Source organism: Haloferax mediterranei ATCC 33500 (assembly GCF_000306765.2).
Taxonomy (GTDB): domain Archaea; phylum Halobacteriota; class Halobacteria; order Halobacteriales; family Haloferacaceae; genus Haloferax; species Haloferax mediterranei.
In genome coordinates, this window is the sequence record NC_017941.2 from 838637 (window position 1) to 895193 (window position 56557).

At 57.3% G+C, this 56557-nt stretch carries 62 protein-coding genes and 1 tRNA gene (1 of these 63 only partly in view); 36 read left to right on the top strand and 27 right to left on the bottom strand.

All coding sequences use genetic code 11. The annotated features are described in order from the left end of the window. Positions 1-21 precede the first annotated feature (21 nt). A complete protein-coding gene (locus tag HFX_RS04275) occupies positions 22-1464 on the bottom strand; it encodes an MATE family efflux transporter (protein ID WP_004057343.1) in 1443 nt (480 codons plus the stop codon). 136 nt (positions 1465-1600) lie between these two features. Here HFX_RS04275 and HFX_RS04280 point away from each other — a divergent pair, with 136 nt between their 5' ends. From HFX_RS04280 to artA, 3 genes are all read left to right on the top strand, one after another. After that, positions 1601-2380, top strand: coding sequence for a VOC family protein (locus HFX_RS04280; protein ID WP_004057341.1), 780 nt, complete (start codon positions 1601-1603; stop codon positions 2378-2380). 223 nt (positions 2381-2603) lie between these two features. Beyond that, a complete protein-coding gene (locus HFX_RS04285; protein WP_004057339.1) occupies positions 2604-5159 on the top strand; it encodes an ArtA-dependent S-layer glycoprotein in 2556 nt (851 codons plus the stop codon). A 249-nt stretch (positions 5160-5408) separates the two neighbouring features. Then, a complete protein-coding gene (artA, locus tag HFX_RS04290) occupies positions 5409-6341 on the top strand; it encodes an archaeosortase A (RefSeq protein WP_004057336.1) in 933 nt (310 codons plus the stop codon). 38 nt (positions 6342-6379) lie between these two features. Here artA and dph5 read toward each other — a convergent pair whose 3' ends face one another. Continuing rightward, on the bottom strand, positions 6380-7186 hold the full coding sequence (gene dph5 / locus HFX_RS04295; RefSeq protein ID WP_004057334.1) for a diphthine synthase: 807 nt from the start codon (positions 7184-7186) through the stop codon (positions 6380-6382). A 150-nt stretch (positions 7187-7336) separates the two neighbouring features. On the opposite strand from dph5, the gene HFX_RS04300 reads away from it, so the two are divergent. From HFX_RS04300 to HFX_RS04360, 15 genes are all read left to right on the top strand, one after another. Then, positions 7337-7537, top strand: a complete 201-nt coding sequence (locus tag HFX_RS04300; protein ID WP_004057332.1) for a DUF7542 family protein — start codon at positions 7337-7339, stop codon at positions 7535-7537. Positions 7538-7600: 63 nt separating this feature from the next. Continuing rightward, positions 7601-7795: a hypothetical protein gene (locus tag HFX_RS20680; RefSeq protein WP_004057328.1), complete on the top strand. Its 195-nt coding sequence runs from the start codon at positions 7601-7603 to the stop codon at positions 7793-7795. Positions 7796-8092: 297 nt separating this feature from the next. Next, on the top strand, positions 8093-8491 hold the full coding sequence (locus HFX_RS04310) for a carboxymuconolactone decarboxylase family protein (RefSeq protein ID WP_004057326.1): 399 nt from the start codon (positions 8093-8095) through the stop codon (positions 8489-8491). Between the two features lie 895 nt (positions 8492-9386). After that, complete coding sequence (locus HFX_RS04315; protein ID WP_231512912.1) at positions 9387-10478, top strand: hypothetical protein; 1092 nt, start codon at positions 9387-9389, stop codon at positions 10476-10478. 609 nt (positions 10479-11087) lie between these two features. Further along, positions 11088-11927: a hypothetical protein gene (locus HFX_RS19595; protein ID WP_014732199.1), complete on the top strand. Its 840-nt coding sequence runs from the start codon at positions 11088-11090 to the stop codon at positions 11925-11927. 648 nt (positions 11928-12575) lie between these two features. Beyond that, the gene (locus HFX_RS20280) at positions 12576-12728 is read left to right on the top strand and encodes a hypothetical protein (protein WP_004057322.1); all 153 of its coding nucleotides are present in this window, start codon (positions 12576-12578) and stop codon (positions 12726-12728) included. 116 nt (positions 12729-12844) lie between these two features. Next, on the top strand, positions 12845-12973 hold the full coding sequence (locus HFX_RS19065) for a hypothetical protein (RefSeq protein ID WP_231512911.1): 129 nt from the start codon (positions 12845-12847) through the stop codon (positions 12971-12973). Between the two features lie 108 nt (positions 12974-13081). Continuing rightward, the gene (locus tag HFX_RS04325) at positions 13082-14119 is read left to right on the top strand and encodes a hypothetical protein (protein ID WP_004057320.1); all 1038 of its coding nucleotides are present in this window, start codon (positions 13082-13084) and stop codon (positions 14117-14119) included. Positions 14120-14202: 83 nt separating this feature from the next. Continuing rightward, entirely contained in the window at positions 14203-14805 is a 603-nt protein-coding gene (locus HFX_RS04330) for a hypothetical protein (protein WP_049963729.1), read from the top strand. Between the two features lie 288 nt (positions 14806-15093). Beyond that, positions 15094-15438, top strand: coding sequence for a hypothetical protein (locus HFX_RS19600; protein ID WP_137685661.1), 345 nt, complete (start codon positions 15094-15096; stop codon positions 15436-15438). 132 nt (positions 15439-15570) lie between these two features. After that, the gene (locus HFX_RS04340) at positions 15571-15888 is read left to right on the top strand and encodes a hypothetical protein (protein WP_004057313.1); all 318 of its coding nucleotides are present in this window, start codon (positions 15571-15573) and stop codon (positions 15886-15888) included. 223 nt (positions 15889-16111) lie between these two features. Beyond that, complete coding sequence (locus tag HFX_RS04345; protein ID WP_004057311.1) at positions 16112-16501, top strand: hypothetical protein; 390 nt, start codon at positions 16112-16114, stop codon at positions 16499-16501. A 272-nt stretch (positions 16502-16773) separates the two neighbouring features. Beyond that, a complete protein-coding gene (locus HFX_RS04350; protein ID WP_004057308.1) occupies positions 16774-18309 on the top strand; it encodes a hypothetical protein in 1536 nt (511 codons plus the stop codon). A 136-nt stretch (positions 18310-18445) separates the two neighbouring features. Continuing rightward, complete coding sequence (locus HFX_RS04355; RefSeq protein ID WP_004057306.1) at positions 18446-19396, top strand: DUF4268 domain-containing protein; 951 nt, start codon at positions 18446-18448, stop codon at positions 19394-19396. Between the two features lie 879 nt (positions 19397-20275). Further along, positions 20276-21583 (top strand): tyrosine-type recombinase/integrase, encoded by a 1308-nt coding sequence (locus tag HFX_RS04360; RefSeq protein ID WP_004057305.1) that lies wholly within the window; start codon positions 20276-20278, stop codon positions 21581-21583. Here the strand turns inward: HFX_RS04360 and HFX_RS04365 are convergent. The 4 genes from HFX_RS04365 to HFX_RS04380 are packed head-to-tail and all read right to left on the bottom strand — an operon-like array spanning position 21541 to position 22496. After that, positions 21541-21702, bottom strand: a complete 162-nt coding sequence (locus tag HFX_RS04365) for a hypothetical protein (protein ID WP_004057303.1) — start codon at positions 21700-21702, stop codon at positions 21541-21543. The genes HFX_RS04360 and HFX_RS04365 overlap by 43 nt on opposite strands. Next, on the bottom strand, positions 21699-21968 hold the full coding sequence (locus HFX_RS04370; RefSeq protein ID WP_004057301.1) for a hypothetical protein: 270 nt from the start codon (positions 21966-21968) through the stop codon (positions 21699-21701). The genes HFX_RS04365 and HFX_RS04370 overlap by 4 nt, the downstream gene beginning before the upstream one ends. Then, positions 21965-22297 (bottom strand): hypothetical protein, encoded by a 333-nt coding sequence (locus HFX_RS04375; protein ID WP_004057299.1) that lies wholly within the window; start codon positions 22295-22297, stop codon positions 21965-21967. Before HFX_RS04375 ends, HFX_RS04370 begins: the two co-directional genes overlap by 4 nt. Continuing rightward, positions 22290-22496: a hypothetical protein gene (locus HFX_RS04380; RefSeq protein ID WP_014732204.1), complete on the bottom strand. Its 207-nt coding sequence runs from the start codon at positions 22494-22496 to the stop codon at positions 22290-22292. The genes HFX_RS04375 and HFX_RS04380 overlap by 8 nt, the downstream gene beginning before the upstream one ends. 219 nt (positions 22497-22715) lie before the next feature. Between HFX_RS04380 and HFX_RS04385 the strand changes: the two genes are divergently transcribed. Then, positions 22716-22982 (top strand): hypothetical protein, encoded by a 267-nt coding sequence (locus tag HFX_RS04385; RefSeq protein WP_004057296.1) that lies wholly within the window; start codon positions 22716-22718, stop codon positions 22980-22982. 271 nt (positions 22983-23253) lie between these two features. Here HFX_RS04385 and HFX_RS04390 read toward each other — a convergent pair whose 3' ends face one another. After that, positions 23254-23691 (bottom strand): hypothetical protein, encoded by a 438-nt coding sequence (locus HFX_RS04390; protein ID WP_137685662.1) that lies wholly within the window; start codon positions 23689-23691, stop codon positions 23254-23256. 234 nt (positions 23692-23925) lie between these two features. Further along, a complete protein-coding gene (locus HFX_RS04395; RefSeq protein ID WP_004057292.1) occupies positions 23926-24603 on the bottom strand; it encodes a hypothetical protein in 678 nt (225 codons plus the stop codon). Between the two features lie 197 nt (positions 24604-24800). On the opposite strand from HFX_RS04395, the gene HFX_RS19605 reads away from it, so the two are divergent. Beyond that, the gene (locus HFX_RS19605; protein WP_014732205.1) at positions 24801-24947 is read left to right on the top strand and encodes a hypothetical protein; all 147 of its coding nucleotides are present in this window, start codon (positions 24801-24803) and stop codon (positions 24945-24947) included. A gap of 97 nt (positions 24948-25044) precedes the next feature. Here HFX_RS19605 and HFX_RS04400 read toward each other — a convergent pair whose 3' ends face one another. The 3 genes from HFX_RS04400 to HFX_RS04410 all read right to left on the bottom strand — a co-directional run bounded on the left by HFX_RS04400 (position 25045) and on the right by HFX_RS04410 (position 27114). Continuing rightward, on the bottom strand, positions 25045-26034 hold the full coding sequence (locus HFX_RS04400) for a Cdc6/Cdc18 family protein (protein ID WP_004057291.1): 990 nt from the start codon (positions 26032-26034) through the stop codon (positions 25045-25047). Positions 26035-26137: 103 nt separating this feature from the next. Then, the gene (locus tag HFX_RS04405; RefSeq protein ID WP_137685663.1) at positions 26138-26791 is read right to left on the bottom strand and encodes a hypothetical protein; all 654 of its coding nucleotides are present in this window, start codon (positions 26789-26791) and stop codon (positions 26138-26140) included. 83 nt (positions 26792-26874) lie between these two features. Then, positions 26875-27114 (bottom strand): hypothetical protein, encoded by a 240-nt coding sequence (locus HFX_RS04410; protein ID WP_004057286.1) that lies wholly within the window; start codon positions 27112-27114, stop codon positions 26875-26877. A 170-nt stretch (positions 27115-27284) separates the two neighbouring features. Between HFX_RS04410 and HFX_RS19610 the strand changes: the two genes are divergently transcribed. From HFX_RS19610 to HFX_RS04475, 14 genes are all read left to right on the top strand, one after another. Then, the gene (locus HFX_RS19610; RefSeq protein ID WP_155844685.1) at positions 27285-27428 is read left to right on the top strand and encodes a hypothetical protein; all 144 of its coding nucleotides are present in this window, start codon (positions 27285-27287) and stop codon (positions 27426-27428) included. Continuing rightward, positions 27421-27816 carry a hypothetical protein gene (locus HFX_RS04415; RefSeq protein WP_004057284.1) on the top strand — a complete coding sequence of 132 codons (396 nt, stop codon included), beginning with the start codon at positions 27421-27423 and terminating at the stop codon, positions 27814-27816. Before HFX_RS19610 ends, HFX_RS04415 begins: the two co-directional genes overlap by 8 nt. Further along, positions 27803-29293 (top strand): hypothetical protein, encoded by a 1491-nt coding sequence (locus HFX_RS04420; RefSeq protein ID WP_004057283.1) that lies wholly within the window; start codon positions 27803-27805, stop codon positions 29291-29293. The genes HFX_RS04415 and HFX_RS04420 overlap by 14 nt, the downstream gene beginning before the upstream one ends. A gap of 4 nt (positions 29294-29297) precedes the next feature. After that, the gene (locus HFX_RS04425; protein ID WP_004057282.1) at positions 29298-29756 is read left to right on the top strand and encodes a hypothetical protein; all 459 of its coding nucleotides are present in this window, start codon (positions 29298-29300) and stop codon (positions 29754-29756) included. 69 nt (positions 29757-29825) lie between these two features. Then, positions 29826-30182 carry a hypothetical protein gene (locus HFX_RS04430; protein ID WP_004057281.1) on the top strand — a complete coding sequence of 119 codons (357 nt, stop codon included), beginning with the start codon at positions 29826-29828 and terminating at the stop codon, positions 30180-30182. Further along, on the top strand, positions 30176-30640 hold the full coding sequence (locus HFX_RS04435; RefSeq protein WP_004057280.1) for a hypothetical protein: 465 nt from the start codon (positions 30176-30178) through the stop codon (positions 30638-30640). The genes HFX_RS04430 and HFX_RS04435 overlap by 7 nt, the downstream gene beginning before the upstream one ends. Then, positions 30637-30912: a hypothetical protein gene (locus HFX_RS04440; protein ID WP_004057279.1), complete on the top strand. Its 276-nt coding sequence runs from the start codon at positions 30637-30639 to the stop codon at positions 30910-30912. The genes HFX_RS04435 and HFX_RS04440 overlap by 4 nt, the downstream gene beginning before the upstream one ends. 54 nt (positions 30913-30966) lie before the next feature. Beyond that, positions 30967-31389, top strand: coding sequence for a hypothetical protein (locus HFX_RS04445; RefSeq protein ID WP_004057278.1), 423 nt, complete (start codon positions 30967-30969; stop codon positions 31387-31389). Positions 31390-31401: 12 nt separating this feature from the next. After that, complete coding sequence (locus HFX_RS04450; RefSeq protein WP_004057277.1) at positions 31402-33177, top strand: hypothetical protein; 1776 nt, start codon at positions 31402-31404, stop codon at positions 33175-33177. Continuing rightward, a complete protein-coding gene (locus HFX_RS04455) occupies positions 33170-33943 on the top strand; it encodes a hypothetical protein (protein WP_004057276.1) in 774 nt (257 codons plus the stop codon). Before HFX_RS04450 ends, HFX_RS04455 begins: the two co-directional genes overlap by 8 nt. A 110-nt stretch (positions 33944-34053) precedes the next feature. After that, on the top strand, positions 34054-35466 hold the full coding sequence (locus HFX_RS04460; RefSeq protein WP_004057275.1) for a hypothetical protein: 1413 nt from the start codon (positions 34054-34056) through the stop codon (positions 35464-35466). Between the two features lie 113 nt (positions 35467-35579). After that, on the top strand, positions 35580-38345 hold the full coding sequence (locus tag HFX_RS04465; RefSeq protein ID WP_004057274.1) for a hypothetical protein: 2766 nt from the start codon (positions 35580-35582) through the stop codon (positions 38343-38345). After that, complete coding sequence (locus HFX_RS04470; RefSeq protein WP_137685664.1) at positions 38342-38656, top strand: hypothetical protein; 315 nt, start codon at positions 38342-38344, stop codon at positions 38654-38656. The genes HFX_RS04465 and HFX_RS04470 overlap by 4 nt, the downstream gene beginning before the upstream one ends. After that, positions 38653-40572: an ATP-binding protein gene (locus tag HFX_RS04475; RefSeq protein WP_004057266.1), complete on the top strand. Its 1920-nt coding sequence runs from the start codon at positions 38653-38655 to the stop codon at positions 40570-40572. The genes HFX_RS04470 and HFX_RS04475 overlap by 4 nt, the downstream gene beginning before the upstream one ends. Positions 40573-40603: 31 nt before the next feature. On the opposite strand, the gene HFX_RS04480 is transcribed toward HFX_RS04475, so the two are convergent. The 9 genes from HFX_RS04480 to HFX_RS04520 all read right to left on the bottom strand — a co-directional run bounded on the left by HFX_RS04480 (position 40604) and on the right by HFX_RS04520 (position 48433). Next, complete coding sequence (locus tag HFX_RS04480) at positions 40604-41398, bottom strand: DUF6602 domain-containing protein (RefSeq protein ID WP_004057256.1); 795 nt, start codon at positions 41396-41398, stop codon at positions 40604-40606. Positions 41399-41640: 242 nt separating this feature from the next. Further along, positions 41641-42291: a recombinase family protein gene (locus HFX_RS04485; RefSeq protein ID WP_004057254.1), complete on the bottom strand. Its 651-nt coding sequence runs from the start codon at positions 42289-42291 to the stop codon at positions 41641-41643. Positions 42292-42573: 282 nt separating this feature from the next. Next, positions 42574-42993 (bottom strand): Fic family protein, encoded by a 420-nt coding sequence (locus HFX_RS04490; protein WP_238547487.1) that lies wholly within the window; start codon positions 42991-42993, stop codon positions 42574-42576. Between the two features lie 493 nt (positions 42994-43486). Further along, positions 43487-45613 (bottom strand): DUF7845 domain-containing protein, encoded by a 2127-nt coding sequence (locus HFX_RS04495; RefSeq protein WP_014732208.1) that lies wholly within the window; start codon positions 45611-45613, stop codon positions 43487-43489. Continuing rightward, entirely contained in the window at positions 45610-46191 is a 582-nt protein-coding gene (locus HFX_RS19075) for a DNA N-6-adenine-methyltransferase (protein ID WP_081603751.1), read from the bottom strand. Before HFX_RS19075 ends, HFX_RS04495 begins: the two co-directional genes overlap by 4 nt. Continuing rightward, positions 46188-46748: a hypothetical protein gene (locus tag HFX_RS04505; protein WP_014732209.1), complete on the bottom strand. Its 561-nt coding sequence runs from the start codon at positions 46746-46748 to the stop codon at positions 46188-46190. Before HFX_RS04505 ends, HFX_RS19075 begins: the two co-directional genes overlap by 4 nt. Beyond that, positions 46745-47212, bottom strand: coding sequence for a hypothetical protein (locus HFX_RS04510; RefSeq protein WP_004572743.1), 468 nt, complete (start codon positions 47210-47212; stop codon positions 46745-46747). The genes HFX_RS04505 and HFX_RS04510 overlap by 4 nt, the downstream gene beginning before the upstream one ends. A 71-nt stretch (positions 47213-47283) precedes the next feature. Beyond that, positions 47284-47356, bottom strand: a tRNA-Thr gene (locus tag HFX_RS04515). 93 nt (positions 47357-47449) lie between these two features. Further along, entirely contained in the window at positions 47450-48433 is a 984-nt protein-coding gene (locus HFX_RS04520; RefSeq protein ID WP_004572742.1) for a class I SAM-dependent methyltransferase, read from the bottom strand. 255 nt (positions 48434-48688) lie between these two features. Between HFX_RS04520 and HFX_RS04525 the strand changes: the two genes are divergently transcribed. Continuing rightward, the gene (locus HFX_RS04525; protein ID WP_004572741.1) at positions 48689-49351 is read left to right on the top strand and encodes a helix-turn-helix domain-containing protein; all 663 of its coding nucleotides are present in this window, start codon (positions 48689-48691) and stop codon (positions 49349-49351) included. Between the two features lie 59 nt (positions 49352-49410). On the opposite strand, the gene HFX_RS04530 is transcribed toward HFX_RS04525, so the two are convergent. Together HFX_RS04530 and HFX_RS04535 are read right to left on the bottom strand one after the other, a co-directional pair. After that, positions 49411-49881: an HTH domain-containing protein gene (locus HFX_RS04530; protein WP_004572740.1), complete on the bottom strand. Its 471-nt coding sequence runs from the start codon at positions 49879-49881 to the stop codon at positions 49411-49413. A gap of 213 nt (positions 49882-50094) precedes the next feature. Next, positions 50095-50538, bottom strand: a complete 444-nt coding sequence (locus HFX_RS04535) for a universal stress protein (RefSeq protein ID WP_004572739.1) — start codon at positions 50536-50538, stop codon at positions 50095-50097. 77 nt (positions 50539-50615) lie between these two features. On the opposite strand from HFX_RS04535, the gene HFX_RS04540 reads away from it, so the two are divergent. After that, a complete protein-coding gene (locus tag HFX_RS04540) occupies positions 50616-51332 on the top strand; it encodes a TVP38/TMEM64 family protein (protein ID WP_004572738.1) in 717 nt (238 codons plus the stop codon). Here the strand turns inward: HFX_RS04540 and HFX_RS04545 are convergent. From HFX_RS04545 to HFX_RS04565, 5 genes are all read right to left on the bottom strand, one after another. Then, the gene (locus tag HFX_RS04545) at positions 51307-54072 is read right to left on the bottom strand and encodes a cation-translocating P-type ATPase (protein ID WP_004572737.1); all 2766 of its coding nucleotides are present in this window, start codon (positions 54070-54072) and stop codon (positions 51307-51309) included. The two genes, HFX_RS04540 and HFX_RS04545, sit on opposite strands and share 26 nt — an antisense overlap. Before the next feature lie 97 nt (positions 54073-54169). Continuing rightward, positions 54170-54613 (bottom strand): pyridoxamine 5'-phosphate oxidase family protein, encoded by a 444-nt coding sequence (locus tag HFX_RS04550; RefSeq protein ID WP_004572736.1) that lies wholly within the window; start codon positions 54611-54613, stop codon positions 54170-54172. 66 nt (positions 54614-54679) lie between these two features. Next, positions 54680-55156, bottom strand: coding sequence for a universal stress protein (locus tag HFX_RS04555; RefSeq protein ID WP_004572735.1), 477 nt, complete (start codon positions 55154-55156; stop codon positions 54680-54682). A gap of 30 nt (positions 55157-55186) precedes the next feature. After that, positions 55187-55510 (bottom strand): hypothetical protein, encoded by a 324-nt coding sequence (locus tag HFX_RS04560; RefSeq protein WP_004572734.1) that lies wholly within the window; start codon positions 55508-55510, stop codon positions 55187-55189. Positions 55511-55591: 81 nt separating this feature from the next. Further along, a protein-coding gene (locus HFX_RS04565) for a heavy metal translocating P-type ATPase (protein WP_004572733.1) crosses the window boundary here: on the bottom strand, positions 55592-56557 show its 3' portion. The gene runs 1461 nt beyond the window's last position; only the last 966 of its 2427 coding nucleotides appear in the window; its start codon lies beyond the right edge, outside the window; its stop codon occupies positions 55592-55594.

Genomic DNA, 56557 nt, shown 5'->3' on the forward strand with positions numbered 1-56557 from the left:
ACCAAGCCCCAGCGACACGCTTCAGTCGTCTGCGACAGCCTCGGGTCGGTAGCCCCTACTGACGATTTTCCACGTTCCCGTCCGGAAGCGATAGTAGTTCAACGTTGCTGGAATCGTTGTCTCGGCGACGAACGCCAGATAGAGTCCGGTGATTCCGAGTGAAGTCACAGACCCGATGTACGTGAGCGGAATCGAACAGAGGAACATGCCGACGAACTGGCTTCCGAACGTCCACGCGGTGTCTCCGCTGGCGTCGAGCGGCCCCGCTGCCCCGCCGGAGACTCCCTGTAAGATGACGGCGAAACAGGCGACGTACACCAAGTTGACGGCAATCGGCACCGCTGGGTCGCTTGCATTCTTGACGAACCCGAGGACAATCGGGCGGGCAAACAGAGCGACGAGAACCGCGGAGACGACGTAGGTCGCCACGGCGAATCGAATCACCTCCCGTCCGTAGGATTCGGCGGTCTCTTCGTCATCTTTGCCGAGTGCCTGTCCGACGAGGCTCGAAGATGCTAGTCCGAAGCCCCATCCGGGTGTGTTCATCAGCCCCCAGATACGCCGGACGATGACGAACGCCGCAACCACATTCGGACCGAAGCTATCGAGGATGGCGAGCATCGGGAACTCCGCGACGGTCCAGACGAGTCCTCGACCCATTACGGGAACACCGATTGTAATGAGGTCGACGAGGGTACTGAAATCAAGAAATTCGCCGAAGGGGTCGATGGTGACGGGGAACTCGCCGACGCCTGGAAGCGACCCTTGTGAGAGTCCGATGATGAACGCGCTAGTGACGACAACGTTGGAGAGAACCGTCCCGAGTGCTGCACCTTTGACGCCCAGATTGAGGCCGAAGATGAGTACTGCGTTGAGACCAATGTTCACGACTGCGCCGCTCGCGCGAAGAATCATCGCCGTGTATGCGTCGTCGGTCCCGACGAGCACGCGACTGCCAATGAGATTCAGTCCGGCGAATGGAACGCCGAGACCGACGATTCGGAGGTAGGTTGCCCCGAGTTGGATAGCCTCGGTGTTGTTGCTCAAAAGTGAAATCAGCGCTGTCGGATACAGCCAAAAGACGGCCGTGACTGGCAGCGTTACAATAACGGTGAGAAGCACGCTCGACCGAACTGCAAGTCCCAGTTCATCAATCGCGTCTGCGCCGAAGCGTTGCGAGACGAGCGCGATAGTCCCGCCAGCGATGCCGCCGCCGAGGGCGAATGCGAGTCCCCAATACGGTCCGGCGAACCCGACCCCAGTAATTGCAACTGTTCCCGATGCGATACCAACCATCGCCACGTCGACAGCGTTCTTCGACATGCGGGCGATACCGGTGACGATGCGGGGCCACGCGAGGTCGACAGTCCGGACTGCACGCTCACGGTTAAGCAGGCCAACTCGGGAGAGCGCGAGTCCGATACCAAGGATGAGGAGTCGGACAGGGTTGGGGACCGGGAGCACAGCCGAATCGTAATCGCGCTGAGTACTTATGCGACACGTAACGAACTAAATCCCTGGGTAAACACCCCGTGCCAACCATGGACGGGGAGTTCCGCGTTCGGTACGCTTTTTCGCCAGTGCGTCACACCTGTTGGGTATGTCCGGAACTCTCGACCACGTAATGCTCCGTGTCGAAGACCTCGAGGAGGCGCTCGACTGGTATACGGCCCACCTCAATTACGAGGAGAAAGGTCGCTGGGAAGCCGATACGTTCACCAACGTCTATCTCGGTCCCGAAGACCTCCACGAGGAGGGTGCCGTCCTCGAACTCACCTACAACCACGGTGACCACACCTACGAGATGGGAGATGCCTGGGGACACATCGCCGTTCGCGTTCCCGAAGACGAACTCGAATCGTCGTACCAGCAGCTCATGGACGAAGGCGTCGACGACTACCGCGACCCTGAGTCCTGCGGCGGCCGCTACGCGTTCGTCAAGGACCCCGACGGGCACGAAGTCGAAATCGTCAAGCGAGACCACGGTGCCAAGTGGAGTCTCGACCACACGATGGTTCGCGTCGAAGACGCCGACGAAGCACTCGGCTTCTGGACTCGAAAGTTCGAGTACGAACACACCGGTCGCTGGGAGTCAGACACCTTCGCAAACTACTTCGTAAAGCCCGAAGGCGCAGCAAAGGAGGCGATGGCGGTCGAACTCACCTACAACTACGACGGCCGAACCTACGATATGGGCGACGCGTGGGGACACCTCGCTGTGCGCGCTGACGACCTCCACGAATACTGGGAGACGCTCATGGAGCGCGAAGCGGAAGAGTACCGTGACCCCGAATCTTGCGACGACATGTTCGCATTCACCAAAGATCCAGACGGGCACGAGATCGAAATTCTCCCCGACGACTTCGAGACGCCGGAGTAAATGTTCAACCACTGGTAACTTCTCGAAGCTAATATTTTATTGACAACTCTCAGTTCGTGACGCTCCGGCTACTAAGACATTCCACAAAGTATTTACCGTGTCTCCCGTGACTCGGTTTCGTACCCCTACCCAAGGTGATCTCAGCGAGTAATCCCTAGCCCGTTCCTACCCCCGGGCCTGTGGGCAGAAAGCTATTTCGCCACTTGTAGATCCATCTATAACAATGACAAGCAACAAACAAATCCGCGCGGTCCTGCTCGCTGCGCTGATGGTATTCTCGGTTTTTGCCGGGTCCATCGCGTTCACGGGTACGGCTGCTGCGACTGTTACTGACGTTTCCGTTGGCAGTGACACCGTTGAAGCTGGTTCTTCAGCTTCTGTCTCGGTGTCTCTCACTGACGACGGCAGCTCGGGTGATTATACCGTTTGGCTCGACGACGGTGACGGCGTTTTCGAGTCCGGTGAAATCAATGAAACCGCCTCTTCGACCACCATCGACTTCGACCTCGCTGAAGCGGAGGCTGGTGACTACAATGTCTCCGCCTACCAGGGTTCCACCACGCCTGGTTCGACGGTCGCTGATGAGAACGTGTCTCTCACCGTCACGGCCTCCGAAGCACCGCAGGTCACCTCGGCGGTTCACTACGACGACGGTACGCCCGTGGTCGAAGTTGCCTTCGACGAGACGGTCACCGTCAACGACCTGAACGTCACGAAGGGCGACTCGAACCTGACGCAGAGCATCTCCAAGAACAAGGGTCAGCTCGTCGCCACGCTCTCGCAGGTCTACACGGACGACCTCGAAGTCGAATACGACGTGACGGACACCTCCGGTAACTCGGTCTCCGGCACGGAAGATGTCACCTTCGCGCCCGTTTACGTCGCCAACAACTCCAACAACACGGCGTACAAGGGCTCGAAAGTCGCAGTCCTCACCGACTCGACGGGCGTTTCCGTCGAAGTCGAGGGCACTAGCGACGACAACAACTACCAGTTCGCTGGTTCCACTGGCGATCACAGCCAGGTCTTCATCTTCGACACCAACGGCAAGGAAATCGACTCCTACGACTTCAACATCGGTGGCAACGAGTCCGCCGCTGAAGTCGACGTCCGTGACCTCGGTCTCGATGTCTCCATTGACGACCTGAACATCACCACCGCCGACAGCCTCGAAGGTACGGCCTCGGCTCACGCCGGCGACCGCACCATCGACGTCGTCGCAATCGACAGCGACGGTGACGAGGTCGACGGTACGGAACAGACCATCACGCTCGACGGCCAGGGTGAAGCTGACTTCAACCTCAGCACGCTCGACGCTGACGACTACACGGTCGAAGTGACTGACGCCTACTCGGGCGTCTCTGTCGAGTCCGACACGGTCTCCGTCACGAAGGCCAAGGACTCCACGTCCGACTTCACGTCCACCGTGGTCAACGAACAGGTCGGCGACATCGCCGAACTCAACGTCACCCTCGAGGGTACTGACACCGCCACCATCACGGTCGGCGACAACGACCTCGGTTACAGCGCGAACGTCACCGTCGAAGACGGTAACGACGACGGCGTTGTCACGCTCCTCTTCAACACGTACGAACCGAAGAAGTCGTCCTCGTTCGACGTTGAAGACAGCGACGACGAATACACGGTCGACGACATCACGACGGAGATCCCAGAAGGCGATCTCCTCGACGCTGGTGACTACGGCCTCGAAGTCGCAACCGGCAGCGACGCCGACAACGTTGCGACGCTCGTCCTCGAAGACCGCAGCACGGACAGCCAGACGGTCTGGACGGCCCCAACGGGCGAAGACCTCTCTGACTCCGAAGCTGTCTACGAGGCAATCGAGAACGAGAACCTGACGGAATCTGACGCTGTCGCCAACGGCGACATCGTCGTCCACCAGATCAGCGCGACGGGTCTCGAAGGCGCCTTCGACGTGAAGGACTTCGACACGCTCAACGGTACCGAGTTCAACCTCACCGTCGAACAGACGAACCCCGGTCCGAACCGCGACCCGAAGGTCCTGGGCATCAACGGCTCCAGCGCCACGGTCATCGCTGACGGCGAGAACGACACGTACTTCATCGTCTACGATCTGGACGACGTCTCTGCCTCGCGCACGGACAACTACGACGGCAACGCCGACCAGCTTACTGTTGAGGACGAGGACGCGTTCAACGCGACGTTCCACGTCATCGCGGACGGCAACCTGACTGACTCCGACGACGGCGAGTCCACCTCTGCCGAATTCGAAGTCGTCAAGCCGGAACTCAACCTCGACAAGGACGAATTCAGCGTCCAGAATGCTGCCAACCAGAGCGTCTCGGGCACGGCATCTGTCTCCCCCGGTACGGCTCTCACGGTCCGCGTGAAGTCCGACGGTGACACGCAGCCGCGCTTCCTCAAGACGTCTACGGCCTACGTCCAGGCTGACGGCTCGTTCTCCTCCGTGTTCGACTTCTCGGAGCAGAACCTGAACGACACCTTCGAAGTGACCGTCTCCGTCGACAAGGGCGTCGCTGAAGATGCCACCGCTGACGGCATCGTCGGCGCTGTTGCAGAGACGACCACCGAAGAGAACACCACGGAATCCACGGAAACGGCAACCGCGACTGAAGAGCCGACTACCGAGGAATCCACGGAAACGGCAACTGCGACCGAAGAGTCGACTGAGGAAGCCACCGAGGAAACCACCGAATCCAGCACGCCTGGCTTCGGTATCTCGGTTGCCCTCGTCGCACTCGTCGCCGCTGCGCTCCTCGCAGTCCGCCGCGACTAAACACCGTTAACTAACTACCGGGTTCTACCCGGTCCCCTCAACTTTCTTTATTTAGTGCTGGAGTGCTGAGCGGCAGCCACGACTGTTCGTCACGTGTTCGCGCTGCTCACTCGTCTCACGTCAACGCGAGTTCCCCCTGTATTACGACAGTACAGTCACTCACACTGATATTCTGGCGTCACGAACGGTCTCGCATATTTGACGCACGGAACGACAAGGGATTTATTGGGTCCACGTGTTCCCACACGTATGCCCGGACTACTCTCTGATATTCTCGCGTGGGTAGTCATCGCCACCTTCGTTGCCGGCGCGGTTGCCAGCGGACGCAACCGTGAACTCGGTCGTCGGGTGATGACCGTAGCGTGGGTACTCTTTGCTGTCTTCTGGCTCCAACTCATTCCCCACTTCACGCTCGTACACAAGAGCTACATCGAGGGCCTGCTGACAATTGCGGCCGTCCCGGCGTGTCTCTACGCAGGGTGGCTTCTCTACAGCGGACGCGACACCCTCTTTGTCCTCTCCCGAGCAGTCGCAGCAATGGGTGTCGTTTACCTCCCCTTCGAGACGATTCCTGCACTCACGCTCTTCGGAACGACGATTCCCGCACCACGTGGTATCCTGATGGAGACCGTCGCGGCACAGACGAACTTCCTCATCGAATTACTCGGCTACTCACCGCAGATGATTCCCGGCGACCAGGGGTATCTAAATACGTTCCTGTGGATGCAGGGTTCACACCGCATCGAGATATCCGTCGTCCTCGCGTGTACTGGGCTCGGAAGTATCGCCATCTTTGCGGGTCTCATCGCGGCCGTCGATGCCCCGATTCGACGCAAGGTCCGAGGGCTCGCAATCGCCGTTCCGATTATTTACGCATTAAACCTGCTCCGAACGACGTTTATTACCATCTCGGTCGGCAAACAGTACTTCCAGCTGTTCGTCGATGAGATTCTCTTCCTGTTCGGGTCGTCGGACCCGTACATGGTGTCGTTCTTCATCTCCGACCGCATCATCAGTCAGGTACTGGCAGTAGTCGCACTCGTCGGTATCACGTACTTAGTCGTCCGAGAGGTGCCGGAGCTCCTCACCATCATCGAAGACGTACTGTACATGGTCACTGGCGAAGAGTACGACCTCCAAAGCGAACTGGGCCTCGACGCGCCGAACAACCGTCGAGCATAACCGTTTCAAGGCCTACGCAGCTGTTTTCGACTGGCCTCTCACTCGTAGTCAAACAGTGATTCGGGAGCACCGCCAAGGGAAGTCAGTGCATCGGCTTCGACATGGTGGACCTCGCCGGGGATGATAAGCATGTGCAGCGGGTCGCCGAACTCTCGCTCAGCAAGTTCGGACAGGCGGTCGGCAGCAACGACGGGGTTCGGACACCCTGCCCGACAGACTGCGACACCAAGTGCATCGCCGTCCCAGTGTTCCGCGAACAGTTCGGCCGCGTAGTCAGCAGACATGTACTCGTCACCCTCGACTTCGACGCCGCGGCGACCCTCCCAGTCGACTTTGATGTCCAGGTAGACCAGCGTGTGGAGGCCTCGCTCGCGGTTCGCTTCGAGTGAATCGACGACGCTTTTCGGAACCGGGTCGCCACCGTGGACATACGGGAATGGGAGCGTGACGGCCTTGCCGAATCGGTAGTTTTGCAGACCGGTTAACCCACTCGCGGCGGACTGCGCAGTCACGCCGTGGACGAGGTGTGTCTCGATGCCGCGTTCTTCGGCACGCAGTCGAAGGTCGACGTGTGTCGTCGAAATCATTGTGTCTCCGGCGGTGAGGAACACGACGTGTTCGTCCTCCGCGGCGTCGAGAATCTCTTCAGGGTCCTGTTCGACACCTGCACGGTCGCGAACTTCGATATCGATGTCGTGGTAGGTTTCGAGGTCTTCGACGGTCGCACCGACGAGGTGACTCGTGTAGAACTCCGCGAATGCACGGTCGGCGTCAGCGAGGGCTTCTCGTCCCTCGACCGTAACCGAACGTTCGTCGTACAGACCGAGACCGATGAAGGTGAGCATGCCTGTGCTCTGTCGTGGGCGGTCATAAGCGGCGTGACCTTCCGTCGAGGGAAGAAGCCGAACGATATTGCCGTGCGTCGACGAGTGAGAGCTGTTGCGAAGTGAACGGACCCGACGGGATTATCTCGCGTGCTGTGTTCTGCTCAGACAATGGCGGACCACCGAGCGACAGTCACCTGTCCTACCTGCGGACTCGAAGAGGCGTTCTCGAAACTCGCAACGGCCCGCGTTCGAATCGAAGAACACCGCGAGGAAACGGGACACGACCCCATCTGGGAGTTGGATCGAGTCGCTCCGGGTGTCGAGAGGATGGGAGCGGAAGCAGGAGTATGTGGGGTTTCTGACCGGTAAGAAAACTCCTTGTGGGATGTTTGCATGTCTCAAAGTTATTAGAAAGGAAACCAATCACATTGTATGACTATCACAGTCTGGCGTGACGGCCCAAATGGCCACAAAAAAGAAGTCGTCGAAGACCCGGACAACCTCAAATATTCCGCGGAACACGGGGCATGGTTGGTTGCACAGGACCCGTGGGGATTGCTTTTGATTCCCTCCGAGAAGGTCATCAAAATTGTTGCCGATGACAGAGAGGAATTGGAGGTTTGGTGAGGGTTCAAGGGAGTCGTATAACTCTTCACATACCTCGTTCTTCGGTAGGTCACAAACTCCAGCATAAAGTGTACACAAATCTTATAAAGGGCATGAAAATAAACACATGTCCACAGTATCTGGAGAATCCTTGTCTTCGGTCAGGCATTTACTAACTATTTATACATTCTAATTTGTTATATGGGTCACACTAATCACTGTATCCCAACAACATGTATATGGACTTCAGAGCGGAATCGACCTGCGGCACGAACAACGTACTGCTGGGGAACCGCTCACGAAATCCGAGAGACCACTATGGTGTCAAACCAAACACGGCAAGAGATCGAAGAGGAACTCGGGCAGATACCAAGTTGGATAGAGAACCTCGCAGAGCCAGCTAGCGACCACAGTTGGGGAGTCGTTCGGGATCTCGAATTTGGGGAGACCGAACTGTCCGCACGGGAGAAAGCGCTTATCGGTGTTGGTGTAGCGGCCGCTATCAAGTGCCCCTACTGCACCCACTTCCACAAAGAAGACGCACGGATGGAGGACGTCACAGAGGACGAACTCACAGAGGCTGTCAACCTCGCTAGCAATACACAGTACTTCTCGACCATTCTCCACGGAAATGAAGTTGACATAGACGACTTTGTCAACGAAACAACTGAGATGGTCGAGTACATCAAAGAGCAAGAGGCAACAGCAGACGACTGAACCAACCGATCCAACTCGGTCGGTTTTACCTGTAACCTCATTCGGGTCTGCAGAGCCAATTCCGTCTCTCCAAGTAAGCATGCGCCATTCGAATTATTCTATGACGCTCTCGAGGGTCGGCTATATTTGGCAGGTCGTCTTGAGTCGTGGGTATCTGGGATTGACACGGCATGTTAACCGTGGATAGTAGGTGCGAAAATATTGGGAGGGCGGTGTCCGGATTGGCCGAAGTCAATCCAAAATTCGAAATTGTGTGATACGAACATGGGACGTCTTTTCGGACCTATTGCTAGTACAGGACGATTGAAGTTATCAATTTAGATATTTTCTCCACAGATTCAAGACACTGCTCCGATATTTGGGATTATCAATGCAAGCGGACGCAGACACTCGACGACTCGCGGTCGCCTTTTCTACTCTCCTGATACTCGCACCCCTTGCGGGTTGCGGGGCGGCACTCGACGCGACAGGCTTGGGTAGCGGTCCAACCGTATCCGACCTTCGGCTTGGAGAGTATGAGGATCAGCCGCTCTTGATGTTCAACTACACCGTAGACGACTATTCAGACGCTCTCCTTGAAGGACCGTCCGGCCAAGTGATCCAAAAGACGACGCTGGAACCGGATCAAGAAGTGGCGGCGTTCAGTCTCGTTGACCCCCGTCCGGGAAATTACACAATTATCCTCCAGCAGGGTGGTGAGACAAAGTCGACAGAGACTGCCTCCTACGAAGGTGCGTCACCCACAATCACGACTACGGAAGCAGCTTGGTCAGGGAACACACTTCAGCGAGTCAATGTGACGGTGAACAACAACGGTGATTTCCCCGTGCAGATCTCTGAGGCGGTCGTCAACGCTCGAGACTCGGAAATGCAGTCAAGCCCGTATGTATGGGTCATGCCCGGTGAGACGGAGTCATTCTCGATCACTCCGTCCTACGGAAAAGTCTCGATCCACTCAGTCGGTGAGGTCCGCGGTTCGGTCGCGGTCACTACATCCGCAGATGAACTCACCAGTTCGTTCACGAAGACGTTTGAGGGACCCGACTTGGCAATCACGAACGTCGAACCCGTTTGGGATGGTGGATCGCTAGAATCGACATGGGTAACCGTCGAAAACCAAGGCGACCTCACGGCCTCAGCCTGGGCGGGTATCCAGCGTGGTGACGAAGTACTTGCCTCGACGTACAACGAGTCTATTTCACCCGGTCAGAGCGTCCAGTACGAGATTACGCATTACAGCGGAACGATCTACGAACCAGAGACGTCGGGAGAAATTCAACTTCAGGCGATTGCGAACTCTCCATCTGGGTTCACGACCCAAGAGTTCACTCGTAAAATCTCCTCAGCAAGTCTCAGTATCGATTCGTTCACTCCCGTGTGGGAGAATGGGCGGCTCACTATTGCGACATTCACCCTGTCGAACAACGGTGATGTTGCCACCGACTTCTCTGCAAGCCTGATGGTCAACGGTCATGAAGTGAAGGAAAGTCAGACTATCCAATCGCTCGCTGGCGATGCGACCGAAGAGTACGAGATTGTGGACGATGGCTGGGGTGCTGGCTCCGCGTTGTTCATCAGCAATGGCGGCGAGGAGACGGTAAAACTCGAACTAACTAGTGCTGGAAATTCTGTCACGGCGAGCAGTAGTCAAGAGTTCGACGGCCCGAGTGCTCAAATCAATAGTGTGGACACGACCGTGTTCGGGAACTATAACAGCGATACCTCGGAACTCTCTGGCCTGACCCTTGACGTTCAGAATACTGGGGATTCGGTGCTGGTGTACGATTCGGTTCGGTATGAGATCGACGGCGTGAGTTCGACCGAATCACTCTCGTTCGAATCACAAATCAAACCGGGAGCAAGCACGACTGAATATCTCCATCCGGATCTCACGGTTACATCAGGGGACCGCCAACTCACAATCAAATTCATCCAAGATGGTGAAGTCGTCGATACCGAAACGGTGGCAGTAACAATCTCAGAGTAAACGTTCTCAAGGACTCGCTGTTGTCGTCACCTCGTTTTTCGACGCCTCGACATTGGACCTCGACGACGACGGCGAATGACTGTCGTTTCTGGTGGTTGGCAGCGGCAGTTGACACGGCATGTTAGCCGTGGATAGTGGATGCGAAAAGATTGGGGGGGGGTGTCCGGATTGGCCGGACAGGAATTTCCGTCGACCCCCCGGGGGTTTGAGGGGTATTAGGGGGTCGACGGAAACACTTGAGTGAGATGCGACAGTACTAGCTCTATAGCGGCCAGATTGGCCATGGTTACAGACGGACCCTCGTTGGGTTGAAGCGGACGATGCGCAGCGAGTAATCGCCGCCTTCCCGACGGTTACAGACGGACCCTAGTTGGGTTGAAGTGGGGTGAGAGGGGGGTTGTTCGCTTCTCAAACTTCCTTAACTAGACAGTGACACTGACTAGTAGAGTCTGCTAAACCCACAGATAATTGGGAAATGTGAGATTCGAATAACCACGACTTAAACTGTTCTGAGTTGAGTAATCAAGAATAAATATCCACAATTTGACTAAAATAATTCACGACTGATTAAACGTTCTAATAAGCTAAGATCAGTCCAATCGTCTCTTGATGAAGATGTCAACCGTTAATGTAAAGTATATACTGTGTATTGTTTTCTGTGTGGATCGAAGAAAATTCCTAGCGACGACGGGTAGCACAGTAGCAGCCATGGGATTCGTATCTGGTGTAGGAAGTGCAGCAAGACAACCAACGGACACCGATCATGTGCTTAAAGAAGCAGAGGAACTGTTCGCGGAATGTAAGGTCGACAAGGCAGTCAGTGCGATTGAGCAGGGAGGAGGGACTGTCTATACTACCCGAAGCGAGCTCAGCAAATCCGACTATAATCAAAGCGAGGCTAATGAAAATGAAGTTGGAACCAGGGATGCTTCATACCCAGAAAGCGACTCTGAATTCCGACTAGATTATTGGACTACATCATCTCAGATAGGGGCAACCCTCAGTATGCACTTTGGCGAAGTAGTCTCGACAGCATACGGGGCAACCAAAGCTGAGGACGCAATGGGAATTACATTCAATGGTGATGCGTATAACCTAGACAAAGCACCCGAACTCAGTGTGAGTCCACATGCAAAAGAAGACTATGACTGGTCTATCAGGGCCTCAGATTACAACCCAGGCAAAGCGGGTGTGGCCGCAAGAGTCGACACGTCTTGGGAGAAACGAGAGTACCCAAAAGATGTAACCGTGGTGATGGTTATATACCTCGAAAGTACAGCCAGTTCAAAACCACCTGTATTCGGAGAATACAAGCATAATAACGCATTGACGGACGGTGGTCTCAAATCAATTAGCCTTGTCCCCCCCAATGGGGGAATCGGTGTTGAACTCGCGACATCTGCATCAACTGTCTGGACCCAGTCTGGTTTTGCTGGGAAAGACGCTTAGCAACTCAACCACTCACGCTAACCACCCCATATTAAGTACAATCTAGAGACAATAACCGAGATAATTTACCTCGTGAATTAGAATAGTATCATAATGAGCCAAGAACAAACTATACAAGCCTCAACAACGGTATTCAAAGGAATCGGGATTCTATTATTTTCTATGCAGCTTACGGTAATTGGTTTATTTGCTGACCAGTGGATGCTATCTTTACTCATCGGAATGCTGCTAGCTCCTGTTGGACTGGTCGTAGTAATTATGTCATAGTCATTTCTGTTGATTTTGATAACGGAAGTGATTCCATTGGACGGTTCGAAGGTGGTATCATCGGAAGGTCGGAACCTCCGAATGATAGTCGTTCAATTTCGGTCACTTCACTCGGTTTGCCATTAATCGTCGGTGTAACGCTGATTTGGTCGAGTGTGACCTCCTTTTATGTCGTTACAGACGAACCCTCGTTGGGTCGAAGCATCTCGTTCGAACCGCTTATCGACCGGTTGGTGAGAATCACAGACGACCCGGCTTGAAGCTCCGACATGCGACAGAGCGCAGAGTGGATGACGCCCCTCTGACGACCGAATTCTCGAACTGCTTCGGGAGTATGGTAATCTCACTCCTCGTGCTGGCGAAGACTTTGGCGGGCCGTCGATGGGCCACGCCCAAGATCGTCTGCCGCTGTTGACCAAGTACGGGCTGGTGACGTGGCTTTTCCGTGGACTCTACGCGATCTCCGATGACGGACTCACCTACTTGGACGAGGAACTTGACGCCTCGACGTTGGAGCCCGCCGAAGACGAGTAACTGTCTTGTCGAACTTAGCCCATATCCATCTTATCAATCTACAATACACTTAATGGCATATAATACAAACTAATCTTAGAGTTAAGGTTCCAACAATCGATAAAACAACAGAAGAGTTGGTTCGTGACGCGAGTCCACCTGAATCACTTCTGGGCTGGACTCACTCTTGTACAGCATCAAACGCTGCATGCGGTGAATGCCGTAGTTGCAAGAAACGACAACGTGTTCTCGCACGCGTCTACTGAGAGTACGTTTGCCAAGTCAGCAAAGGAACAACATCCTCAGAGACAACAATTGATCGCCGCTACCGGAATGGCGAAGATACTTATCACCCTGACGTGACATGACAGTACATGAGAGGGGAATCTATTGAGGAGTTTTCTTATGGGGGCCGATTAGTCTTCAATGGTGTCTACTCAACCAATGTATTGGACGCAGACCTAGATTTCGATCACGTCGTTGACGAGCAACTCCAAGACTTTACTAGTGGCTCAATCGACGTACCCGGTCGAGGGTACCAAACAATCCCCTTCCAAGAGTATATAGAGCAAGAACGCGAGATTGGTGGTCCGCTTACTGAACTGCTCGGCCAGGTTCACGGCTTCCGACATCAGAAAGAGCGTTGGGATCGATTAGATGTTGACCTGTCTGGAAACGGAGCTAGTGGAAAGAGACCAACACTAACAGGTGTCTCAACGTTTGACGCATACTGGGCTAAACCTGACTACCTGTTCGTGATGGGCGATAAAACAAAAGCAGAAGCAGCGGGTAGCCTCCTGAAGGATACATTTCGTGACCTGATATCCATCGAGGAACTATTCTTTGACCCGGACTTCCTCCTTTGGTTGTTCTCCAAGAAGAAGAACGACGAAAAGCTCCCCGGAGAGTTGTCAATCAGTATGCTCACCGATGCTGAGATTACTGGTGAAGAGCGCGACTTCTTTGGAAAGCACAGCAAAGTCGGTGATTCAACAGACGTGACGAAGTCTGCACCCGTACTGATGGGAGTGTTACAACAGAAAGGACTGGTCTCTATTGAAGGCGTATTCGGCTTGAGCGATAAGTTCGTACGCGCCCGAATCTCAGATGAAGGTAGGGTTCACATCAAAGCAGACCACGCAATCGCGGGATCCTCTGATTTCGAGAGGATCGCTATCTCCATTGCGTTCCTCAGGCTATTTACGAGCCTGCACGACGAATGGAAGCAGATGGATCCGAAGGACCGATACCCACCTCTAGAGTTCTTCATGGATATCTATAACGAGTGCAAGAGGCAAGGCGTGAATATCACATTCTCTATAGATGATATTGTTGAAGAGTACCGAAAAAAGGGTAGTCAAGAAGAGTATGATGAACGCCAGTCGGGATTAGGCGAATTTGAAGCACCGTAATTAGGCCAAATCATATAGTCTATCAATTACCAACAGCTAACTAAGCATAGATGGCCATAACAAATCTCCGTCGGGCGGCTGGGATGGAACCTCCCGAAGAGCCGCCGGTTCAGAGAGACTCTGGCCCATTCGAGATTAGTGATATCGAGTCGTCACCAGTTAAGCCACTAGTTGAGAGGTACCCATTTGAGCAGTACAAGCACGAGGGAACACTCATCTACGATGAAGAGTCGAGTTACACTCCTGGGAGGTCGATCAATGTTGATTTTGAGTACAGGGATGGTTCAAATCTCTTTATAGTTGAGTACAAGACTGACCTCTCCTCTACGGAACGGTTGGTGAGAGAGATCGAGACCGCAGTACCACAGATTGAGAGAATCTATCGTAATTTGCATGCTGCTGAGGATGCCCTCTGGCGGTTTCTTGAGTCAGCAGACCGAATCTTAGAAATTAATGTACTCGTCAATGGAAAAGAGACGCCATATGACGAAATAGAGGGTGTCCCTCGAGAGGACGTAATTGGTAACTACGCAATCGAAAACGCAATTGTAGGATTAAACCACCAAGGGAACAATATTACTGTTCACTACGAACACGGTACCTTACAAATTGAGTCTGACTGGGAACAGGGTACTGAGTTTGTCATCCAGTTATTTGAGCGGGAGATACTACACGGGTCGAAGTGAATGGGCCGACGACAGGTATCCTACCTAGAATCTATCAAATTATTCCTCCGGAATTATATCTCACACTACACTGAAACTAATCTAGCGTTCATTGGCACACTCTGTCTGACTGGTTTCGGAACAATCTCCGGACTCACACTAGAACCGTGGCTACAGAATCTTCTCCGAATTATTGGCGTTGTAGGGCTTGTTATCTCGCTCACGTATGCCTTCTTTGATGGACGACCATTTGGTATTGATATCTCGTGTGCGCCTACACATCTGGTCGGTGAAGAGCGAAACCCAGACATGATGGCCAAGAACCGAGGTCTTGCTTTGATTCAGGATGGCGAGAGCGTGATTCATGGCCGCGTCAAAATATCTCGTTTTTCTAATAACTTTGGTTTAGTATTTGACACGGCAGATGGTGTCGGCTCTGAACTCCGAATGACACCAAAGTCAGAGCAGGAGTACGATCCTGATGAGTCTCGTCTAAGTTGCTCTGACGTGTCCGAAAGGGAATTCCAATTTGTCCTAGAGGTGTTCCCAAAGTGGCGGGTTGAATCCGGTGGTCGCTATCATTGGCTGGAAATACAAGACGAAGATACCGGTAAGGTTCTTACTGAGTATCAGATAATCGACGTGAGTCACTAAGTCGAATCCACCACCGCCGCAGGCTCGGTGGGAAGTCCTTGACCAAGCGTTCCGGCACGATATCCGTCGTTTCGTCTCGTTCTCTCCCACGTACCCGACAATGGACCGCGACGATATCCGCGAAGCGCTCAATTGGCTCCTGCTATCGACCCCGAGGTCGTCTTCCACGAGCCGATCAATCCCCGCGGGATGAACTTCGAGCTGTGCGTCGAGGCGCTTCGAGATGCTGGCTTCGAAGCAGAGGCTGGTCAATTCGAAGCATTACTCGACGAGGACACGTGGGTTGAGTACGCACTGGAGCAGATTCGGATGGTTCGAGAGGTTGCCGAGGAGCTAGGTGGGCTGACGATTCACACGTGGCCCGACCGGAATCTGCTTCGAGCGACGAGTGGGGAGTTGAGAGCACGGTTAGTGCGGATGAAGCAGCACATGTCCGAAGAAGCGTGGTAAGTTACGGGTTTAGACGACAGCCCGGGGTCGAAAGGCGTATAGATAGTGTCTGGACTAGCTGCGAGGTCGTCGCTGCGATCACGGAGCGATCTGCTGCGCTCGATGCTGTGAAAATGTCTGCCGTCATTGTTGTTTTTCCAGTTTCTTTCCTCTGGGCGCGCTTCAACTGCGGAACTGAGGCAGAGAATCGCTATTTAAGTCCGTAGAAGAATATTATTCTGGTATGGTCCCATATACAGGAACAGTGATTATTGCCCTTCTTATCGGGTTTAGTATCGCTGCTTTCACTCCCACTTCCCCGTCAACGCAGGGTGTTGTTGGTGTTCTCGTTTCCATACCCGTGTTTGTAGCTTTAATTGCCATCTCTCGGATAAGCACGCAGTATTCAGACTTTAGAAACCAAGTGGAGGCAATTGTTTGGGAACTCGGTTTCATCATAGCACTCCTCACCGTTGGTGGTGCATTGGGAACTGGACTTGCAATGAATCTCGGCCTGAATCACGCCGACTCCCACATCTCTCTAATCGTTGCCAGTGCAGTTGCTGTCATCGTGCTCACCATCGGGTATTTCATCGATTATCGGAAGCGAACAAGTGTTATCAGATTCAACTAAGTCATCTGTATTGATTCCCATTATAGACGAATTTTGCCTCTGGCCCTGCTGAATGTAGAGCGCAAGTTGGCCAAGCGAAATCTGGAAAGAAACTTACATCAATTGATAGATAGTCGATCTATGTCCCCAAAGAGCCGACGTGAATTCCTCGCCACGGCTGCGATAATTACTCGGAACGACGGCGCGAATCTCGTATAGAAGCAACTCAAATTGTAAGAGCAGAACTATTCATCACAAACAAGTATTTATCTATACAATCTCTGGGATGGAATATGCGCCGCCGACAGTTCCTCGCTGCGGTGGGACTGACTGGTTTCGCTGGTTGTTCAAAGCCATTAAGTCCCGATAGTCAGCACTCAACGGCCCCTCCTTCCGAGACCGTCACCTCATCATCCACCGATACGAATACGCCCACTGAGACCGACCAATCACCACCCGAGGGGCCTCCCCAGAACCTCCAGTCGACAAGCATCGTCGATCTGCAGACGGCTCCTCGCACGTATTGTCTCTCGCCGACGCAGTATCGTTCACCCGATGAGGGGATTATCACCACTTGGTTCACGGCGCCGGCGACGACCGACCACCCCGCAACCGTCTCGGCGACGCTGGAAAATGCGAACGACTTCGCAAACACGTTCCGCATCCAGTGGACGCCGCCGTTTGGCCGTATCACCAGTCGAATCCCGCGTCCATTCGGCGACAACCTCCCGAGCTCCGACTACACCTACCGCGTGGGGCTTATCCTCGCACCGACGGCGAACCACGACCTCGTCGACGAACCACCCCAGGTCGAACTGTCTTCCGACGGATACTGGCGACTCGCAGACGGCATCGACCAATGGCTACCCGAGCAGGTTCGACTCGACCCCGGCGAGACAATCCACGGCGAATACGTCGTCGTCGGTCGACCCGAGGGTGTCGGGAAGGGCCGACCGACCGGGAGTTATGAGTTCCGTGGTAGCGACGATTCAGTTCTCCAACTCGCAGTATGGGACACGGACAATCCCGGCCCAAACACCCAGTCTCGGTTCGCAGGGACATCGCTGCCACCGCTCTCGACCGAGGAGACGACGGCCTGGTATCACGAGGCGGATGCAACTACCACAACGTTTGTCCGCCCCAGCAGAGAGCGCGGAACACTACCCGTCCAAGTAGCGTTCACGTTCGTGAATAAATCCAGGCAGACGACGGAATGTGGGCATTGGAACCTGTATAAGCTCGTCGACGGCCGGTGGCACCACATTGTTCCAAATATGCATTTCTCAGACTGTCGCAGGCTCAATCCCGGTGGGGCGGAGACGTGGACGCTCAACGCCTACCATGGGGACGCACTCTCCTGTCTCGAGTCCTGTGGAGCGGCCGGCCGGAACGTCGGATACCTCGGAGGCGGTCGGTACGCGGTTGTCGTTGGCTACGGCCGACACACCGACCAGAGCGCAGCACTGGTTGACCTGCTCGGCGACTCCGTGACGGTGGTCCCGACGGAAGATGTCACGGCAACCCAATCGGGAACAACCATGACCGTCACATCCCCGAAGTACGAGGACGGTACCCATCCGCCGTCGGCGACGCTGACACTCACGGAGGCGGACACGGCTGACGAGTCAATCATTCCCGAACAGGTCATGCGCCCACGGTACCGAGGATTCAGGAACACGCTCGCCTACGTTTCCGAGTCCATCGACACAGTCGTTCTCAGGACGGACGAGCACGTTGCTGAGTCGGTCGTCGGCTACGACAACGAGATGCGACGGTTCGTGTTTAACGGACAGGCGTACGAGGTGACGATACATCGAGGAGCGGAATGATCGCACGTCGGGGGTTACCGAGACCTATCAGTACGAAATTACCATACCGGTTGACTGAAGCGTGAGGCTTCCTACGGTGATGTGACGACCCTAATTCGGGTGACAGTTATCAACAACTACTTCGAATCTCTGATATATGCCCGAATTCGCCTCACTCGAATCTCAAGATGTCCGGGAGCACTGGGCACACGAAGAGGATGATTTCACTCCGTGGCTTGCGAAGCAGATCGGAGCGGAGACACCATCTCACTTGGAAAACGTCCTTGGGTTGGACTTAGAGGTTGTCGAAAAAGAAAAGAGTGTCGGAAAGTACAATGTCGACATCTTCGCGAAAGTCGTCGACGACCGCCGAAACGTCGTCATCGAGAACCAACTCGAGAGTTCCGACCACGACCATCTCGGGAAATCGCTCGCATATGCAGCGGGCGTCGACGCTGATATCATCGTTTGGATCGCTCCGTCGTTCAACGATGAGCACGTCGACGCTCTCCGCTGGCTAAACGAAAACAGTCGAGAGGGAGTCGATTTGTTCGCGATCAAGCTGGAGGTATGGCGAATTGGTGAGTCTGATCCTGCAGTTCGCCTCAACCCAATCGAAAAGCCGAGTGAGTGGAAAGAAAAAGCAAAGCGAAGCCCGAAAGAGCTCACAGAGACGAAGAAACTCCAAGAGGAGTTCTGGACGTCTTTCCGAGATAAGATCGAGTCCGAAGAAACGAATCTCAGAGCCCGGAAAGCATACCCTCAGCATTGGTACAACAATCCCGTCGGGAAGACTGGGTTCAAACTCTCGTTCACAATCAACACCGTCGAAGACAGGATTTACGCCCGGTTCATTATCAAGAACGACCCAGAGATTTATTGGCAACTTGAAAAAGAACGAGAAGAGATTGAGGCGAAGTTCGAAGACGAGCTATCCTGGGACGAGCCAGAAGAGACGCACGGTGGAAACGAGCGAAGCAAAATCAAGGTGTCGCGCCCCGCACAGCTCACCAATAAGCAAGAGTGGGATACGTATCTAAATTGGCTCATGGAACAGGGAGGACAGTTCCACGAAGTAGTCGTTCCCCGGGTTCAGAGGCTCGTTTGATGACCTCATACCTTGGCGTCGACTGGGCCGGTGGCTGCTGAGTCGACGTCGAATACCTCCTCCCGGGTGATCATTTTGCTGGAGATATCGATGTGAGGGGTACTTAATCGGTTGTGAGAGCTGTCCGAATTGTCCGAGTCAACTGCCTGTACACCCACAATTTCTCCCGGAACAACACGCCCGAATCGAAATCGAATCACACGACCCGTACCCTGTATTCAGTCGGTTTCAACGACGATTACCGGCCGATTTATTCCAAGCTAGAGGCAACTGAGTGCATGGCGCAAAGAGCAGATCTAGCTAGAGGTTCCAAAATATACATCTTGTCTCTATTCGTCGCGCTGATTGCAGGGATGCTCGCAGTCGTTGCTGTTGGAGGAACCGCTGAGCCAAGAACTCCCTCGAGAGCGATCGTGGTTCTAGTGTTCTTCACGACACTCATCGGGTCAATGATTGTACTTGGCTCAATTAGAAGTTGAATCATTTCGGAGCACGTTGGAAGACTCGATTTATATTTCGGATGAGGTCAACATAGCTTTGATTTTCTTCCCAGAGCAATCGTAAGCAGGTGCCGCGTGTCTTTCATTGGTGGAGTAGATTAGCTCAGAGCGGGACCTCTTGCAGTCGCTCCCTCGTTCAAATCCCTCCAGTCGCGGGTTCACCCGCGCACGAGTATCGAACACACGAGGCGCTCGACGTGTGAGTTCGCGGGAAAAGTAAGCCGGTGGAGAGAATTGTGAACCACAGTCGCTCACTTCGTTCGCTCCTTGGCTCAAATCCCTCCACGCGAGGCTCTTCAGTCTCACTTCGTTCGACAGAAAAAGCCGGTGGAGGGATTTGAACTGAACCTTTACCAGCCCACTGGGTGTCGATTCTCTCATGCCTTCCGACCCGAAGCAGTCGGTCGCAACCCTCCGGAAGAAACTCCGGAACGGAAACCGCGGCGGGTGCGACCGCGACCGCGAACTTCTGCTTGACTTCTCGGACGAACTCCGCCTGTTGCGCGAAGACTACGGCCACTACCGACACGAGAAGCTTCTCAGACACAACGTCCGTATCAGCGAGAACGCAGACACCTGCCTCCACGAGACGCTCGTCAGAGAGCGGGAGGGCGACACCGAAGACGACGAGACGTTCTACGACGCCAAGGACGCCGCGAAGGTCGTCGTTCGCTGGATTCACGACACTTACGACATCGAAGACGGCTCCCAAGAGACGAACCGCGACTACCGCGTCGCGTTCCGCCTCTTCGCGAAGCACGTCACCCGCGGTGACGACATCCCCGACACTCACTCGTGGGTCTCGACGAAGACCAGCCGGGACTACCAGCCGGAACCCGACGAGGCCGACATGCTCGACCTCGAACGCGATGTCGAGGCGATGATCGACGCGGCGCGGAACCCCCGCGACAAGGCGCTCATCGCGCTGCAGTTTGAGGGCGGCTTCCGCGGCGGCGAACTCTACGACATGCGCGTTGAGGACATCACCGACGGAAAGCACTCGCTGAAGGTTCGCGTCGACGGGAAGCGCGGCGAACACGACGTGCACCTCATCATGGCCGTTCCGTACGTCAAGCGATGGCTCGCCGAGCACCCCGGCGACCGCGAGGACTACCTCTGGACGAAGCTCACCGAGCCGGCTCGATTCAGCTACACGCGCTTCCTCCAGTGTTTCAAGGCCGCGGGCGAGCGCGCTGGCGTTCGGAAGCCCGTCACGCCGACGAACTTCCGGAAGTCGAACGCCTACTGGCTCGCGACGCGCGAGAAGTCCCAAGCGTTCATCGAGGACCGGCAGGGTCGCGCCCGCGGGTCGCCCGTCATCTCTCGGTACGTGGCGAAGTTCTCCGGGGAGACGCAGGAACTCCAGTACGCCGCGATGCACGGGCTCGAAGTCGTCGAAACGGAGACGAAAGATGTCGCGCCCGTCACGTGCCCGCGTTGCGAGAAAGAGACGCCACGCGAGCGGGGCTTTTGCATTCACTGCAATCAGTCGCTCGACCTCGAAGCGAAGGAACTGCTCGACCAGCTCGGGACGGCCATCGACGACAAGGTGGTCGAGGCGGACGACGCCGACACTCGGCGCGACCTGCTTCGCGCCCGGCGGACGCTCGACGAGCGCCCGGCGATGATGGACACCGACGAGCTTCACGAGTTGGCCTCCCGGTTTTCCCTCTCTGACGAGGCCTGAAGCGCGACCTCGAAGATGCGCCCGATATCGTCGTCTTTGAACTCCTCGTAGAGTCGCTCAAATAGCTCGCGTTCCTCTTCGGTCAGGGTGTCCCGAGGCGGCGACTCGGCGCGGCTCATGGGTCGACCCTCCGGTTGGGGCGGTGGGGACAATCGCGGCGTTTCCCGTCCTCGTCGGGGCCGCGGTTGGCCGCCCGGCCGTGGCCGTACTCCGTGCGGTCCGGGCCGACGGTGATCCAGAACCCGCAGACCTTGCAGTAGGCGGTGTGGTTCGGGTTGGTGACGGGAACGAGGTGGTCCGGCAGGTCGATATCTGCGGCTTCGTCGATTTCGGCCTCGAAGCGCCCGCAGTTCCCGCGTGAGGGGATGGTTTCGGAGGGAATCATTCGTCGCCTCCGGCGAGATTGTACTTCCGGACGATGAGCCCGTCGCGGAACTCGCTGGCGTGTTCGGCGGCGGCTTCCAGTGCGGTTGCGAGCGCCCGGGCCTGTTCGGGCGTGAAGGTCGTCGCCGTACTGAGGCTTCGGAACTCCTCGCCGACCTCAAAGACGACCGAGCCCTGCGAGGCTTCGACGTAGAGGTGGTTCACGCGGTCTTCGACCTCCGCGGAGATGCTTCCCCTGACGGTCGTCGATTCGATATCGAGGGTGACGGCGAGTTCGTTCGCGCCGGCATTCGCCTGCGCGTCGGGGACTGGGGAGTTCCAGTCACTCATCTGCAGTCACCTCCTGTTCGAGGTCGCTCGCGCGAACGAATCCGAGTTCACATCCACACGGGACGACGGTGTGGCGGCCGGGTTCGTTGGTGGTGAAGCCCTCGATGGGCGTGGTGCAGACGGGGCAGTTGGACGGTGATTCCTCTCTCGGGTCGCGGGGTTTATCTCGCCCCCGCGAGTGGGTTAGTTCGGTCGTCATTGGCTGTAAGCGACGACCCTCACCGGGCTCCTGCTGGTACAGGGGTCCGGGGTTTCTACCGGACCAGTAAGCACCGGTGAGAGTCGTCTGTATTGATCAACTAGTCCATCCGATATAAACCTTGACTACTATAGTTAGTCTACCAGAACAACTTTAGTTAGCTAATTTAGATACAAGGGTGGATGCTTTTGAACTGCGGTGATTCCATTGGTTGAGTACATGGTCGAACGAATCTCGTGGTTCTCGCCGGCAGATTACGAGATTTTTCTCTTCTTCGAAGCCCATGATATTGGCGCGACCTCGAAAGTCGTTGCTCACAATATCGACTACAACGACGTGTATGTGAACAAGCGAATGCGCGTACTCGAGGATGCCGGCTTCTTCACCAACACGAACGGGATTTACGAACTCACAGACTTTGGTCGGGCCTTCCTCGCAGGTGAGGTTGAGGCGGCCGAAGTCGAAGCTCTTGACGACAGCGAGTAGTTGACTTGCGGCGGTGTCTGTGAGCACGGCATGCTAGGAGTGGCTAGTGAGTGCGAAAAGATTGGGAGGGTGGTGTCCGGAATGTCCGGATGGTGGTTTCCGTCGACACTGTTTTTGAGCCAGTTTGAGAAGTGAATACACTGTTGAGTTGAAATCACTCCAGCGTCCGCAAATAGTTGCTATAGTTCTCATATTACTATAACTTCCAGTAACCGGCTCGGGCGCTTGATAGTCGAACGCCGGGCAAAATGGTTCTAAACCAGATAATATTTCAGTGATTCTTGTAATCAAAATAATACTCGTAGATATGGATTGAGACTACAGCTACCACAAGAAGGTCAGCAACAAATTCATACTGAATTCTTGATTGATGGATGTACAGATATATCCCTAAAATTATTGATAATATGCCATAGTTGAAAATACGCTGTTGTAGATCCCACCATATTCGTCGGACAGCGCCAAAAACCTCTACCTTGAACGATATAACTAACAGTACGAATCCGTATGAAAACATGAGTAGAGCCCCCTGCGGTGGTGTATCTAAGCCGAGAACTAAAGCTATTGCTGCAAACGTGATTGAAGCAAGGTTGAGCGACTTTGATGCGTAGCGCTCCACCTCTTTCTTAACTCGGGCTTCGCCCTCTTCAAATCCTCCTAAGAACTTTGACTTGTCTTTATAAAGTAGTAGGGTTGTTTCAACAGCCATAGAGGTGACAAGTATAATAAAGAAGGTGATTTCAGTGGGTGGGAGGCTACAGTCCATTACTCGTTAAGAGACTTCCCACATTCCTCGCATTCAGAACGAATCGCCGGATTAGGCGTGTTGCAATGTGGACAGGACATGTACGGTGCGTGCAGGCAGAGTGATTCAATCTGACTGCATTCACTACACTCTCCGAGGCCCTTGAATCGGCCGCAGTCTGAGCAAAAGAACCACATTCTACGGGAGAAACCGTGTCTCTCGTAGGAACACACGGAATTCTTTATTCCCATCGACTGTCGGTAATTCAGACTTAACTTGTTCAAAGCGATAAGGACAGACGGTCTCAGACATCACATCATCATCACAAATTTGCTCAGCTAGTTCTTCAACCTCAACAACCCATCTTGGGTATGAGCGCAACACAATGCCAGTGTGATCCTCCTCTTCATCTAAAATACTCAAATAGAATCCGGCTTGACCCTGAACATCGCTATTGTCCCCCACGAAGGCACTCACATATTTTTCACCATTATACTCGATTAGTTCAATCTCATCCTCCTCATCTCTTACTTCTCTCTCTCGCTGTTCTCTCTTCGATTCTACTTCATCATAGATGATTTCAAGACGTTCTGTAAGCTCGCTTTGCCAATCTTCTGCGCTCTCATCAGGGCGACATGCAATTTGATACTCCCCCTCACCATACCACGCCACAAGGCCATAAGCTGCGAGACGGTAGAGGCGACTGTTGAGTGCACTCTCACTAGGGATATTATTTGGATCATCACCTCTTTGAATGGATTTATATCGGAGGTCCTCAACATTGAATTCCTTATTCTGGAATATCTCCCACGCATCCAGATACGTATCTATACAACCATCAATTCCGGGTAACTTCCCTGTATATCTAGTTTGCATAACTCAGTCAGTATCGCATACTGAGAGATGGAATATCTTAAATGTTTTTTCATTATAGTCTCGGGGAGGGTGCAAGATAGTCTAGAAAATGAGTGTGGACGCGATTTAGCGAGAAATCAGCCAATTTGCCATCAAATCGAGTTACACGACCTGTACTGGTTACAGGCGATTCCTCATTGGATTGAAGTCCCAAAATCATGGCCTACAACATTGACTACGACCGGCAATACGTCCACAAGCGACTTCGTTCGCTTGCAGACGTAGGGTTGTTGACAAGTGAGGAAGGCGTCTACGAACTCACAGACTTATCGTTCCTCGAATTTAGGCGACGGCATACATTCTGAAAATCCGACTGCTTACATAGGAGAGTTATTTCAATAGGGGTATCGGAGACGAATCATCCAGTTATCAAAACATAACAGAATTCGATAATATGCTACTCTACAACCCCACATACCGCCGCCCGTTCGTCTCCCCTCTCGCCTCGACCAGATTATAATCAGCCAACTTCCGCAAGTCCCGCCGTAACGACCGCGCCGTCCGATCATCACTAGACGCCTCCACATACAACGGCTGCAGTTCACCCATCTTCAGCGGCCCGTGCTCCCGCACAATCTCCAAGAGCGTCGATTCGTGCGGCTTCAGTTGACTTGTCGTCTTCTGCCGCAACTCACCACGGGCTAACGGAACTGCCTCATCCACAACCACCGAAGTCACCTCCCCATCACCGGCCAGCTTCGCTGCCCGGTACAGCGACCGAATCGCGACTCGAGCGTCACCCGCTGCGTGGTCGGCAATCCGCTCCAGGATCGACTCCGAAACACCGTACTGCATCCCCTCGCGAACCCGAGCATCGAGAATCTCGACCAACTCCGAAACCCGGTATGGCTCGCAGTAAATCCGAACCCCGGAGCGGAACCGCGAGTGAACACGCTCGTCCATCGAGGCGAACAGCTCCTGCTCGCGATTCGTAATTAACACGAGCGTCAGTTCCGGAATCGCGTCCAGACTGTACAGCAGACCCGTGTCATCGATTCGGTCGACTTCGTCGAGGATGACGACGTACGGCTTGTCGACCGACTCTCGAAGTCGTTTCAGGAGGATATCCTGCGCCGTCGACTGTCGGTGCAAATCCCACACTCGCCCGACTTCATCGAGGATGTCGTAGAGGAGCATCCACGGCCGATGGTCGTTCCAGCAGTTGACGTACCTCGTTTTCACGTCGGCCTCTGCTTCGAGTTGGGTGAGTCCGTAGCGCGCGGTCGTCGTCTTCCCGACGCCGGATGGCCCGGTAACGATTGTATTCGAACCAGTGTTCCCCTCGATAATCGGTGAGAGGGCCGTCGAGAGGAGGTTTAGCTCGTGGTTTCGGTGGACAAGATCAGCGGGAACGAACGCGTCGACATCGAATACCTCCTCTCGGGTGATCATTTTGCTGGAGATATCGATGTGAGGGGTACTTAATCGGTTGTGAGAACTGTCCGAATTGTCCGAATCTAAGATGGATAGTCAATACAGCGGTTCTCTAATCAAATTAGTCCAGTGTGATTAGCGGTTCGAGGTTATCACGACGTTCGCGAATACTCTCAATTTCTCCAGCCAGCTCAGACTCAAGGCTCACAACCTCACCAAATACTTTCTGAGTACGTTGTCGAATGAGTGGCCCTAACCCGATTGCACCGACTCCTTCTTTCCTCTCGTCGTAGGCGAGTACAGAAATCGTCCAAGCTTCATATTGGAATCCCCCCTCCTCAATGGCCTCTCCAATCTCTGGGTGAAGTAACTCCGAACGTAGTCGATAAACGAGCTCGTTTACCGACTTGATTTCTGCATAGAGTTCTTGAAGCTGCACAAACAGCTCGTCGTTGACGGCTGCTATGAGTTGCTCGTTGTTGGCACCATCCCACGCGTCAGTCTGGTACTGGTCAATGACATAGTGATCCGCGCCTGTTTTTTCTTTTTCACCATACTGGAGCTCTTCAATCGTCTTCAGCGTCGAACTAGCTATCTGGTCGTTGATCGAGCACTCTTTTTGAATTGCCCGCAATTGCATCTCTACGTTTGAGAGTTCCCGACGTTTACTCTCGCGACGGTCAAGCCGAAAGGCAGTCCAGACTCCAAGAAGGGTCGCTGATGCTGTGGTGACAAAACCAGTAATTTGACCCCATGGGAGCTGCGTCAAATCCATCAACTGTGACATCCAAACCGACGAACTACACCTTTGTGCTTCACGTACTCTGATATGCAGAATGGAGTCGGTAGTGAGTTTAATTAAATACTGTCTCGGGTTGCCCCATCACCGTTCACCCGATATATCTTCGCCACACACTGCTCCTCTAACACCTCCGGAACTTCCACGTCCCCGCCAAACACAGCGTACTCTTCACCGGCCACAATCTGCGGCGGCGAAATCACGATTCCGTTCCCCGACCGGTACGCGGACCGCTTGTCGGCTTGCAGGAGCGCTTGAAGCAGTTCGATTCGTTCGGCCTCTGACTCGGCTACTGCCATGGATATCACTGCTGTACCAATCTAGATAATAATCTTGGTGAGATGACCCGTCTTGACCACGCGAGACGGCCACCAACGACCCCCGACAAGTCCGGATTTTCAGAGTCTTATCGCGTCTTCTGGCGTTTCATGAACTGTCGGCGTTGCCGAACGAGGGTCGCCGATACACCATGACTGACGAAAATGAACGAACTCCAACCGGAGTTCACGGAGAAATCGCCGAGTACCGACGCTCGGAGGCCGAAGAGTGGGAATCGCTCTTCGCATCCGACGAAGCACACATCGACGACGTGGAGGACTCGTTCGATGGGTGACGTGGCAGTCACTGCGAACGGCCACACCCACGCGATGGAAGTCGACTCCCTCGATGGCGACATCGATGTCGACGTCGACGCAGACGTGAACCCGCACGTTCGTCTCCCGGCCGACGTGCACGTGTTCTACGTCGACGACAACCTCGAAACGGACGGCGGCGCAGCCGCAACCACTCGAACCCGAGTCGAAGGCTACGGACTGTCTGGCCCGGTTCGCGACTACGCCATGGCCGGGTCGCTACTCCTCGCGGCGATCACGGGTTGGCTCTGGGGATCGGCGAGTGGCAGCGTACAGGTCACCGCGTTCCTGACCGCACTCATCGCCGGCGGGCTCGGACTCGTCACCTACCGATCTGCGACAGCGGAGGTTCGCAATGTCGCGGAGTAGTCGGCTGTTCGCGACCCTCGCGGTCGTGATGGCCGTGTTGATGATGACGACGCCGGCCGCGGCGGCCAACGCCTCGTCGAAAATCAACTTCGACGCGGACGCGACGCCGAACCCGCAGTATGGCGTCGAACTGACGAAAGAGTCCCACAATCTGACATGGGACTCGCCGCTTCGGTACGAGAACGACGACGGCAAACTCGTTCTCGCGGACGCAGAAGTAAACGGGTCAATCGACAACCCGTACGAGTTCTATCCGACACACGTCGCGGCGGACGACTTCGGCGCATTTCCGCACAACAAGGACAACGTGTCCGCGCTCACGGTGAGCGAGTGGACGGTCGACGCGACGAACACGAACGCCACGACGACGCTGGTCGATGCATCGCCAGCGACGGGCGTCGACGGCATTCAGTTCGCGACATCGTCACAGACATCGGGTGAAACGACCGTCTTCGAGTTCTCGAACTTCTCTATCGAGAACGACATCGAGAAGAAGCATCTCGCGACGGCAGTCGACGTTGCCGCACTCGACGCTGGCGCGGTCGTCGAAGTCCGTGCCGTCGACGACAACGGCGACTACTACGCAGCAGATATCAACTCCTCGCGAACGTCGGGCTCGGACCTCATCGCGAACTCGACGGGGACCGGCTTCGTCTTCCAGGAACAGATGGGTCAGATGGACCTCGTCACCGCCGGTGACGGGTCGGTCGGTACCCTCGAGAAGGTCCAAATCGTCGTGAAGGACGGCGATGCGGACATCACGATGTCGATGCTGAACCTCGAGAAGCTCTCGAAGTACAAGCTCGGCACGCGCCTCGAAAACACCGACTCCGACGACGAACTCGAGACGGTCGACATCTACGAGAAGAATACGTCCGGAAAACTGGCGCTCAGAAAACTCACGTCGATGGGTTCGTGGGCGAACTCGGCCGAAATCAAGGGTCTGACGTTCGACGCGAACTTCACGGCCGAGAAGCTGAGCGCGGATGCCGTTAAAGTTGAATTCAAAGAGACGGGGAACAAGTACCCCAGTTACTTCGGCACCGTCACGGTTCAGTACCGGATGCAACTGCCGGACGTGTACGACCTCGATTACGCATTCCCAACACTCGATGACTCGCAGTCGGTCACTCGCGACCGAGTGCTGTCAGTGGAAGTCGCCGAGGGCGTCTCGAACTCGACTGCGTTCGAGGACATCGAGTCGTGGACGGACAAGACGGCAGCGTACACGGGACTGAACAAGTCTATCACGCTCGACGACACTGTCCAGCCGGGGCAGTACACGGTCATCAAGTTCGAGTACAAGGTCACTGAGGACCAGTACACGGCAATGCAGCCGACTCTCGGCGGGCCCGGATTCTCGTCGGATGACGGCGGTATCATAGGGTTCTTCTCTGGCTTCGTGAACTACATCGCGGCTGGTGTTGCAACAATCGCGGTGTCGATTGGCCTCATTTCGCGGAAATCGGGGGCATAGAGCGATGTCGTCGAGTAGTGGGCCGCGACTGTCCGGGGCACGGAGTTACATCGGTTTCGCGGACCGATTCGACAACTTCGGACAGGCGTTCATCGCCACGGTGAGCGGAATCTTCATCTTCGCCGGGTCAGCGGTCATCGCGCTTGGCGAGGCGGTCGTGAACCTGCCGGTGATGCTCCTCGATGCTTTCGGCATCGGTGGGCAGGCGTGGATCTTCGCGATGACTCGGGACCCTGCCGGGTTCGTCTCGGCGTCGTTTCAATCGGCAGCGGCCTCGATGCAATCGGGTCCGTTCGCGGAACTGGGACCGTTTCTGCCGTGGCTGGCGGCGGTCGTCGCCATCGGCGTGGTGTTCATCATCACGTGGTACCTCGACAGGCGAGACTCGGACGTTCCGGCCCTCGGCCTCGACCTTCCGGTCATCGGGAACGACGAAGACGGCGACTTCACCGACGAGCAATGACGAAGGTGGTCCGGAGTATCGGCGACGGAGACAGTCGTCCGGCACCGTGCCGACACTTGGGGGTGACTCATGGCGCGGTCTGAGGCGAAGCAGTACGTCGCAGATGACGGGTCTATCAAGGTCGGGAAGCTCATCGGGACGCTTCTCGCAGCGGGCGTGACGCTGTGGGGTTCTGTCCAGATCGAGCTGATGTCGACACTGGTCAATTGGCAGGTCTCACTCATCGACTTCGTGGGCCGGTTCCTGTCGATGTACATCTCAAACGCACTCGGTGAGAGTGCGGGCCTCGTCACAGACAGTTGGCGCGCGGCAGCGGTGCAGGCGGTACAGTTCGGACCGTTCGCACCGGTACTGATGGCTCTCGAAGGCATCGTCGTGCTCCTCATCGTGCACGTCATCTGGTCGCGGAGGGACGCGATATGGTGAGCGAGACGACGGACTCACCAGACGACGGCGGTGTTAGCGTCTTGGGAGTCCTGACATCGTTCTCAGACAACCCGGACGACCTTCGGTCGTTCCTGAGGGCTCCGGCGGCGTTCATCGTGATGACCATCGCGACGTGGGTGGTGACGAACGTGTTTCTCCGACCGGCGGAGTTCGTGTTCGGAACCGTCGACTGGACGGTCGCGATGGCGACGGGCGTCATCGAGGACGCGTTCGGTACGGCCGGGGCGAGTGCGTGGAAGGGTCTGACGTCTATCCTCGAACTCCCGGCGATGTTCCGTAGCGTACTCGCCGGTCCGCTGATGGATGCTGGCCTCGCTGCACCAATTGCTGGCGCGTTCGCGTCCGCGTTACTGGCGACGGTGGCAACGCTGGTCGCCTACCTGATTGTCCGTGTCATCGCAGACTTCATTCCGGGTCTCGGGGGGCTGCTACCATGACGGACAACGAATCCGGGCCGCTCGACCGACTGGTGGCGGTCATCGCCAGTGTAGGTGCTGGCGCGATGCTCTACCTGCAGTCGTTTCTGACGCTCGACCCGGCGTTTCTCTTGTCGGGTGACTGGTACGGAATCGCGTCGCTGTTCACGCGATTCATCGGACCCGAAATTCTTCCGTCGCTGCCGTGGAACACGCTGTTCTTTATTGCGGCAGTGGGGATGCTGGTGGTTTCGCTGTACAAATTCAGGAGTTCACAAAATGAAACGAAGTAACACACAGACGGTGAAGCGTGCGGAGAGTAGCCCAAGCTCACACGAGGTGGTTCGATGAGTGTCGTCGAGGCACTGGCGTCGAACTGGATGGTGGTCCTCGTTGGTATCGCGGCACTGGTACTGGTCATCTTCGCGTGGCTGGAGTACGAGGAAGACAAGACGGCCTCAGAGGTTGGTGCTGGCGTCGGGGACCGTTCGAAACGTGCCATCGGCGGTGGCGTCGGATTCCTGTCGGCGCTCACTGTGGGCGTGATGGGCGGCCTCTACGAGGCGGGGATGTCGCTGGGCGAGCTAGGTGCGGAACTCGGAGACATCTTCGTGAACGCGCCGGAACTCATCTCCGGCATCGTCGTCGCCGGAGTCGGAACGATTGGACTCTCGGGTGCGATCCAAATATCGACGATTCAGTTCGTTGGTATCGCCATTGTCGCGTTGGGCATCGGCGGCATCGTGGGCCTTCGACGGGGGACGTTCTGAGGTGACCACGTGATGAACCGACGAATCGCTTCTATCGCGTTGCTCGTGCTGGTCACAGTGTCGACGCTGGCGACTGCGGGCGCATTCGCACAGTCGGCGGAGACGAACCCCCCGACGCTGACAATGGACCAATTGATGCAGGGGGGTGAGAAGCCAGCGAATGCCCCGGACTCGGTCCGTGCATCCGGCAGCTTCGGCCAGTATGCTGTGAAGTCGCTGCCGACTGGGTTGCTGGTGATTGAGGGCGAAGACTCGCCGATGTGGTCGTTCTTGGAGCCGGGCGAAACAGTTCGGCGGAACTACGTACGGCTCGAATCGCGTCGAGCATTCGGCGTCGAGCCGAAGAACGTGACCGTCCGAATTGCGTACTGGAAGGTCGGGACGGTCACGAAGGAACTCGAAGACGGGACTGTCGTCGAGGAGTCGGTAGCGAAGAACGTCACGACGCACACGCAGACAGTGACGGTCTCTGCGGGGTACTCGAAGCCGGTTCGAATCGACCTACACCCGCACTACGACGAACAGGTTCGGACGACGATGTGTGTCGAGGAGCCGGGTGAGCCGAACTGTCTGGCGAACCCCGGAGCGAAGCGATGGACGTTCTACCACGCCTCGACGAAGGCAGCGAAGCCTATCGAGACGAATTCCGAAGGCTCGCGTCTGGCGTGGGCGATTGGCCTCATCACCCTCCCGTTTGCAGGGTTTACCGCGGTGACGCTGTTCGCCGGTCGGCGTCTCGTCGAGAAAGCACGTGGAAGCCCCAGTATCTCGCTGTTAGCGTGGGTACTGGTGCTCATCGGCACCGGGACGGCGATGGTTCTGTTCTGGAATCAGATTTCGTCGTCGCTGATTCGCGCGCCGTGGATGCTGGGAGTCATCGGCGGCATCTTCCTTGGAATCCTCGCGACGGAGTGGTTCGGCGACAACAGCTACCTCGCGCTGTTCGTCCGGTTGCGGGCGAAAGACGGGATGGATTCGATGGTTCGACAAGCATCGCCGACCGATGGCGGAGATCGTCCGGACCCGCTTGCGGACGACCTCGCAACCGATGGCGGCGAGTCGAGTCGGCAGTCGGTCGATATGGACGCCGTGCCGGGCCGTCTCATCGCGGATGTCTACCCTCAGCGGATGGTTCGCGGGATGGACGGGACGCGGTCAGCGGTGAAGCGTGGGCTGGCGAAGTTCTACGCAAGAGCACGCGGTGCCCGGGCGGATATGATGACGAACGGGCGGCCGCAGACCTCGATTGAGGTGACCGGCGGTCCGTACGAGGAACTGTTCTTCCTCGACCCGGAGTCACCAAACCCGGTCGAGTACGAGGCGGAGCGTCACGAGATTCGGTTCCCCGACCTCATCATTCGCGATGAGGACGGGAACGCCAACGTGAACGCGAAGGCTATCATCGGCGGGTTGGCGGCGCTCGGTGCGTCGTGGCTACTCGGGGATGTGCTCCTCGATTCGGCGTCGATTGGGCTTCTCATCGGTGGATTCGTGCTGTTCGTGACGAAAGTAATGCGACCAGTCGAGGGCCGGTTCGGTGTCGACCTCGCACCGGTCCACTACGGCAACGCACTGGCGACGCTGCTCCGGCACGCAGACCAGATTGGGAACGTGAAGTCGTGGGAAACGCTGTTCGACCGGTTCCACGCCGAGAAAGCCGAGAACAAAGCGGAGAACAAAGCCCTCTCAGACCGCGCAGAAGCGTCGCAGATGGATACCGTGGCGAAGCGGTACCTCGGCGACGACGGTCAGAGAGCGAGTACAGACGGAGGGAGTGACGATGAGTAGCGTCTACCGGTCGAGTAACGCAGCTGGTGATGTTCCTCGCCGGGCGCTTGCGAAACTGTCTGCGGACCAGCGAGACACGTTCCAGCAACTCCTCGATGGATTCGAGACGCGGTCAGAGGTCCTTCGGTGGATGTCTGAGGTGACGATTCACACGCTGGGGGCGCTCGAGGACGACTGGTTCGCCGAAGTCGTCTCGTCACCGGGGACGATGTCGGCACTCCTCAGTGAACCGTGGGGAACTCTTCGAGATGCCCCCGAATCGTTCTCGGCGTCGACTGCCAGCGAGATTCGCCGGTCGATAGCTGTCATGGATCTCTTACCGGCAATCAAGAGGTCTCATCGCGAGTTCCGCTGGTCAGCGAAAGATTATCTCAATGATGACGACGATGGGCCGCTTCCGAACGCCCGGACGCAGGCACATCCAGCGATGCGTCCCGAACTCGGGACCCTACAGTCGCGGATGTCGACGCTCCTCGATGAACTCCTTCGAGGGTTCCGAGACGAAGATGCATTCGTCGAGTGGGGACAGGAGGTCGTTCAGGCGAGCTACGCGGAAGTCGACTCAGATGTCATCGAGGCGGCGTACTTCGAACTCCCGGTTCGTCGAATGATGTTGACCGACAGTGAGCGCGCACGGTTCTTCCGTGAGTCGTGGGCAGCTGAGTTTTTCCTGTCCGGCTTCAACGCGAGCGCCCGCCAGGTGTCCGGCCGCGCGACAGAGGTGCCACAGATTGCGAAGGAAGAGACGTTTGTTCCAAGTGGTTAGTTATGTCATGTAATAATGGAACCCCGCCACAGGGGCACGATTGGGGCGAGAGAACGCAACAAGCGGTCTCTCACACCGCACCAAAGCATTGGAAGACAGACGCGTACGAGATGCGCCAGAAGTTCGGTATTCCCCCGTTCGACCCGGACGACTACGTCCTTGAGCCGGGACAGGTGAAGTCGGGAGTCTATCCCGACCTTATCGTCCACGAACGGGACCCGACAGTAACCACAACCCCACGCGGTACGGACGCGTTCATCAAGGGCGACCGCGGATCGGGGAAGTCGACGAAAGCAGCGTCGCTCGCGATTCGGTTGATGGAAGACTTCCCGTTCGTCGAGGAGATGACCGCGAACAAGGTCATCTGGCGCGGGTCACCGGCGCGGTCTGAGTGGCTCAGACTCAAAGATTGGGCGACCGTTTGGCTCCCCGCAAACGCCACAATCGAGGCGACGTGGGAAGACGAAGATGAGAGTCGATACGAGGCGGACATCGAGGATGTTGCTCGCGATGTCCGGTACTACGATGACGTGCTCGACCTCATCGACCAACTGGCCGACCAGAAACCTGGCACGTTCAACGTCGTCTATCCGGACCCGAGTTTCAGCGGCTGTCGCGAGCTGACCGAAGAGACGCAGCGGGTCGGTGAGCCGCTGCCGTTCGTCCCGGCGTGGGAAGCAGACCCATCTGAGGGTCGGCACGCAACGCCACTCACCGATTGGTGGTTTGCGTTTATTCTCGCCCGCACGGAACACGGTACGCACGTTGGCTGGACCGCACTCATCTTCGACGAGGTCGGCGACTTCGTGCCCCAGTCGGCACGGAACTCTTCCGGCCGACGACTGTGGGACAAAATCGACCTCTTGCGGTCGTTGTGGGCAGAGTCTCGACGTGCTCGCTTCTCCCAGTTCTACTTCGGTCACTACGAGGAGAACGTTCACGAGAAGATTCGCCGCGAGTTCAAGTGGCGGATTCAGATGCCGGACGAATCTCCGAACCCGATTAAGAAAGTTCGAGGGACGTGGCCGGTCGGGTTCGACAACATTCCGATGACGACTGACCTCACGTCGGGTCTCAAGATCGGGACTGGTCTCTGCTACAACAAGGCGAAATTCTCGTACTTCGGTTGGAAGGACATCCCCGAAGCACTGGAAGACCGTTTCCGGTGGCTCCGTATCCGCCTCGGGACGCCCGACGATCTCCCGTCGACGAAGATCGTGACCGAGCAAAAGTCGGACCCAGAATTCGATGATTCAGTGTTTGCCGAATGGCAGAACCAGATAGACCACCGTCTCTACGTCCGTGACCCGGGTTCGGGATGGATATCAGCCAAGACCGGAGCGGTCGGCGACGACTTGGTCTCCCCAATCGACGACCTGGAGTTCGAGGAACCGGCCCTCGAGGACGGCGAGGTCGTGGTTCGGATGGTGGGTTCGAGTGGTGATTCCGTCGTCGTTGCTCGCATTCCTTCGACTTCGCATCCCTTTAAGTCAGCCTCGGATGCGGGAGGTGAGGCGGCATGAGCCAGATTTTCCGCAAACTGTCGGATTGGCTGACATCCCTCCCGCGCGCGTATTATAATCATGATTGTGAAATACCCCCCGGGGGGCCGATTCGGGGGGCCCCCCACCGGGTAGTGAGCGTCCTCCTGGTCGCGATGATTTTCGCATCGACGCTGGCACCATTCGTCGGCATCGCGACGGCCGCGCCAAGTGGTCTCGTCGGTGTTCCAGACGCGAACGTTAGCGAGGACTTCCCAGTCGATTCGAACCCGTCGCTTCGAGCGGCGGACCTCGAAGGGTCGGTCATGGCATCCGACCATGCCGAGTCGCTGGAAGTTATCGCGACGACGCCCGACCGTGCATCAGACTACGTGAATGGGACGACCGTCGGCGGTGGCGAGACCGTTCTGGTGTTGCGCGACGACGTACACTCGACTGGGCGGACGGTCGCGATAGATGCGGGTGCGCTTCGAGACGCGCTCGGATACACGCCCGAGCGGGTGTTCGGGACGCACGATGACGGTTCTGAGTGGTCGTCTCCTGTCCGATATGAGGGCGGCCTGTTGCTGTTCGACGTGGCGCATTTCTCGTCGAACGTTGTGACGTTCTCGGGGACGGTCGAGGTAACCGCGACAGCCGCAACAAACGGCACGTCGCTCGATTACTCACTAAACTCGGTGGATGCTGCGAGCAATCTGACTGTTGAGTTTACTGGTCGGAATGCCAAAGGCTGGGATAACGAGTCCGCTACGGGCGTTACGGACGGGGATTCGATTCCCCTCTCGATTGGTGGGGATGTCAACCCCAGTGGGCCATCTGCGAACGGGAAACCGGTTGTTGAGGTGTCGTCTCAGGACGGCGCGACCGGAACGCACTGGACAGGATCGGCAGACAACACCGGGTATCTCGTCTACGGTGGGGACAACTACGGTGAGATTGGGTTTGACCTCGGTTACACGAAAGTGTCCGGCATAACCCTCCCGCTCAACAATAAAGGGGACCACATCATCGACGTATACCTCATTAACGAGGCACCTGACAGTAAGTACGGAGAAGCCGACGCGACGCTCGTGAAACAAGATTGGAGTCCTTCAAGCTCCGGGAATCAAACAATCTCGTTCTCCCCGGTTGATGTTGACCCGACAAAGCCGGTCACATTCGAGTTCGTCGTTACAAACTCCGCGTCGGGTGGCTTGGAATTAGACACCAATTCTACCCTAGACGACGATATTGACGGGTACCTTGCTAGTTACGGCGGGGCGTACGTCGTCCCGAGGAAGTCGTACCTGCACGGCGCACCCGGCACGTTCAACGCGAGTGTCACGGGACCGTCCGGGACGATAGACCTGTCAACGACGAACGGGACTGCACGGGGAGAGCTACCGCTTACGTCGTCGACCTCGTCGATTTCGTTCTCCGACTCGGACGGATATTCGTATGGTGTGGATATTCTCCTTGAAGAACAGACTGCCACAAGTGACCCTGGAATCGGACTAAACGGACACACGCAGACGTATTCGGGGTCACTCGCAGAGGGCGAGTCAGTAACTGTCCCGATGAACGATTCGTGGTTAACGACTGGGACGAACAATGTGACCGTGACGACTGGCTCGGCTCCATCGGCAGACGCACCTCGCCCGGTCGTTGACGTTGTCTTGAACCATACGGCACAGGATGACCAGACGGTTACGTATTCGGGTGGGAAATGGACGGAATCGTACAACGTCTCACGGACCTACTCAACTGACACAAAAGATTCGATACTCACGATACCATTCGCATCGAACGTTGCGTCCCTCAAGAACATCGAGAGGCGGACGAACGGCGGTTCGTGGTCGACAGTCGCACCGGGCGACTACTCCCTCGACGGCACGACACTGACAGTCGAACTCGGAACAGTCGATGGTGGCGATACCGTATCCATCCGGACGACGGGCCAGCGGGTCGTCGCAGTGAACGGGTCGCTGACGGTCACTGATCCGACACCGCTGGGTGAGCGTCTCGATTCAGAAATCCGGATCGACTCGTGGTCGAACGACTCGTACATCTCGCTCGGTGGGTCACCCGACGAAGGGCGGCTTCACTACACCTACAACGAATCGTTCGGCGACACCGAGTTCGACAAGGTGACCTCGACGGGCTACCATCGGCTTCACTTGCCCGGTGCGTCCACATCCTCGACGTTCCGAGTCTCGACCATCCCGGTTCGGGTGAACGTCGCGACGGGCGAATCACGGTTCCGCATCACCGAGCCCTCGACAACGGAACCAAAGATATCGGTCTCACCGGGCGCTCACACGAGCGATGGCGTCACGTACACGTTCTTGTCGCCGTCGGCTGGCGATAAGTACATCCTGTACTCGACGACGGTCGGAACTCAGCGAGACTCAGCACTGGCCGAAGAGACGGTATCTCTGAAAGACGACGACTCTGAGGAGATTCTTGTCATTCGCAAGTCGGAGTCGTCCGATGCTACTGGTTCGGGTGGATTCTTCACTGACGGTGGGTCGGTCGCGAGCGCTGCCGGTGACTATGTCCCGGCAATGCCGGTGTTGAATCCGGGTCTCGTCGCGGCAATCGTGCTGGTCATCATCGCAGGTGCTATCGCGTACACCGAAAGACGCGTCTCGTCATCGAGAACGACGCCGGTGTACGAACGCCCGATGGTTCTACTCGCGTTGGTGGTCGCTGGATTCGTGGGCGTGTTGCTCATCTCACCCGAATCGATTACAGGTCCTATTCAGTCGGCCCTCGACACCGCACTTCCGCTGGCGGCAGTGCTCGGGGTGATGCTCGCGGCCGGTGGTCTCGGCTACTGGTGGTACACCCGCCGGAAGGCACGGATTGCCGAGGCGAAGGCACCGGAAACGGTCTTCCAGATCGGAGGTGACAAGAAATGATGGACCTCGCACGAGAGACGCTTTCGAGGGTCCTGTCGACTATCGGCCTCGAGGGCGTCTCGGTAATGAGCCTCCTCGTGTTGCTGGTCGTGGTGAGCTACGTCCATAGAGCGGCGAAAGCCGGCTCGCTGGTTGCGGGCGTCGCCTCGACCGCGGCTCACGACGCGAAGGTCGTTGCGCTCACACTGGCGGCGCTTCTCGTCGCTGGCATCGTCTCGCTGAACGTGAGTCGCGGCCGGGAACTCCTCGCGACGGCTGTCGACCAAGCGCTGTCGTTCGACTGGGCATCGGTTCTGGGAGGTCTGGCATGAGCTACGAAGATCGTCTAGCGGAAATCGTCGAGGAAGTCGCTCACAACGATATCTACCAGCTGTCGAAAGCGTACCCAGACGAAACCCGTCTCGGAATCGACTGGCAGGACATCGCCCGGTTCGAAGCGGATGTCGACGGGACCGAAGAGCTGACGCTGTCCGATGTGTCGGGCGTCGCGAGCGATGTCATCTCTCGACCAGAAACGACACTCGAAGCGCTCGAAGCAGTGGTCCGTGAGTTCGACGTGCCCGGTCGTGAGAAGCCGATGGCCCGAACGAGCGTCTCAGTCGTGAATCTTCCAGAGGATGCAACCTACGATGTTGGTGGGTTCTCGCCAGAGGATTGGATCGGCCGAATGCTGGCGCTCGAAGGCCAAATCACGAAGCGTACGGAGGTGAACCCGCTGGTCAAAGAAGCCGCCTTCGAGTGTCTTCGCTGCGGGACGATGACCTATATCCCGCAACACGGCTTCGGGAGTCTTCGTGAACCACACAAATGCCAAGGCTGTGACCTGCAGGGACCGTTCCGGCTCAACGAAACACAGTCACAATGGACGAACTACCAGAAAATCCGACTGCAGGAACCTCCTGAGAACGCCCGCGGAGAGACCGAACACATCGACATCCACCTGACGGGTGACCTCGCAGGAGATACCCGCGTCGAGGGCGGCACGCGAACAACGTTCTTCGGACGCCTGAACCCGGTTTACACCGGTGATGTCGTGTTCGAAAAGGACCTCGTCGGGACTGGCTACACGGTCGAACAGGGTGGGTTCGAGGACGCCGATCTCTCCGAGTACGAAGACATCATCGACGAGGTCGCGTCGGCACCGGACACCTTCGACATCCTCGTCGATTCGTTCGCTCCATCGCACCAGGGCCATTGGCACGTCAAAGAGGCGCTGGTACTCCAACTGTTCGGCGGGTGGGCGCGAACCGGCGAGGACGGCACGCGACACCGCGGAGATTCCCATATGTTCCTCCTCGGCGACCCGGGGACGGGGAAGACGCTCCTCCTCGAAGCAGCGTACGAAATTGCACCACGCGGAGCGCTCACCGACGGAACCGGCTCGTCGAGTGCGGGCCTGACGGCCTCGATTGTGAAAGACTCGTTTTCGTCCGAACAATTCAGCATCGAGGCGGGGACGCTGGTTCGAGCAAACAAAGGACTCGCCGTCGTCGACGAACTCGACAAGGGCGACACGTCGGACCTCGACGCGTTGCATACGGCGCTCGAATCCCAACAGGTGCATGTCTCCAAAGCAGGGAAGAACGCGTCTCTCCCGGCCGAGACGGCGCTTCTCGCGGCAGGGAACCCGACCGGCGGTCACTTCGACCCATCGAAGGATATCGCCGAACAGGTGGAACTGAAATCACCGCTCCTCTCGCGGTTCGACCTCATCTTCACGGTTCGGTCAGAGGAAGACGAAGATAAGATTCGGGACATCTCCGACACGATGGTCAGCTCACGCCAACGTGCAGGCCGACGTGCGGTCGGTGACGAGGTCGAACCAGACGCTTCGGGGCCGTCGGTGCGACTGGACCGCGACGAGTTCACCGCCTACGTCACGGCCGCGAAGGCCATCCGCCCGGTTGTTCACGACCCGGAGGTCGAGCGCGAGATGCGCGAGTGGTTCGTCGAGACGAAGACCTCGCTCCCCGAACGGTACGCATCTGAGATGGGGCACTCCGAGTACGACGGACCACCGCTTCCGATTACGGCCCGGAAACTCGACGCGCTGCAGCGTCTCGCGGAGGCGTCCGCTCGGATGCGGATGTCCGAAACAGTCGAGATGTGTGACGTCGAACGAGCAAAACCACTCATCGAGCGGTCACTCGCTGATATCGGGATTGCTCCAGCGGATAGTTCGTCATTTAGTCGCTCTGAGGCCGAAGCCACGGAGATTGGGCTGTAGATCTCAAAATTGGACTGTTTCCAAGAATGAACTATTCGGGAATGTCAAAATCAATATACTGCTTCATTATGTTTGGTATATATGAAATGTTCGGCATCTTATCCTGAAGGAACAGTAGAAACTGAAGAAGATCTGGCTCTGAAGTGTTTCGAACGTAGCCAGGGCTGCGAATACCGAGTTCCTCACCCCACAGAACCATATCGTCGATGTCTCGGTTAAGTACTATCAGGCCAGTATCTATGGCGTAGATGAGGTCAACAGCCTCGTCAATTTGGATATCCAAATCATCTATTATTTTTTCTCTTTTTTCGTCTAGGGTTTTTAATGTATATGGACACTCAAAAGCAAAAATTGCGTAAGGGGTTGTTTCCATTCTTTTTTTCCCGTCAGTTTCTCCATCCCACCAATGAGTCCCAGCAGGAATTTGCACGTTTAGAGACCTCACAGAACGGCAATTCTTAATCGATTTTCGAAGGTGGGATTCATTTAGTACTGACTTGACCTCGACAACTGCATCAACACCCTCGGCGAATAGCATACCCCTCCCATTTTTTGAATACGTAAAAGGGTGGAATTGATTACAAATGGCAATATCTACTTCCTTAGAGATCTGTGCACTTGAGTCAATAATTTGGCCATTTCCGAAGCCATAGGTTTTCGGTAGATATTGTTCGAGAAATTCCTGTACGATATCTTCTGTATCACTTCCTTTCAGACCACCATGTGAATATTTTGATCTTATTTGATTAAATTCTGAAACTAATTTTTGGGCCTCAGACCGCATCAGGTCACCCATCTGATTATTAAACTGATCGTTCTCGCTCATAAAGTTAGCATCTTGTTGAATGTTGAAAAATCAAAGGTATCTGACGATATTCGATAACTGTGCTTGTTAGATATAGGCGTCTGACTTGTTGCCCATGGAAGAATTATACTATCGAGAAAATTCTGTCCTTGGAATTTTCCAGCACTCAAAACTCACTGTTAACCCAATTCAGGAGTGCTAAACGTCTAATAATTAACTGACGTTTTGGAAGTCAAAGTCAGCTACGAGTGCCGTAAATCCGGTCAAAGTCCGTAGAGCGTCCCTCGATCAAGACACCTATCGACCGTAGCGCGTGACGTCTGCAGTTCCTTCGCTGCCTTCCGCTTCGAAAGATTCTCTTTCGTAACCATCTCCAATACTGCACAGACTTGGTCGTAGTTTTCGCCCTCGGCGAGCAACCCGTCGTCCTTCTCGAATCCGAGTGGTGCTGGTCCGTGATGATACTCTTCGTTCTGTTTTCGAACAGCAATCCCCTCTTTCGTCCGCTGCTGGGCCATCCGAGCTTCTAACTCTGAGAAGACCCCGAGCAGTTGGAACATCGCCCGTTGGTACGGGTCGTCGTCATCTGGGCGGAGCGCGAACCCCTCAGAGATGATGTGCAACTCGGCGCCACAATCACCGATTCGCTCTGCTGTCCGGTCGAGGTCGCGAATCGACCGGGCAATTCTCGAAATACTGTTGACGACCACAGCGTCGACGGCACCAGCTTCGACGTCCGACATCATCCGTTTGTACGCCGAACGATTCGTATCGGTCCCAGTCGACTTGTCGCGGTAGACTTCGAGTTCGTCGAGTCCGACGTCGAACGTCCGCTGGGCATACTTCTGGGTGGCGTCGATCTGTCGGTCGAGGTTCTGGTCCTCTGTCGAGACCCGGGTGTAGCAGGCGATCATCTCGTACACTCGTACAGGGTGGTTGGTCGCTTAATGAAGCGAAGATACGGACAGTCTGTACGGGAACCTTCGTTTTCGAGCACCAGTAGATTGGCACTAATTCCCCTCTTCCGACGCAGTTGCTAAGGAGATTCCTCACCGGAAATCCTAATACAGCGATAGCCATTAGATAGAGTATGAGCGTCAACTGGGAAGCAGAAAAGCAGATGGCTCAAGATGTGGAGGAAAACCACGAGCTGTATGCTGCCCTCGCAGACGAACCGGAAGACGACGAAGAGTAGATTAGATCTTTTCGATCGGCTCTGGTTCGAATACGTCTTCAAAATATCTTTTCCAGACTTCCCACAATTCATCACGTACGTAGAGCGAATCTAGTCGAATCGGTTCAATTTCTCTTCTGACTCGGTGTGACTCATCGCGCGCCTGCCTCGTCCGTTCGGGAGACCACTTCCCAGGGTTGATGCCGTTTTCTACGAGGAGTTGGCGAAGAAGCGCAATTGCGGTTCGATGATTCGCATCTGGGAAGAAGTGCTTTCCAACAACTGCGTGCATCCAAAATGCGCACTGGTCGAGTAGTGGTTCATCTCGGGGGAAGTCGTCCAAGACACGTTTGATATCCCCATTTCTCACGACCCAGATATCGTGCCTGAGTTGCTGTCGTGACTCGTGAGTTTGCACGTCGTAGTGGAGGCTATCTTCCATCAGGAACTTCGTGTTTCTGAGCTTGAAATTCTCCGGACGCAAAGCGGATAGGTCCGTGATCTGGAATGTGTCTCCACCCATCTGCGTTGTACGTTTCGCACGCACCCAATAAGTGAATTGGATGACAAGCCGGAAAACAGCACACACCTACCCGAACTCTGACCGAGATCGTTGACCGCGAGACCCCCAGCTACGTATCGAACCCAAATTTTTCGTGCGGGCAAGCCGCGCCGAGTAGGCGCGGCGACCTCCGTTTCATGTGCTTCATCTGGAGGCCCCGAAGGGGCCGGAAGTAATCTTGGAGTGTGGCTCTTTAGCCACACATCTAACGGAGAATCAGGGGGGACCCCTCGGATTCGAAGTGACGGCGGTGGCGGTCGCTGGGCGGTCGAGACGACGTCCAGAAAATTGCACCCGCTACGCGCCTGAAAAACCTGCAAAAGAAGCCACTTCTACACTGGAAGGACAGTGTCGCCACTCAGCAAACAGAACGTCAGCCGACGAGCTGACGGAGTTCACCGAAGCTGTACGTCAACGGAGCGGAGGTGTCGTAGGCCTCACCGACAACAGCGAACTCGCGGGCGAACTGCTTCCAGTCGTTCCCAGTCACCTCTGCCCACTTCGCAGCGCCAGTCCGAAGGATACGCTTGACCTCCTGGCGCGTCTCCTGTGGTGCAAGCTCGAGACGCTCGCGACCGTCGTCGCGATCATCGGAACGGCCACGGACGTAGTTGCGCAGCCAGCGTTCCCACGGGCCGTCTCCACCGCCGTAGGTGTCCGCGCGGATGATGTCGTCGGCAGCTTCCTCGAGCGTGGCCTCGACAGTCCGCCGCGCGGACTCAATGTGTTCGACGATCCCGTTCGCGATGTGCTTCGACGCGAGTTCGACGTGACCGTACTCGTGGATGACCAGGTCGCCGAGACGCTTCAACGACTTATACACAGTATCGATATCTTTGCCAATCGCCTCGGCGAGTTCCGCTGGTGACCAGTTACCGCCGTCGGTCGCGAGTTCGTCGACGAGGTCGATATCGGTCTCGTACATATTCCCAGCGGCGGCGAACTTCCGAATCTCGTCGTCCTGCTGCTGAGCAATACGCGGAAGCGGGTTGTCGATGACTTTGACCATCCGCGCCTCGCCTTCGACTTTGAAGTAGTCGTCCGCGACGTACTTCTGGTGGTCCGGTGTCACCGACAGGTCCGACCAGTTCAGGACGTTCAGCAGTCCTTCCTCGAGTTCCTTGTGGAGTCGGTCGACGTTCTTGAACCGAAGCGTGTCGTCGTACAGCGAGTTCTGGTAGGAGACACCGACCTTCGGGTTCTCCAGTTCAGTACCTGCGACCGCCTCGGGGTTCTTCATGTGGTAGTGCTTGAACTCCTTGGGGAGTTCGTGACCACCGACGACCTCGGCAGCGCGCATCGCGCAGATCGTCGCGGTGTGGTAGTAGCCAGCGCACTCGCGGTCATCGCGAACAGTCTTCGAGTAGCCGCTTCGCTCACGACCAAGAATCAGTGAAATGCGGTGGAGTGTGCCGTCGAGCGCGAACACCTTGCCAGTCTCGCCCTTCTTCGCGCGCACGTAAAGCTCGGCGTCAGTGATGTTCGACGAGTCGTGGACATTCTCCGGCGAGAGTGCCTGATAATCGATTCCAGTAAAAGAATTCCAACCGAATTCGTCTTGCCGCTCGCGAAGTTCGCGCAGCGCCTCGAACAGCACGCTCGGGTACTGGTCGAACTCGAAGTAACTCCCACGCGTCTCGACGTCGACGCCGAGAATGCCGTGGGGATTCGGAATCGACTTGCCGCTCTTGGACTCGATACCGGGACATCGCGGCCGGACACGGAAGTACGCGCGCTTCCGGTTGTCGTCCTTCGCGTCCGTGAACGAGCTGTAGGCTTCGGGATAGACGCGGACGATGAACTCGGGGACTTCGTCTCCCTCGAGTCGCCAGTCCCATCGACCGAGGTCGGTATCGTCGTCTGGCGTCGCGAGACCAGGCTCGTCGGCGTACCCGAACTCGACGTTCCACTCTTCGTCATCGAACTCGATCCCGGCGCGGAGGTTGCCGTACTCTTCGAAGTCGTGCATTTTGTAGAGTGAGACGAGTCCGAAGTAGGTTTTCAGCGACTTATCCCACTTGAGGTACGCCGCGAACTCGTGCGGTTGCGGCAAGAGGAACTTCCGAAGACCTGAAACGGCTGTCTTCGAGTCTTGCCCGCGCATCGTCCGAGCGCGTACGCCACGCTTCTGACGACGCTCGTGCATCTCTGCCTCCGCGCACGAGTAGAAGTGATCCTCGCGAACGTCCCTCCGAATGTGCGTACCACTACAGAAGCGACACTCACCGGTCGGTTCGAGGTCGCAGTTCCATTCGTGTTCGAGCGCGGCTTCTTCGCTCTCGAAGGTCGTCTGGCAGTACCGACATGCGGCGACGTACTCGGGCAGTTCGAACTCGACGCGGTCGCGTTCCTCCTGGACGTCTTCGTCGAGGTGTTCCGGAACGTACTCACCTTCAACTGCGGACGCGACGGTGTCGTCTTCGTCCGACGTGACGGCGGTCGCCTCGTCGAGGACCGAAAACTCCGCGACGACCTCGCCGGGATGCGGGTCGTCGCTCACCGCCGGTCACCTCCAAATCTCGTCTGGATGGCCGGTTCGTAGACAGTCTTCCCACGGATGACCGCCCCGAGTGTATCAAGCGCATCGAGAAGCGGACGCTGTACCTCGCCAAATACGGAAATCGACAGTTGGAATGAGGGGTTTCGGTTTTCACCGATGAACGGTATCCGACCCGGACCGACGAGACAGATCGCTTCTGCTTCGAGAACGTGGTCATGGAACCAGTGAGCGGAGGTATCCGCTGGAAGAAGCATGACCACGACGTCGACGGCGTCGCGGCTCGCTTCGGTTCGTGCTTTCTGTAACCAGTCGTGTTTCGCGCTTCCGTCACCGTTCGTGGACCACGGCGGGTTACAGAACACCTTCCCGTGCCATGGTTGTCTCAGGCCGTCGTCCTCTGCAGTAAACCGTGTCGGAGCGATTGGCGTAGGTTCGGCACCACTTGCGGAGTCAAGGTCGAAACCCCCGACTGCGCGTGAAAGGGGCCGCCAAATCTCCGGAGGAGTAGCGTACTCGTTATCGTCCGGGTCTTGCTGGTGGCCCGCTAGCGTACCCTGGACTGACTGACGGTCGCTCACCGCCGGTCACCTCCGTAGGCGATGCGAACATCTTGACCGAACCAGTCGATGATAGACTGCGAGGAGTAATCGCAGATATCACAGACAGAGACGCCAACGACAGTGCCGCGCCGCCATCGGTGCTGTCCCTCGTCGCATGGGCCGTCCTGCGTCCGCTGACGGAGTTCCGCGAGGACGATGCGGCGATGGTCGTAGAGGTCATCAGCGCGCCACGAGACGAGCCAGACGGCCCGCTCTTCGGCGTCGGATTGCACTTTCGAGAGAACTTGGCGCGCACCGGACGACCGAAGGTAAGTCTGGAAGCGTGTCTCGTAGTCGGTCGAGCGCCACGAGACAGCAAGTGCATCGTCAACGTCGTCGTCTTTCTCAGCGGCTTCTTCGACCCGACGACGAGCCTTTTCCAGAGACTCTGGTGGTGCGAGGTGCGGGACCGCACGGTCGATGAGGTCCTCGGCCCACTCGGGCACATCTCGGACGATGGCGAAGACGCGATCCCGGCCTGCTGGAATGGCTTCGCCGTTCGCGAGCGCCGTGAAATAGGTTCCGCGGACGCTCACTGCCCTTCGACCTCCTTGGGCGCGAAGACCTGCGTCCAAGTGACCTGTGCGTAGTCGGAGCGGGTCTTCCGCGAGACCCACGAGAAATCAAACTCGTCGACGAGGCTCGCCGGGACGACCTTCGCGGCGATGATGTCACGCGCAGGATTCGGCGCACAGACGGCGAAGAGGTAGACGCCGCCCTCCTCGAGGAGGTGGTCGTGCTGGCTCCGTCGAAGTAAGAAGCGTCCGCGGCGCTGCGCTTCGCCGTAGACGACCATCGCGCTCTTGATCTCGACGACAGTCCCGGGTTCGAGGAGACAGATGCCGACGAACGGAAGCTCACGACTCGGCGTGAGTAACTCGGTGGTGAGCGCGTCGTGATGTTCGTGCTCGTGGTCCGAAACGTGCCGTAGCTCTGTGTGAACCTGAAGAAGGGTTGATTCGACGGTGTCTCCCGCCTTCCGAGAGGGCGCGAGACTCACGCCGATCCACCCCCTGACCAGAGACTCTCGTCTCTGGGGTTGCGTTGTGGGATGGTAAAGGAATCAGGTGAAGCCGGTGGAGGGATTTGAACCCTCGGCCTATTCCTTACGAAGGAATCGCTCTGCCAGCTGAGCTACACCGGCGCAGTGGGCTTTCGAACGCATTCATCCGTACCCCGGTTACGTAATTAAGACTTGCGAATCAACCCGGTGTCTGCCGGTCGTCACCACGCGTCGTTACGGTTTCGTCAGGCGAACGTCCAAACAGACGTTGTACTCGTGAGGCGCGTACGAGCGGACGATTTTCTCCTCGAGTACCTCCACTTCGTACTCGGGTTCCGCGGCGGCGCGGACGGCGTTGAGTCCCGGGCCGAACGGGTCGTCCTCGTGTTGGATGTCGTAGAGGTGGATGACACACTCGTCGCCAGCGAGCCGAACGGCCGTTTCGAGGAACTCGTTCGCGCTGTGTGGGAGGTTCATGATGAGCCGTTCTGCCCACCCCTCGTAGTCGTCGGCCACCTCGCGTACGTCGCCGTGAATTGCGGTGATACGGTCGGCCACGTCGTTTCGAGTCGTATTTTCACGGAGGAACTCGATGGCCGCTTCGTTCAGGTCGCACGCGACGACCTCGGAACCGGCTGCTGCGGCCGGAATTGCGAACGGACCGACTCCAGCGAACATGTCGAAGATGTGCTCGCCGTCGCGAATCTGTTGGACGATTCGGTGGCGCTCGGTTGCGAGTCGCGGCGAGAAGTACACCGTATCGATGTCGAGGTGGAACTCGTGTCCGTACTCGCGGTGGACCGTCTCTGTCGACTCGCCGACGAGTACATCCCAGTCGCGGATGCGGAGTTCCCCTTTGATTTTCGAGGCGCGGTTGACGACAGTGTCCGCCTTGAGGTCGGATTCGACGATTGCGTCGGCGATTTCGCGGGCGCGGTCCGGGTCGTCTTCGTCGAGGATGACGATATCGCCGAGTCGTTCGTACGACGGTTCGAATCCGAGTACGTCGGTGGGTGTGGTCTGGGTCTCTCGGCTCGGCGGCTCGTAGTCGACAACTTCGAACTCGCTCGGGACTGCGTCAGCATCGACGATAGGGATGTAGAGGTTCCCCTCAGAGACGGTTATCTCGTGGTCGTGGTCCAGCAAATCGGCATCGGCGAGGTGCCGGCGCGTCGCCTCCCCAGATTCACGGGGGACACGGACGCAGGGGACGTTCATATCACCACCACTGCGTGACCGCGAGTAAGGGTAACGCTTCGTTGGCGACATATAATGCCCTGATAGGTCAGGGCGCATGTATAGGTACCTCGGGCGAATAACCTCAAGCGCCCACAATCCCGAACGACAATTGTCGTGCCAGTGGGCGTGCCTCTGACAACGTTTTGGGCCTTGCCCGGGCCCATTCATTCGGTCCTCCTATTCGGCGAACCTAATGTACGGGGTTTTACACCACCCGCCACGTAGCCCCGAACAATGAGTTGTATCGCGGATTTCATCATTCGAAGTCCAGACCTCCCACTGGCCGCCGCTATCGAGCGTGCTCCTGCGATGCGACTCGAGGTCGAACAGGCAATCGCAACCGACCCCGAACGACCGGTGCTCTTCTTGTGGGCCTGTGGAGGTGACTTCGATACCTTCGAAGCCGCGATGGAGAGCGATGAGACCGTCACCGACCCGGAGCTGATGGAGTCGCTTTCGGACCGACGTCTGTATCGAGTGCAGGTCTCGGAGGACGCAGAGGTAGTCATCTATCCCAACGATATCGAAGTCGGTGCCTCACGCCTCAACGTGACGGTCACTTCCGACGGCGTTCATACGAGAATGCGGTTCCCCGACCGCGACGCACTGATTCAGTACCGGGAGCTCTGTCGGGAGATGGGTCTCGAGATGTCCGTTCATCGAATCTACCGCGGCGACAGTGGCGATTCGACGCGATACGGATTGAGTGACAAACAACGACGCGTACTCATGCTCGCAGCAGAGCAGGGGTATTTCGACGTTCCCAGGAACGTGGCACTCTCAGACCTCGCCGACGAACTTGGTATCTCACCGCAATCGACCTCCGAGCGCCTTCGACGCGGGATTGACCAACTCGTCTCGACTACGCTTGGCTCGGACTGCTTGTCCGAGCAGTAACGCGTTCTCTCTTTTCTCTGTCTCCACTTCGACCGCCGAGCCCTCCCCGAGCGTGACGCTCACACCTCGACCTGTTCGTTGTCGATGCCGAGGAAGGACTCTGCATCCTCGACCCAGTCGGCGACCGTCTTCTTCTGCCCGTCTCGTTCGTACGGATAGACTGCTTCTATCTCTTCGCCGCGGAATAGTACGACCAGCGTCTGTGGTAGCACCACCGTGTCGTGTGAGGGTCCCATCCGGCCGGAGCCGACTGTCGCGTGTTCTTCGATAGACGGCAGGTCGACATCTTCGGTTTGGGCCCACTGCTCACACTCGGCGAGGCGCTCCCGGATGAGCGCATCACGCTTCGTCGGTGCGACATCTGACTCGACATCCACGTCGTGGTCCCACGTTCGAATACACATATCGTCGAGGAGACCTTCGTTGATGAGGCGCTCTAACCGCACCACGAGCGACTGATGCTCTTCGCCGAGACCATCACGAATCGGCCGAATCCACAGTTCGGCTTTCCGGGTTTCGTTAGTTTGCATCTCTGACCACCCGTGCTAGTCTACGACAGTGTAACACATAAGCCGGCGGAATCCTTCCCGAACACCGGGAATTGGGGCAATCAGACAGATAATCAAGGAGAATGCTTCGAGGTCTCGCAAATCGTTCAGCGATTTGCTGGGACAGGAAATCTGATTTCCTTTGATTTGACCTCGGAGTAGTTCGCGAGGTAACTGAACTCGGCCGATACCTGTTTATCGAACAACCATTACGTTGACGGGGGAACGACTCACAATCAGTTCGGCAACGCTCCCGAAGAGGGGGTCCGCCACGTCGGAGCGTCCGTGGCCACCGACGTAGATTGCATCAACATCGTTCTCGTCGGCGTATCTGATGATGGCCCGCGCGGGTTCGCCACGGAGCGTCTCTGTTTGGACTTCGAGGCCGCTTCCCTCGGCGAGTTCGGTGAGTTCTTCGAACACCTCGCTGGCGAGTTCGTCCGCTCGCTCGTACCACTCGTCCGTCCCGTGGAGTGGTTCGAGACTCACATCCACGTCGAATGGCGTGCTGTACCCGGGGTCTGTCGGGTCGATAACGTGCAGTGCGACGACCTCCGATTCGGCATCGGAGAGCGCTTGCTCGAAGGCTCGCTTCGATAGCGGGGACCCATCGACCGCGACGAGGATAGTTTCTGGCATGAGTTATCATTACGCACGCTCGGCACAAAAATACTCTCGTGGCTGGGTTTTTCTCTGCGGCGACCGACGAATAAGCCGTGCTTCGTGTCCCCGCGCTCTTCGAATCCGCAACCGACCGCTGGCGAACGGTTCTGCTTGCGGCCGTGCTCGTTGTCGTCGCCATCCTCGGTGGCTCGTTCCTCATCGAGCAGTTTCCGTTCCTTGCCGACCCCCGAGCACTGCGAGCGTGGCTCCTCGGATTCGGTCCGCTAGCTCCGCTCGCGCTCATCGGGGTGCAGGTCGTGCAGGTTCTCTTCGCACCGGTTCCCGGACAAGCACTCGGGTTCGCCAGCGGCTACCTCTTCGGCGCGTTGTGGGGAACGCTGTACAGCATGGTCGGCATCGTCTTCGGGACGGCACTCGCCATCGGCTTGGCACGACACTTCGGCCGGCCGTACGTCGAACGAGTCATCACCACCGACGCGCTCAGCACCTTCGACAACGCGATGGCCGAACACGGTCTCGCCGTGCTCTTTCTCGTCTTTCTCGTGCCGGGGCTTCCCGACGACGCGATCTGCTTTGCCGCCGGACTCACCGATATCCCCGTCCGTCGAATCGTCGCCGTGGCCGCGGTCGGTCGCCTACCGGGATTCTTCCTCGTGAACTCTGCGGGGGCCGCGGCCGCCAACGGCGACCCATTTCTTACGGCCGTGCTCGTGGCGATTCTCCTCGCGGCGTCAGTCCTCGGCTACCTCTACCGCGACCAGTTGCTATCGTCGTTGTCGACCGTCACGAGTCGAACACTCGGTCGTTGACCCACACGAGAAGCAGGTTCGCAACGAGGAAGGGGACGAACGCGCCAGCAATCCACCCCCACGCTTCGAGTCCGAGCGGAACCACGCCGAAGAGCGTCGAAACCGGCGTGTAGAGGAGCATGAGGTGGAGCGCGAGCGACAGACCGACCGCGCCGAGGAGCCACGGATTCGAGAACGGCGACAGCCGGTACCGGAGCCGAACCGACTGCGTACGGACCAACTCGGCGGTTACGAGGAACGTAAACAGGACCGTCTGTGCGACAACGAGGTCTCCCGACTCCGAGAGGGCGTAGAAAAACACGCCTAATCCGGTCCCGGTGAGTGCCACGCCGATACCGATAATCGAGGCGACGGTGTATCTGTCGAGGACGCCCTCGTGTCGGGGTCGTGGCGGCCGGTTCATCACGTCGTCCGACTTGGGGTCCGCACCGAGTGCGAGCGCCGGGAATCCGTCGGTGACGAGGTTGATCCAAAGCAGCGCGACGGGCGTGATGACGAGCGCGGAACTAGCGCTAAACACCTCGGGAAACAGGAGCGCGCCGAGAAGCGTTCCGAGGAAGACCACCAACACCTCGCCGGTGTTCGCCGACAGAAGATAGTTGACAAACTTGCGGATGTTGTCGAAGATGCCGCGACCTTCTGCGATGGCGTCGCGGATGGTGACGAAGTTGTCGTCACGGAGCACCACGTCGGACGCGCCCTGTGCGACCTGTGTCCCTCGCTCGCCCATTGCGATGCCGACATCTGCGTTTCCGAGTGCGGGCGCGTCGTTGACGCCGTCACCCGTCATCGCAACCGTGTAGCCAGCGTCCTGTAACGCTCTGAGGATTCTGACCTTGTGTTCGGGTGAGACGCGGGCGAACACACGGGTTTCCTCGATGGCGCGATGAAGTTCGGCGTCGCTCAACCCTCCAACCTCGGTCCCGGTGAGGACGGATGAAGCGTCGATACCGACCTCCGTTGCGATTGCGCGGGCCGTCTGCGGCGTATCTCCGGTTGCCATCGTCACGTGGATTCCGGCGTTCAGACAGTCGGTGACGGCTCCGGCAACCCCGTCCCGCGGCGGGTCGGTCATCCCCTGTAACCCGAGGAAGACTAACTCGGATTCGAGCGCTGATTCGTCGGCGTTCGGGTCGGCGTCGGGGGCGTAGGCGAACCCGAGCACACGGAGCGCGTCGTCTGCGAACTCGCTCGTCGTTGTCTCGATTCGTTGCCGGAGTTCGTCTCCGAGCGGTTCGATAGCCCCGTCGACGAGGACGCGGTCGCATCGGTCAAGCACTACCTCCGGTGCGCCTTTCATGAGCGCGAACGGGCCGTCACCGGGTGCGTCAAATTCGTCGACGACGATAGTCATTCGTTTCCGTTCGGACGTAAACGACACCTCGTGGAGTCGGTCGCCAGTGCCGCCACCATCCTTATCATCGTCGTCGACGCCGAACTCGGCGGCGACACTCACGAGGGCGACTTCGGTCGGGTCGCCGCGATAACTGCCATCGTCGAGTTTTTTCGCGTCGTTACAGCGGGTTCCACAGGAAAGCAGTGCTGAGAGTGCAGGGTCAAGTTCCGGACCGTTGTCGTCGTCGAGTTCGACTGTCCGGTCGTCGGGGAGCCACGCCCGCGTGACAGTCATGCGATTTTCCGTCAACGTTCCCGTCTTGTCGGTGACGATAAAGTCCACCGCGCCGAGGCTTTCGACGACAGAGAGGTTGCGGACGAGCGCGTTCCGGTTAAGAAGCGTCCGCGACCCCAACGCGAGGGTGAGTGTGACCACTGCCGGAAGTCCTTCGGGAACCGCGGCAACGGCGAGTGTGACGGCGACGAGGAGGACCGTAACGGGGTCTGTCGCGGTGACGAACAGTTGAATCGCAGCAATGACGAGGATGAGAGCAACGATACCGATGCCGATGCGGCGACCCAGTCGGTCGACTTCGATTTCGAACGGGGTCTCGCGCTGGCGTGCCTGCCCGAGTTGGTCGGCGATAGTTCCGAGTTCCGTGCCCATCGCGGTCGCGACGACGACCGCCTCTGCTCGGCCGCGGACGACGGTCGTCCCCGCGTGAAGGACGCTCCGGTGGTCCGCCAACGCCGCGTCGGAATCGACGGGGTCTGGTCCCTTCCCGACCGGAACGCTCTCCCCCGTCAGCGTCGATTCGTCGGCCCGACAGTCGGCGGCGCTGAGAATTCGAGCGTCCGCGGGAACGGCGTCACCAGCTTCGAGAATGATGATATCTCCCGGAACGACCTCGTCTGCAGAAATCTCGCGTACTGTCCCACCACGCCGGACGGTCGCATCCGGCGTCGACATCTCTCTGAGCGCTGCGAGCGCTTTTTCCGCACGGTAGTCTTGGATAAATCCGAACAGGCCGTTCCCGAGGAGGATAAGCAAAATGAGCACTGCGTCGGTGTACCCCGGTTCGCGTCCCGGAAGGACCCCGACGGCAAGTGAGAGTCCGGCAGCCACGAACAACAGGAGGATGAGCGGTCCGGTAAACTGCGAGACGAGAAGCGAAAGCGGCGAGATGCCATCCTCCTCTGTCAGTATATTCGGCCCGTACGCGTCGAGTCGCTGTGCAGCCTCCTCGCTGTCGAGTCCGTCCGGACTGGTGTCGAGGTTCGAGAGCACCGCCTCGGATTCGAGGGCGTGCCACGGCACGTCGCCTCGTTCGTCGGCTTCCTCACGTGGGACGGTGGCCTGCTCGTGCACGCTTCGATTGAAGGGCGCGTGGAGACGTATGTCCATCGGCGATTTTCACGACACCGGAGCCAGCGGTACGATGAATAGTTCCGGGGGAACACGTTCGACCACGTGCACGATGTGACGCCGACCGCGACGCGGGTTATCGCGCCGTCTCGCGCCCAGTTAGTTCGTCGAGTTCGAGTTCGACGATGTGGACTTCGAGGTCGTCTATCTCTTCGTCGAACACGCGCACGCCACCGCCGTACATCTCGTTGATAGTCGTTTCGTCGGGACGCTCGTCGTCCGGGAGGACGCGAATCGGCCCGCGGGCGAAGATACTCCACGAGTCCGTTCCGGCGTCTTCGTAACAGACGAACGTCGCTTCATCGGTCGCCTCGATGAACTCGAACTTCTTGCTCGTGCCGTCGTCGGTCAATCGAAACAGGAGTCGCTCACCTTCGGCGTCGTGGTGGACGTGGGCGGGAATCGCGTAGGACCGACTCCCGTCAGCGAGCGAGAGCACGCCGGAGGACGCTTCAGCTAATCGCTCGGCGACTGCCTCTGGCTTCATCCCCACCGTGTAGACGTATCTGATGTTCTTCATACGCACATTTCGCTCCCACACCACATGAAAGGGCGGTGCGGCGACGTCGGGCGATTCGAACGCGAGTCAGGAGAGATAGAACTCCGATTTGGGGTATCGGTTGCGGATGTGCGGCGGCGCGTGCCGGATGATGTGTACGTCGAAGTCGTCGTCGCTCGCGACGTTCCCGCCGATGCTGACGAGCGGAACGACGACTCGCCCTGCATTCTCGCTGCCGACGAATACGATGGATGCCTTTTCCTCGTGAGCGACATCCTTGAGTTTCGCGACGATGTTTCCTGGTGCGGGATTCCGACCGGTCGAAAGCGAACGGAACGACGCCGATGGCGCTACCTTCACCGCAGTTCGGTGGAGTTCGCTGACGACGGCGTTTCGGTCGAAGGATTCTTTCTTCGGGACCCACCCCGCCTCGACGGCGTACGCTGCATCGTCGGGAACGACAGCGACAGCGAGGACCTCTTGACCCGTCTGCGTAGCGAACGTCTCCGCTCGCGAGAGGGCAGCATTCGCCAACTGGGAACCGTCGTAGGCGACGAGATACATATTCGAAACTCAGTCGGCAGATGTGATAAGTCAGTTGTCGGCGGACGACACCAGTCGCTCTTCGGTGGTGTCTGAAAGCTGGTCGACCGCGTCCTGTGCGGCCGCGGTGACGTTCTCGGGGTCGCGATAGGAGTCGCCGAGTCCGACCTCGCGGCGGTGCCACTCACCATCTGCGCGGGCGAAAATATCTACCCACCAGTAGAGTGTGAGTCCCCGCGCGAACTCGGTGACGGTCACCCGGTACTCGGAGTCGGGCGACTCGTAGATGGTCTGTGCGCTCGCGTCGTCGGTGTCCACGTCTGTCGCGACGGTCCACCCCTCCGGAATCGAGAGCGAGAAGGGGTCGTTAGTCATTGTGTCTGCTGACGTGACGGAGTGACTTCATTGATACGTTCCCGGCGACAGATTCGACGGGCGTGATGGAGTCAAGGTGCATTACTCCAGTGACCGCGCCGAGTTGACGACGACGAGGAGGCTCGATGTACCCATCGCAATAGCGGCGAAAAGCGGGTTAAGAACGCCGAGCGCCGCCAACGGGATGGCGACCGCGTTGTAGCCGAACGCCCACGTCAGGTTGCCGCGGATGCGACGGTTCACACCGGCCGAAAGCGAGAACACTTCGGGAACCGCGTCGATGTCGCGGCCGACGAGAACCGCGTCGGCGGCGTCGCCCGCGATATCCGTTCCCGTTCCGAGCGCGATGCCGATGTCGGCCGCGGCGAGCGCGGGGGCGTCGTTGCTCCCGTCACCGACCATCGCGACGGCCCCTCGACTCCGGAGGCGTTCGACCGTCTCGGCTTTCGCTTCCGGCGGGACGCCAGCGAACACGTCCGTCACGTCGGGGTGGTCGCGGAAGCGCCGCGCCGCCCGTTCCGAGTCGCCCGTGAGGACGACCACGTCGCGCTTCCCACCCCCGGCGACGGCGGCGACCACGTCGTCCCACGCCTCACGCGGTTCGTCGCCGACGACGAGGACTGCTCGGGCGCGCCCGGCGCGTCCAACGACGACTGGTACGGCACCGTCGCCCCACGCGTCTTCGATTGCGGATTCGAGGTCGGCGTCGATGGTCATCCCCTGTTCGCGGAGGAGCGCGGGGTGGCCGACGACGACCTGCTCGGCGGCAATCGTTCCCGAAACGCCTCTGTCGTGAACGGTGATGTCGTCGGCGTCGACATCCGGGACAACAACATCGGCGTCTTCGGCCGCCGCCACGACGGCCGTGGCGAGCGGGTGCGCGGAGAAGCGTTCGAGCGCCGCAGCCACACCCAGTGACGACGGGTCGCCTTCAATCCGCAGGACGGCCATATCGCCGTCCGTGAGGGTACCTGTTTTGTCGAAGACGACCACGTCAACGTCCGGAACCGCCTCGAAGACCGCTTCCGAAGCGACGACGATACCGCG

What these genes read in the sequence shown, in the direction of transcription:
- HFX_RS04285 (WP_004057339.1), top strand. Translation starts at nt 2,604, where the DNA reads ATGACAAGCAACAAACAAATCCGCGCGGTCCTGCTCGCTGCGCTGATG.
- HFX_RS04535 (WP_004572739.1), bottom strand. Translation starts at nt 50,538, where the DNA reads ATGCCAGAAACTATCCTCGTCGCGGTCGATGGGTCCCCGCTATCGAAG.
- HFX_RS04380 (WP_014732204.1), bottom strand. Translation starts at nt 22,496, where the DNA reads ATGACGACCGAACTAACCCACTCGCGGGGGCGAGATAAACCCCGCGAC.
- artA (WP_004057336.1), top strand. Translation starts at nt 5,409, where the DNA reads ATGCCCGGACTACTCTCTGATATTCTCGCGTGGGTAGTCATCGCCACC.
- HFX_RS04560 (WP_004572734.1), bottom strand. Translation starts at nt 55,510, where the DNA reads ATGACTAACGACCCCTTCTCGCTCTCGATTCCGGAGGGGTGGACCGTC.
- dph5 (WP_004057334.1), bottom strand. Translation starts at nt 7,186, where the DNA reads ATGCTCACCTTCATCGGTCTCGGTCTGTACGACGAACGTTCGGTTACG.
- HFX_RS04355 (WP_004057306.1), top strand. Translation starts at nt 18,446, where the DNA reads ATGCCCGAATTCGCCTCACTCGAATCTCAAGATGTCCGGGAGCACTGG.
- HFX_RS04485 (WP_004057254.1), bottom strand. Translation starts at nt 42,291, where the DNA reads ATGATCGCCTGCTACACCCGGGTCTCGACAGAGGACCAGAACCTCGAC.
- HFX_RS04525 (WP_004572741.1), top strand. Translation starts at nt 48,689, where the DNA reads ATGAGTTGTATCGCGGATTTCATCATTCGAAGTCCAGACCTCCCACTG.
- HFX_RS04415 (WP_004057284.1), top strand. Translation starts at nt 27,421, where the DNA reads ATGGGTGACGTGGCAGTCACTGCGAACGGCCACACCCACGCGATGGAA.
- HFX_RS04455 (WP_004057276.1), top strand. Translation starts at nt 33,170, where the DNA reads ATGAGTAGCGTCTACCGGTCGAGTAACGCAGCTGGTGATGTTCCTCGC.
- HFX_RS04350 (WP_004057308.1), top strand. Translation starts at nt 16,774, where the DNA reads ATGCGCCGCCGACAGTTCCTCGCTGCGGTGGGACTGACTGGTTTCGCT.
- HFX_RS04550 (WP_004572736.1), bottom strand. Translation starts at nt 54,613, where the DNA reads ATGAAGAACATCAGATACGTCTACACGGTGGGGATGAAGCCAGAGGCA.
- HFX_RS19610 (WP_155844685.1), top strand. Translation starts at nt 27,285, where the DNA reads ATGACTGACGAAAATGAACGAACTCCAACCGGAGTTCACGGAGAAATC.
- HFX_RS19605 (WP_014732205.1), top strand. Translation starts at nt 24,801, where the DNA reads ATGGCCTACAACATTGACTACGACCGGCAATACGTCCACAAGCGACTT.
- HFX_RS04405 (WP_137685663.1), bottom strand. Translation starts at nt 26,791, where the DNA reads ATGGATTTGACGCAGCTCCCATGGGGTCAAATTACTGGTTTTGTCACC.
- HFX_RS04475 (WP_004057266.1), top strand. Translation starts at nt 38,653, where the DNA reads ATGAGCTACGAAGATCGTCTAGCGGAAATCGTCGAGGAAGTCGCTCAC.
- HFX_RS04410 (WP_004057286.1), bottom strand. Translation starts at nt 27,114, where the DNA reads ATGGCAGTAGCCGAGTCAGAGGCCGAACGAATCGAACTGCTTCAAGCG.
- HFX_RS04555 (WP_004572735.1), bottom strand. Translation starts at nt 55,156, where the DNA reads ATGTATCTCGTCGCCTACGACGGTTCCCAGTTGGCGAATGCTGCCCTC.
- HFX_RS04530 (WP_004572740.1), bottom strand. Translation starts at nt 49,881, where the DNA reads ATGCAAACTAACGAAACCCGGAAAGCCGAACTGTGGATTCGGCCGATT.
- HFX_RS19600 (WP_137685661.1), top strand. Translation starts at nt 15,094, where the DNA reads ATGATGGCCAAGAACCGAGGTCTTGCTTTGATTCAGGATGGCGAGAGC.
- HFX_RS20280 (WP_004057322.1), top strand. Translation starts at nt 12,576, where the DNA reads ATGGGCCACGCCCAAGATCGTCTGCCGCTGTTGACCAAGTACGGGCTG.
- HFX_RS04435 (WP_004057280.1), top strand. Translation starts at nt 30,176, where the DNA reads ATGGTGAGCGAGACGACGGACTCACCAGACGACGGCGGTGTTAGCGTC.
- HFX_RS19595 (WP_014732199.1), top strand. Translation starts at nt 11,088, where the DNA reads ATGAAGATGTCAACCGTTAATGTAAAGTATATACTGTGTATTGTTTTC.
- HFX_RS04420 (WP_004057283.1), top strand. Translation starts at nt 27,803, where the DNA reads ATGTCGCGGAGTAGTCGGCTGTTCGCGACCCTCGCGGTCGTGATGGCC.
- HFX_RS04365 (WP_004057303.1), bottom strand. Translation starts at nt 21,702, where the DNA reads ATGAGCCGCGCCGAGTCGCCGCCTCGGGACACCCTGACCGAAGAGGAA.
- HFX_RS04425 (WP_004057282.1), top strand. Translation starts at nt 29,298, where the DNA reads ATGTCGTCGAGTAGTGGGCCGCGACTGTCCGGGGCACGGAGTTACATC.
- HFX_RS04390 (WP_137685662.1), bottom strand. Translation starts at nt 23,691, where the DNA reads ATGGCTGTTGAAACAACCCTACTACTTTATAAAGACAAGTCAAAGTTC.
- HFX_RS04360 (WP_004057305.1), top strand. Translation starts at nt 20,276, where the DNA reads ATGCCTTCCGACCCGAAGCAGTCGGTCGCAACCCTCCGGAAGAAACTC.
- HFX_RS04490 (WP_238547487.1), bottom strand. Translation starts at nt 42,993, where the DNA reads ATGGAAGATAGCCTCCACTACGACGTGCAAACTCACGAGTCACGACAG.
- HFX_RS04440 (WP_004057279.1), top strand. Translation starts at nt 30,637, where the DNA reads ATGACGGACAACGAATCCGGGCCGCTCGACCGACTGGTGGCGGTCATC.
- HFX_RS04385 (WP_004057296.1), top strand. Translation starts at nt 22,716, where the DNA reads ATGGTCGAACGAATCTCGTGGTTCTCGCCGGCAGATTACGAGATTTTT.
- HFX_RS04370 (WP_004057301.1), bottom strand. Translation starts at nt 21,968, where the DNA reads ATGATTCCCTCCGAAACCATCCCCTCACGCGGGAACTGCGGGCGCTTC.
- HFX_RS04450 (WP_004057277.1), top strand. Translation starts at nt 31,402, where the DNA reads ATGAACCGACGAATCGCTTCTATCGCGTTGCTCGTGCTGGTCACAGTG.
- HFX_RS04470 (WP_137685664.1), top strand. Translation starts at nt 38,342, where the DNA reads ATGATGGACCTCGCACGAGAGACGCTTTCGAGGGTCCTGTCGACTATC.
- HFX_RS04460 (WP_004057275.1), top strand. Translation starts at nt 34,054, where the DNA reads ATGCGCCAGAAGTTCGGTATTCCCCCGTTCGACCCGGACGACTACGTC.
- HFX_RS04310 (WP_004057326.1), top strand. Translation starts at nt 8,093, where the DNA reads ATGGTGTCAAACCAAACACGGCAAGAGATCGAAGAGGAACTCGGGCAG.
- HFX_RS04445 (WP_004057278.1), top strand. Translation starts at nt 30,967, where the DNA reads ATGAGTGTCGTCGAGGCACTGGCGTCGAACTGGATGGTGGTCCTCGTT.
- HFX_RS04280 (WP_004057341.1), top strand. Translation starts at nt 1,601, where the DNA reads ATGTCCGGAACTCTCGACCACGTAATGCTCCGTGTCGAAGACCTCGAG.
- HFX_RS04395 (WP_004057292.1), bottom strand. Translation starts at nt 24,603, where the DNA reads ATGCAAACTAGATATACAGGGAAGTTACCCGGAATTGATGGTTGTATA.
- HFX_RS04325 (WP_004057320.1), top strand. Translation starts at nt 13,082, where the DNA reads ATGAGAGGGGAATCTATTGAGGAGTTTTCTTATGGGGGCCGATTAGTC.
- HFX_RS04375 (WP_004057299.1), bottom strand. Translation starts at nt 22,297, where the DNA reads ATGAGTGACTGGAACTCCCCAGTCCCCGACGCGCAGGCGAATGCCGGC.
- HFX_RS04300 (WP_004057332.1), top strand. Translation starts at nt 7,337, where the DNA reads ATGGCGGACCACCGAGCGACAGTCACCTGTCCTACCTGCGGACTCGAA.
- HFX_RS20680 (WP_004057328.1), top strand. Translation starts at nt 7,601, where the DNA reads ATGACTATCACAGTCTGGCGTGACGGCCCAAATGGCCACAAAAAAGAA.
- HFX_RS04345 (WP_004057311.1), top strand. Translation starts at nt 16,112, where the DNA reads ATGGTCCCATATACAGGAACAGTGATTATTGCCCTTCTTATCGGGTTT.
- HFX_RS04520 (WP_004572742.1), bottom strand. Translation starts at nt 48,433, where the DNA reads ATGAACGTCCCCTGCGTCCGTGTCCCCCGTGAATCTGGGGAGGCGACG.
- HFX_RS04315 (WP_231512912.1), top strand. Translation starts at nt 9,387, where the DNA reads ATGCCCGGTGAGACGGAGTCATTCTCGATCACTCCGTCCTACGGAAAA.
- HFX_RS04430 (WP_004057281.1), top strand. Translation starts at nt 29,826, where the DNA reads ATGGCGCGGTCTGAGGCGAAGCAGTACGTCGCAGATGACGGGTCTATC.
- HFX_RS04480 (WP_004057256.1), bottom strand. Translation starts at nt 41,398, where the DNA reads ATGAGCGAGAACGATCAGTTTAATAATCAGATGGGTGACCTGATGCGG.
- HFX_RS04545 (WP_004572737.1), bottom strand. Translation starts at nt 54,072, where the DNA reads ATGGACATACGTCTCCACGCGCCCTTCAATCGAAGCGTGCACGAGCAG.
- HFX_RS04330 (WP_049963729.1), top strand. Translation starts at nt 14,203, where the DNA reads ATGGAACCTCCCGAAGAGCCGCCGGTTCAGAGAGACTCTGGCCCATTC.
- HFX_RS04400 (WP_004057291.1), bottom strand. Translation starts at nt 26,034, where the DNA reads ATGATCACCCGAGAGGAGGTATTCGATGTCGACGCGTTCGTTCCCGCT.